The sequence below is a fragment of the Amycolatopsis sp. NPDC104587 genome, assembly GCF_055583645.1.
In genome coordinates this window covers 1-55,199 of sequence record NZ_JBVJNO010000027.1, presented here as the reverse complement: position 1 = coordinate 55,199, position 55,199 = coordinate 1, and the positions used below count along the sequence as shown (strand labels likewise).

Below are 55,199 nucleotides of genomic sequence, written 5' to 3'. Positions count from 1 at the left end.
CCGCCCAGCTGTCCGGATCGGAGCCGACCTCGACGACGGTGTCCCGGGGTGTGCCGGCCGGGCGGCCGAGCCGCGGGCGGATCCCGGCGTCGCGCAGCGCGGTGGTGACGGCGTCGTGCAGGGGCGGGTCGAGCTGTCGCGAGGGGATCCGCAGGGCGCTGCCGGCCAGGTCGGCGAGGCCGACGGGGGCACGGTCCGCGGCGGCGTGCCGGGCGGAGACGACGGCGAGCAGCGGCTCGGTCCACGTCGGCAGCACGCTGAGCCCGGGCGCCGAATGCACCCCTCGGGCCAGTGCCAGGTCGAGGTCACCCTCGCGCAGGGCGTCCAGCCGGGCGGCGACGGGGAGGTCGACGAGCACGACGTCGAGGGTCGCCACGGTCCGCCGCAAGGTGTCGATGCCCCGCTCCAGCCGGGAGGTGAGCCCGGGGGCCGTCCCGATCCGCAACGCGCCCGCCGGCAGACCGGCGGCGACCTTGACCCGCTCGGCGGCCGCGAGAGCGTCCCGAGCCGCGGCGAGCACCCGGCGCCCGGCCGCGGTCAGCCGAACCCGCCGCGGCGAGCGGTCGAGCAGCCGGACGCCCAGCTCCCGTTCCAGCCGGGCGATCTGACGGCTGACCGCGGGCTGCGCGATGTGCAGCCGCTCGGCGGCCCGGCCGAAGTGGAGCTCGTCGGCGACCGTCACGAAGTACCGCAGGGTCCGAAGTTCCACCGTTCCTCCCGCGTGGCTTCGACGATGTCATCAGGTTATCGCTGCGCGTCGGTTCCGGATCTGGTTCACCGGACGGCGCCGTGCTGAAGTCGGGGCATGACCATCGGACTGGGCGTGCTGGGCGCGCACCTGCGGGAACACGAAGTCACGCCGGACGGCGCCGTCGAGCTCGAAAAGGCCGGGTACGGCACGCTGTGACTGGACGCCTCTCCCCCGCCGGACCTCGCGCAGGCGGAGGAGCTGCTCGACGCCACCACCCGGTTGGTGGTCGGCACCAGCGTGGTGAACGCCTGGACCGCCGAGCCGGAGACCGTCGCGGCCTCGTACCACCGCATCGAGGCGCACCACCCGGGGCGGTTCGTGCTCGGGGTGGGGATCGGGCACCGCGAGGTCCACGCCGAATACGTGTCACCGTACGAGAAGCTGGTGTCCTATGTGGACGCATTGACGGCGGCCGGGGTGCCGGCCGGGCGGATCGTGCTCGCCGCGCTCGGCCCGCGGATGCTGCGGCTGGCCCGGGACCGGACGGCCGGGACGGTGCCGTGCCTGGTCACCCCCGAGCACACCCGCCGGGCCCGGGAGATCCTCGGAGCGGGGAAACTGCTGCTGCCCGGCCATTTCGCCTTGCTGGAAGGGAATGTCGAGCGGGCCCGGGCGATCGCGCGGTCGGCCCCATCGGGAACAGCCCTGCAGGTGACGAACTACGCAGCCAACCTCCGGCGGCTGGGGTTCACGGACGAGGACCTCGCGGGCACGGGCAGCGACCGCTTGATCGACGCGCTGGTTTTGCACGGCACCCCGGCAGCGGTCGCGGCGGGCGTGGCAGCGCATCGCGACGCGGGTGCGGACCAGGTGCGGATCTATCCGCTCGGGGAGGACTTGTTCGGCACGTTGCGCGAAGTGGCCGAAGCGGTTCTCGGTGACTGACCGCGCGGCACTCCGCGCGCAGCCGCCGAGCGGTTCCCCGGCGCCGACCGCTCAGCACTCCGCGCGCAGCCAGCGAAACCGGTCGCGGCAGCTAACCCGACCACCATGCCGCAAGCAGCCGCCGAGCCGGTTTCGGCGCTCAGCCAGCCAGCGCACGCCGCGCAGTCAAACCCGATCCCGGCCAACCGCGCACAACCACCGAAGTCCTTCCCTAGCCGGCACCTCCCGCGGCCGGCCGCTGCAGTCCCAAGTGATCGCGCAAGGTCGAACCTTCGTACTCCGTCCGGAACCGGCCCTTGCTCTGCAGGATCGGCACCACGTGGTCGACAAACGCCGTCAACTCGTACGGCAGCGTCGACCCCATGATCGTGAACCCGTCCACAGCCCCCGCGTCCTGCCACTCCAGCACGTGCGTCGCGAGCTGCTCCGGCGTCCCCACAAAATGGAACTGCCCGGCGCCGCTCTTCAACTGCAAAGCCACCTCGCGCAGCGAAGCCGACGGTTGAGCCCGCGAAGCGGCAAACAGCTGCTCCGCGCGGCTCGACACGTTCGCCGAACCGGTCCACAACTCTGCCGGCAGCGGCACGTCCGGGTCGTAGCCGTCCGGGTCGAGGCCTGCCGTGTACAGCACGTTCTGCCAGCGGAACTCCGGGCTCGACAGGTCCTCCAGCCGCTGCGCGCGCTCCCGGGCCTCGGCCTCGGTCCCGCCCAGGGTCAGCATCAGGGCCGGGAGGACGAGGACCTGGCCCGGGTCGCGGCCCGCGGCCGCCGCCTGGGCGTGGAGGTCCGCTCGGAACGCCACCGCCGCCTCCAGCGACGGGGGCCCGGAGAACACCAGCTCCGCAAAACGCGCGGCCAGCGCGACCCCGGCCGGGGACTGGCCGGCCTGGACCAGCACCGGCCGTCCCTGCGGGGAACGCGGGAACGGCAAGATCCCTTCGACGTCGTAGAACTCGCCGTGGAACCGCGGCGCGTGCAGCTTGGCGCGATCCGCCCACACCCCACGCTCGCGGTCGCCGACCACCGCGTCGTCGTCCCAGCTGTCCCACGCGCGGGTCACGACGTCGACGAACTCGTGGGCGCGCGTGTACCGGTCCGCGTGGTCCGGGTGAGCGCGCTCGCCGAAGTTCGCCGCGGCCAGCGGGGTGATCGTGGTGACGATGTTCCAGCCCGCCCGGCCGCCGCTGAGGTGGTCGAGCGTGGCGAACCGGCGGGCCAGCTCCCACGGCTTGTTGTACGTCGTGGAGCCGGTCCCGATCAGTCCGATGTGGCTGGTGACCGCGGCCAGCGCCGAGAGCACCGAGATCGGGTCGAACTGCGTCTGCGGCAGGTGCGTGGCCCGGTACTCGGCGATGGCGATGTTGTCGGCCAGGAAGATCGTGTCCATCAGGCCGCGCTCGGCGATGCGCGCAATGTCCGCGTAGTACGGCAGCCCGAGCACGCCGCGCACGTCGTCGGAGACCACGCGCCAGGCGGACTCGTGGTAGCCGTTCGGCCAGATGAACGCGTTGAAGTGCAGCTGTCCCGCTTCCGCCATCTCAGGCCGGCCCCTGCTGTGACAGCCAATCCTTCGCCACGTCCGCTGCCTGCTCACCGTCGGAGTCCACGCGCTTGTTCAGGTCGCGCATGATGTCGGTGGTCAGCTTCGCGCTCACGGCGTTGACCACGGCCGCGAAGTCCGGGCCCCGCTCGTCGAGCACCTTCTTGTTCACCGCCGGCACCACGTTCTCCGTCGGGACCATGCTGAGGTCGTCCTTGAGCGCGACGTACTTCGCGTCGCCGGCCGGCGGGCTCACCGAGTCCACCGGGATCACCGTCACGGCTCCGGAGTCGAGCTGCTGGATCCGCGGGCCGAACTCCTGGACGGTCTGGAACGACGCGTTGGTCAGCTTGTAGACGTCGGTGAAGCCCTTGAAGCAGGTGAGCCGCTTCTCGCACTCCGGCCCGCCGGCCAGGACGACCTTGTCGAGCTTCTTCAGGTCGCTGATGTTCGCGAGGCCCCTCGACTTCGCGAGGTCGGCCTTCACGATGTAGGTGTTCTTGTCCTCGGCCGCGGCGAAGTCCAGCAGCGAGACGCCGCTCGGCTCGAACAGCTTCGCCAGCTGCTCGTGCTCACCCTTCGCGTCCTTCACCGGCTCCGCGCCGAACCCGGTGGTGATCGCCGATCCCTGGTACTCCGGGATGAACTGCAGCTCACCGGACTTCAGCGACGGGTAGATCAGCTCCCGCGACCCCAGGTTCAGCTTCTTCGTGACCGGGTAGCCCTTCGCCTGCAACGCGGCGGCGTAGATCTCGGCCAGGATCTGGCTGTCGGTGAAGTTGAACGACGCGACGACGATCGGCGCGCCGCCCTTGCCCGGCGCGGCGGGCTGATCGCTGCCCCCGCCGCCGCACGCGGCGAGGCCCAGGGCGGCCACACCCACCAGCACGGCCGCTCGGATCTTCCGGCTCCAGCTCACGACGCACTCTCCTCGTTCCACAGGTCGAACAACCGGAACCCTAACCAGCACCACCGACAGAAACCACATGCTGGGATTCCGCTCAGCGCCAGCCGAGCTCCGGGGCGACGTGCGTCAGGATGCTTTCCAGCACGTGGGCGTTGTAGTCGACGCCGAGCTGGTTCGGGATGGTCAGCAGCAGGGTGTCCGCGGCCTGGACGGCCTCGTCCTCCTCGAGCTCCCGCACCAGTTCGTCCGGCTCCGCGGCGTAGGACCGGCCGAAGATCGCCCGGGTGTTCTCGTCGATCATGCCGACCTGGTCGCGCGAGCCGCGGTCCCGGCCGAAGTAGGCCCGGTCCAGGTCGTTCGTCAGCGCGAAGATGCTGCGGCTGACCGACACCCGTGGCTCCCGCTCGTGACCGGCCTCCTTCCACGCCTCGCGATAGGCCTCGATCTGCTTGCGCTGCTGGACGTGCAGGGGCTCGCCGGTCTCGTCGTCCTTGAGCGTGGAGCTCTGCAGGTTCATGCCCAGCTTCGCGGCCCACACGCTGGTCGCGTTCGAGCCCGAGCCCCACCAGATGCGCTCGCGCAGGCCCTCGGAGTGCGGCTCGAGGCGCAGCAGCCCGGGCGGGTTCGCGAACATCGGCCGCGGGTTCGGCTGTGCGAAACCCTCGCCTTCGAGCAGCTTGAGGAGGACCTCGGTGCGGTCACGGGCCATGTCCGCGTCGGTCTCGCCCTCGGCCGGTGCGTAGCCGAAGTAGCGCCAGCCCTCGATCACCTGTTCGGGGGATCCCCGGCTGATGCCGAGCTGGAGCCGGCCGCCGGAGATGAGGTCGGCCGAGCCCGCGTCCTCGACCATGTAGAGCGGGTTCTCGTAGCGCATGTCGATCACGCCGGTGCCGATCTCGATCTTCGACGTGCGCGCGCCGATGGCCGCGAGCAGCGGGAACGGGCTCGCCGCCTGCCGCGCGAAGTGGTGCACCCGGAAGTACGCGCCGTCGACGCCGAGCTCCTCGGCCGCGACCGCCAGGTCGATCGACTGGTGCAGGAAGTCCGCCGCCGACCGCGTCTCGGAGTACGCGCCCGCCGACCAGTGGCCGAATGACAGAAAACCGATCTTCTTCACGCACCGTGCAAGCGCTCGACGTCCGGGATTGATTCCGCACGGGACGAGACGCGGCCGACATCACGAATGGGAAACGCGGACGCTGGGTACCCAGCCTGCACGAAGCCCGAGGCCATGGGGGGTCCGAGCGGAGACAGGGAGGAGTACATCGTGCATCGACATACTCCGGAACCGAGCACCGGAAACGACACGGACAGCGAGCCCGCCGGCGTCGGCGCGAGCACGCCGATCGACCCGGCGGTGCGGACGAGTTTCGAAGAGCTCGTGCCCGCGGAGTCCGGCGAGATCTCGGTGCTGCGCCGGAAGCTGACCGCCTGGCTCGACGAGCTTCCCCTCGACGAAGACACGAGCTACGACGTCGTCCTGGCCACCTACGAGGCACTGGCCAACACGGCCGCGCACGCCTATCCCGAGGGCGGCGGCTGGGCCCGGCTGTACGCGGACTGGGCGGGTGACACGGTCACCGTCGTCGTCAGCGACACCGGCCGCGGCGGCGCCGTCAAGCGCGTCGGCGAGGCGCCGCTGACCTCGGGCGGCCGCGGGCTGCGCCTGATCGACGAGGTCACCGACCAGGCGACCGTCGACACCGGCGAGCGCGGCACCCGCGTGACGATGATCTGGCGGCCCGCCGCGCTGCGGTCCTGATCCACCCGCGGCCCCGACGAACGAGGGGTTGACCGCCGCCGGGGCGAGGAGTGGCATGGACGCCGTGATGCGCCTGCGCTCCGCCGCCGTGACCGCCGCCCTCGCCGGATGCCTGGTCGTCCCGGCGCCCGCTTCCGCTTCCGCCGGCCCCGCGCTGGGGTTCGACCTCGACGCGGCCACCATTCCCGAGCTCCAGCAGCGGATGGACCACGGCGGTCTCACGGCCGTGCGGCTGACCGCGGCCTACCTCGAGCGCATCGGCACCGTGGACCGGAAGGTCCACGCGGTGGTCGCCGTCGACCCCGGCGCGCTGCGGGCGGCCGCCGCCAGCGACGCCCGCCGCCGGGCCGGGCACACGCTCGGGCAGCTGGACGGGATCCCGGTGCTGCTCAAGGACAACATCGACACGCGGACCCTGCCGGCCACGGCCGGGTCACGCGCGCTGCCGCGCACACGGCCGGCTGCCGACGCGGCGCTCGTGAACCGGCTCCAGCGCGGCGGCGCCGTCATCCTAGGCAAGACCAACCTGTCCGAATGGGCCAACTTCCGCTCGACGCACTCGACGTCCGGCTGGTCCGGGATCGGCGGCCAGACGAACAACCCCTACGTCCTCGACCGCAACCCGTGCGGCTCGTCGTCCGGCTCCGGCGCGGCCGTGGCGGCCACCCTCGCGCAGGTCGCGATCGGCACCGAGACCGACGGCTCGATCGTGTGCCCGGCCGGCGCCAACGACGTCGTCGGCGAGAAGCCGACCCTGGGCCTGGTCAGCCGGACCGGGGTGGTGCCGATCTCGGCCGAGCAGGACACCGCCGGGCCGATGGCCCGCCACGTCGTCGACACCGCCGTCACGCTGTCCGTCCTGCAGGGGCCCGACCCGGCCGACCCCGCCACGGCCGCCATTCCCGCCGGGCAGCCGCGCGACTACGCCGCGTTGCTGCGCCCGGGCGCCCTGCGCGGCGCCCGCATCGGCGTCTGGCGGCTGGCCGGCCTGGACGCCGACGTCGACCGTGTCGTCCAGGACTCCGTGCGCACGCTGACCGCGCGCGGCGCGACCGTCGTCGAGGTCGACCTGCCCTACCAGGACCGGATCGGCGCGGCGGAGTCCCCCGCGCTGCTGACCGAGTTCCGGCGCGACCTGAACGCGTACCTGACGCACCGGCCGGGCCACCCGGCGACGCTGAGCGAGCTGATCGCCTTCAACCGGCGGGACCCGGTCGAGCTGTCGAAGTTCGGCCAGGAGCTGTTCGAGCAGGCGGCGGCCGCCCCGGGCCCGAGCGACCCGGTCTACCGCGAGCAGCGCGCGACGGCCACGGACCTGGCGCGCCGCTCGATCGACGAGACGCTCGCCCGGTACCACCTGGACGCCGTGGTCGCCCCGACCAACAGCCCGGCGTGGAAGACCACGTACGGCACCGGGGACGCGTTCGTGCTCGGTTCGTCGACCCCGGCAGCGGTCGCCGGCTACCCGAACGTTTCGGTGCCGGCCGGGTTCGCGGGCCCGCTGCCGATCGGGGTGTCGTTCTTCGCCGGCCGCTGGGCCGACGCGCGGGTCCTCGCGCTCGCCGCGGCGTTCGAACGCGCGGCCCCGGCCCGCCGGGCGCCGGCCTACCTGCCCACGATCGGGTGAGTCAGCGCCGGTAGCTGTCCGCGGCGATCCGGACGAAGCTGCGCACCAGCGGGCTGCGGCCGGTCTCCGGCCACGCCACGACCAGGTCGCTCGGCGGCCGCCCCGCCAGCGGGACGACCCGCAGCCCCGCCGGCAGGGGCTGGTCGACCGGCGCGAGGGCCGCGGTTCCGTTCCACAGCACCGCCTGCACGCACTCCTGGACGGTCCGCAGCACCGGCGCCGCGGCCCCGGGCGCGCCGCCGGTCCAGTACGCCGTCCACGCCGGGTCGGTGTCGTCCGGGAGCCGGACCCAGCGGCGGCCGACCAGGTCGGCGGACGCCACCGAGTCCCGCCCGGCCAGCGGGTCGTCGTCGCGCATGAGCACGCCGACCGGCACCGAGCGCAGCACGTGCGTGCCGAACCCCGTGGTGTCGAAAGGAGTCCGGGTCAGCGCGACGTCGACGAGCCCGGCGCGCAGCCCCGCCGTCGGGTCGCCGAGGTCGGCTTCGTGGACGCTCACGGTCACGTGCGGGTGGCGGGCCCGGAACAGCGTCACCAGCCGGCCGCCGACGTGCTCGGCCGCGTCGGCCAGGGTCCCGATCGCCAGGGTCGCGGCGCCGGCCGCCGCCGTCACCCGGCCGCGGATCCGGTCGGCCTGCCCCAGCAGCGCCGCGGCTTCGTCGTGGAGCACCGCCCCGGCGGGTGTGAGCGTGACGCCTTTGGGCGTGCGGTCGAAGAGGGTGACGCCGAGCTCGTCCTCCAGCTGCCGGATCGCCCGGCTGAGCGGCGGCTGCGTCATGTGCAGGCGGCTCGCCGCGCGCCCGACATGCCGCTCCTCGGCCACCGCGACGAAGTACCGGAGCGAGCGCAGGTCCACCCCGAACACGATACCGGCACGGTATCGAGTTCACCGAGCCGGACTTGGACACCCCGGGCCGTGGCGGCCGACGATCGAAGGCATGACCCCTTTGACGATCGGCTGTTACGAGTACGACACGACCCGCGCGCTCTTCGACGACCCCGAGCCCGGGTACACCGCGAAATCCGCCCCCACGCTGCCGGACATCTTCGAACGCGCGATCAGCGGGCACGAGTACGACATCGCCGAGCTCGGCCTGACCTTCTACCTGCGCCTGCTCGAGGAAGACCTGCCGTACGTGGCGCTGCCGATCTTCCCCAACCGCGTGTTCCGCCATTCGTGCGTCTTCGTCCACCGGGGGTCCGGGATCACCGGTCCGGGTGATCTCGCCGGCCGGACCATCGGTGAGTTCGGCACCTACGGCCAGGACTCCGGCGTGTGGGCCAAGGGAATCCTCATGGACGAGCACGGCTTCGAACCCCGCCGCAACCGCTGGGTGATCGGCGGCCTCGAGCACCCGGCCCCGCCGTTCGGTTTCATCCCCCACCCGCACCCGGACGACCTCGACGTGTCCGAAGCGCCCGAAGGCCGGACGCTGAACTCGATGCTCGAAACCGGCGAGATCGACGCGCTGTTCACCGCGAACGTCCCGCAGTGCGTGCTCGACGGGTCACCGGACGTCGTCCGGCTGTTCCCCGACTTCGAGCCGCTCGAACGCGACTACCACCGGCGCACCGGGATCTTCCCGATCATGCACACGATCGTCGTCCGGCGCGACCTGCTGGCGGACGTGCCCGGCCTCGCCCGTGACGTCTACCGCGTCTTCTCCACGGCGAAGGACACCGCGGCCGACCGCTACCGCAGCGCCCGGCGGCTCTACGAGGTGCAGACGATGGTGCCGTGGATGAACGCGCTGGTGGAGCGCAACGAAGCGGAGTTCGGCGCGGACTGGTGGCCCTACGGTGTCGCCGCCAATCGCGCCACGCTGGAGACTTACCTGCGCTACCACCACGAACAAGGGCTGTCTTCGCGGCGGTGGACGGTCGAGGAGCTGTTCACCCCGGAGCTGCTCGACACGTGAGTACGGTGGCGCCAGGAGGTGATCGTCGTGGCCGATCTGCTGGCGCCGCGGGTGCCCGGTCCCGCGCGGCTGCGGGAGCTGCTGGCCGGTGACGAGGTCGTCGTGGCGCCGGGCGCGTTCGACGCCCTGAGCGCACGGCTGGTCGAGGCGGCCGGTTTCCCCGCCGTCTACCTGACCGGGTTCGGCACGACCGCGTCGCTGCTCGGCCGGCCCGACGTCGGCCTGCTCACGATGACCGAGATGGTCCAGGCCGCGGGGCGGCTGCGCTCGGCGGTCGAGGTGCCGGTGATCGCCGACGCGGACACCGGGTACGGCAACGCCCTCAACGTCATCCGCACGGTGCGGGAGTACGAAGCCGCCGGGGTCGCGGCGATCCACCTCGAAGACCAGGTCGCGCCGAAGCGCTGCGGGCACCTGGAAGGCAAGCGCGTGGTGCCGGCCGAGACGATGACCGACCGGGTGCGGGCGGCCGTCGCGGCCCGCCACGACCCGGACTTCCTGCTGATCGCGCGGACCGACGCCCGCGCGGTCGAAGGGCTCGACGCGGCGATCGACCGGGCCCGCCGCTACCGGGACGCGGGCGCCGACATGCTCTTCGTCGAGGCGCTGCAGTCCGAGGCCGAGATCGAACGGGTCGCCGACGTCTTCCGCGACGTGCCGCTGCTGTTCAACTGGGCCGAGGGCGGCAAGACCCCGCCGCTGGGCCGGGACCGCCTGCGGGAGCTGGGTTTCCGGCTCGTCATCTGTCCTGTTTCGACACTCCTGGCCGCCACCGAGGCGATGCGGGCCGTGCTCGGGCGGATCGCCCGGGACGGGACGCCGGCCGGTGTGGTGCGGGACCTGCCGGGCCTGACCGGTTTCGCCGATCTCGTCGGCCTGCCGGAGGTCAACGAGATCGGCGAAACCTACGGCAACGGCTGAGCGTCAGCGCAGCGGCTCGAGCGCCTTCGCCAGCGGCTCCAGCACGGCCGGGGTGTGCGGCGGCGGCAGGTAGACGATCGCCAGGTCGAGGCCCACCTCGCCGAGAGCCTCCGCTTCCGCGGCGACCTTGGCGTAGTCGGCGTCCGGGCCGAGGCGGACGTGCGAGGACAGCGTGATCTCCGCCGGGTCGCGGCCGATGTCCGCGCAGTGGCGGTGCAGGACGTCGCGCTTGTGCGCGAACTCCTCGGGGGTGCCGCCGACGAAGTTCCAGTGCTGGGCGTACTTCGCGGTCGTGCGCAGGGTGCGCTTCTCGCCGCTGCCGCCGATGCAGATCGGCGGGTGCGGCGTCTGCACGCCCTTCGGCTCGCAGCGGGCGTCGGTCAGCTGGTAGTGCGCACCCTTGAAGGTCGTCGTCTCCTGGGTCAGCAGGCCCACGAGGACCTCACAGCCCTCCTCGAAGCGGTCGCTGCGTTCCTTGACCGTGCCGAGCTCCATGCCGTAGGCGCCGGACTCCTCTTCGTTCCAGCCGGCGCCGATGCCGATCTCCAGCCGGCCGCCGGAGACGATGTCGAGCGTCGCGGCCATGTTCGCCAGCAGCGCGGGGTGGCGGTAGTGGATGCCGCTGACCAGCGTGCCCAGGCGGAGCCGCTTGGTCGCCTGCGCGAGCGCGGTGAGCGTGACCCACCCTTCCAGGCACGGCCCGGTCGAATCGGAGAAAATGGGATAGAAGTGGTCGAACGTCCAGCCGGATTCGAACAGCTCGATCTCGTCGGCGGCCTGCCAGACGGCGAGCATGTCGGCCCAGACGGTGTTCTGGGGCGAGGTCTTGATGGCGAATCGCATGATCACGATCGTAAACCTGGAGTTCCTCCAGGGCCGTACACCGGAAGTTCGGCCGGAACCCGGGAGAAGTCCACCCCGCCGGGGTAGCTTGCCTCGCGCGAAGACGAAGCTCCCCGCCGCGCTGGCCCTGTCCGCCGCGCTGACCGTCGCACTGGGCACGCCCGCGTCGGCCGGCGACGACACGCTCGCGCCCGGCGTCACCGTCCACACCACGGTGACCGGCGAAGGCACCGGCCACAACACGTGGACGATCACCGTGCTGGTCCCCGGCGGGTCGAGCCCCGACCCGGACGCGCCGCCGTCCGCGCTCGGCAGCCGCGAGCACGCCGAGACGCTGGTGACCTCGTTGCGCGGCAAGGGTTTCGCGGCGCGGGCCGAGCGCGTCGACTGGCCGGGCTTCACCGACACCCCGAGGGGCGCCCTCGGCTGGCGGGTGCGGGTCGGCTCATTCGCCGACCGCGCGCAGGCCGCTGCGACGGCAAGCGCGATGACCGGCTTCACCACCACGGTCGAGTGGACCGGCCAGGACGGGCCGGAGGCCCGGGGGCCGCAGCACGTGCGGGTCGCCGTCGTCGATCCTCGGCGGTTCACCGGAAGCGTCGTCGCGTCCCACGGCGAATCGGTGTCGGGACGTCGGACGACGTCGGCGCTGGCGGCCGCGGCCGGCGCGCTCGTCGGCACGAACGGCGGGTTCTTCGTGATCGACCCGCGCGACGGCATCCCCGGCGAGCCGGCCGGCGTCGGCGTCTACCAGGGCCGGCTGCAGAGCGAAGCGACCACCGGACGACCCGCCCTCTTCCTCGGCGACCACCCGTCGATCGGCGTCCCGCGGACGGTGGTGACCGTCGGCGGCCGTGTGGTCGACGGCGTCAACCGCAAGCCGGGGATCGTGCGCAACTGCGGCGAGCCCGGCGACGTCCCGACCGACCGTCCGCTGCACGACACGACGTGCACCCACCCGGACGAGCTGGTGCTGTTCACGCCCCAGCTGGGCACGCCGACTCCGGCCGGCGACGCTGTCGAGGCGGTGCTCGACGCGCGTGACGTGGTGACGGCGGTGCGTCCGGCCGGCGGCGAGGTGCCCGCGGGCGGCCACACGGTGCAGGGCATCGGCACGGCGGCGACCTGGCTGACCGGGCACGCCCGGCCGGGCGCGAAGCTGCGCGTCGAAACCCGCGTGTTCGAGGGCTCCCGCCCGGCCCACCCGGCCGGCGTGGTCAACGGCGGCCCGTGGCTGGTCCACAATGGACGAATCTCGGTGAACGCGGCGGCGGACGGGGTTGTGCACCCCGGTGACCCGTCGTTCGTGTACGGCTGGGGCGTCAAACGCAACCCGCGCACCATGGTCGGGCTCGACCGCCAGGGCCGCCTGCTGGTCGTGACGGTCGACGGCCGTCAGCCGGGGTACAGCGAGGGGCTGTCGCTGGTCGAGGGCGCGCAGCTGATGGCGCGCCTGGGCGCGGTGACCGCGATCAACCTGGACGGCGGCGGCTCGACCGCGATGGCGATCGGCGGCAAGCTGGTGAGCTCACCTTCGGACGCCACGGGAGAACGGCCGGTCGGCGACGCACTGCTGGTCCTCCCCCACCGCTCCTCGCCGTGAAATCCGCGTGAGGCGGCGCATCTTTCCTAGGGAAAGTGACGGGGTTGCGAGCGTCCGGACGCCTCTTTCTCAGGGAAAGTGACGGCGCCGGGCGCGGATCCAGGCTTGGGCTTCGGCGACCGTCGGGTGCACGCTGAGGCGGCCGTCCAGCCGGGTGAGCTCCAGCACGCGCAGCACCGCGCGCCGGTCGGTCGCGACCGCGAACGGCAGGTCCGCCGCCTCCGTCGCCGCGACCAGCTCGGCCAGGACCTGCAGTCCCGCCGAACCGCAGAACGTGACGCCGCCCAGGTCGACGATGAGCGCGCCCGGGGTGCCGTCGAGGGCTTCGCGGGCCTGGTCGCGCAGCACCGGGGCGGTGCCGAGGTCCAGGTCGCCGTCCGCCGCGACGACGACGGCTTCGGGCACCGTGCGCACCCTGACCGTCAGCGGGAATGGGGCGTCCTCGGGCACAGGAGATCTCCTTCGGGCTGGTCGGTGCCCGACCTTAGGCGGCTTGCATCGATTTGTCATCGATTTGCCGCCCGTGGCGGACCCGGGTCGTGGCGACCGGCGACCCGGACGGGCTAGGTTGGGACTCGCGATGGTTGAGAAGCCAGCCGTCTTCCCCGTAGCGCCACCAGGGAGAACGGCCATGCCCACCGATGACGAATGGCAGCAGGACAAGGCGGCCTTCGCCGCCGCCGAGGCACCCGGCAGCGGCCCGCTGGCCCGGCAGTTCGCCGAGCTGACGGCGAGCCTGCTCACCGCGCCCACCGTCGAGGACGTGCTGCGGCGCGTCCTGGAGGCGACCACCCTCATGGTGCCGGCCGCCGACCTGGCGAGCTTCACCCTGATCGGCCCGGACGGGCGGTTCCACACCCCGGCGGAGACCGGCGAGGTCGCCGTCGAGCTCGACCTGCTGCAGTACCGCTTCCGCGAAGGCCCGTGCGTCGAGGCCGCCGAACCGGCCGGGCCGGCCGTGGCGATCGCGCCGGACCTGACCGACGAGCCGCGCTGGCCCCGCTGGGCCCCCGGCGCGGTCGAGCTCGGGGTCGGTTCCGTCCTCTCCACCGCACTCATCCCCGGCCCGCCGACCGGCCGCTCCGCCGGCGCGCTGAACGTCTACGGCCGCTCTCCGAACGCCCTGGACGAAGCCGATCGCGACGTCCTGCTCCTGCTGGCCACGCACGCCGCCCTCGCCATCGCCCGCACCGACGCGGTGACGCGCGCCGAGCTGGCGGCCACCCACCTGCGCGAGGCGATCCGCAGCCGGGACGTCATCGGCCAGGCCAAGGGCATCATCATGGCGCGCCGCGGGGTGACGGCCGACGAGGCGTTCGACGTGCTCCGGCGGACCTCGCAGGACCTCAACGTCAAGCTGGCCGAGCTGGCCGGCACGCTCGCCGCCCGGCACACCGAGATCGACCTGCCCGCCGGCTGAGCGCCTCGCATCGGTTGGCGCCGGTCCGGTAACACCTGCCGCCGGCGGTCCGATTCCCCGTGGACCCCGGCAGGACGGATCACCATGGCAGCCAGGAAACCGGCTTTGGGCGTGCTGGCGCTCGTGTACGCCGTGCTCGGGCTGGTCAACGTCGTGCTGGCCGTCCGGCTCGGCGCGTTGTGGCACCTCCTGCTGGCACTCGTGCTCCTGGCCGGCGCCGGCGCGCTGGCCGCCGTCGCACGCCGCGTCCCGGCGCGCTAACGACCGTCGAGCTCGTCCTGGACGCGGTCGGCGGCCTGGTGGCGGCCCTGTTCCCGGTAGAGCTCGAGCGCTTCGAGCCACGCGGCCCGGGCCTGCTCCTCGTCGCCCAGGCTGCGGTGGGTCTGGCCGATCCAGTCCAGCGCCAGCGCCACGTTCTGCAAGTCACCCACCTCCCGCAGCAGGGCGAGCGACTCCGCGTAGTGCTCGAGCGCTTCGGAGTACCGGCCGGTGTGCTGGGCGATGTACCCGAGGTTGCCCAGCACGTGCGCCTCGTTCGACGGCGAATGGTGCCGCCGGACCAGGGTGAGCGCGGCCTCGAGGTGCTCGCGCGCCGGTCCGAACTCACGAAGCCGGCAGTAGAGCCAGCCGAGCTGGTTGAGCTCGACGGCCTCGAACAGCGGGTCGCCGAGGGCCCGGAACAGCGCCAGCGCACGCCGGCTGCGGTCGATCGCGCTGCGGTAGTCCTCCTGGTACATCCAGGACTGCGCGAGCGTGTGCTGGGCGTAGGCCTGGCCCGCGAGGTCACCGTGGCGTTCGGCCAGCGTGAGCGACGCGTGCAGGTGGTCGGCCGCCTCGTCGTAGTGCCGGAGGTCGGCGAGCGCGTGGCCGAGGTGCGCGTGGGTCACGATGTGCGCTTCGGGGTCTTCCAGGCGCTGGGCGGCGTCCGCGGCGACCTGCCACACCGCCAGCCGCTTCTCCCGGTCGGCGCGCCGGTAGTGGTAGGTGGTCAGGACCCAGGCCAGCTGCCACGCGTCGCGGTGCCGGCCGAGTGTGACGGCCAGCTGCTGGGCCGCCAGCAGCGGCTCGTACTCGACCTCGAACCAGGCCATCGCGGCGGTGATGTCCGGCGGCGCCTGGGGGGTGGTCCCCGCCGCGGGCGGATCGAGCCGGATCGGGCTGCGGTAGGGCGCGAGGACCCGTTCGGCGTGGAAACCGGTGTGGAGGTAGAAGTCGAACACCCGGCGCAGCGCCGCGTCGCGCTCGTCGCCGGTCAGGTCGCGCTGCGCGATGTCGGTGGCGTAGCGCCGGATCAGGTCGTGCATGCCGTAACGGCCGCGAACGTCCTGGGTGATCAGCGACGCGTCCTCCAGGCCGCGCAGCCGCGCCCGCGCGCCGGCGGGCGAGCACCCGGCGAGGCTCGCCACCGCCGCGAGGGTGAGGTCGGCGCCGGGCGCGATCGCGAGCAGCGCGAACATCGTGGCCTGCTCCGGGGACAGCCGCTGGTACGACCACGACAGCACGGCGGGCAGGCTGGCGGTCGGGTCGTCGTCGTCCAGCGCGCCGAGGCCGAGGTCCTGCAGCTCGTCCGCGAGCACCGGCAGCGGCAGGCGCGGCCGGGTGTGGGCCTGCCCGGCGATGATGCTCAACGCCAGCGGGTACCCGCCGCACAGCCGGATGAGCCGCTCGACGGCGGCCGGGTCGGCGCTCAGCCGGGCCGCGCCCAGGCGGTCGGCCAGCAGCGCGCGGGCTTCCTCGTCGGTCAGCACGTCGAGCAGCAGCTGCCGGGCGCCGTGCCCGGTGATCAGGCCGGAGAGCCGGTTGCGGCTGGTCACCACCACGGTGCAGCCCGGGCTGCCCGGCAGCAGCGGGACGACCTGGGCGGTGGACGCGGCGTTGTCCAGCACCAGCAGCATCCGCCGGCCCGCGACCAGGCTGCGGAACAGCGCGGCCTGGGCGTGCGGCTCGGCCGGGATCCGGCCCGGCGGCACGCCGAGCGCGTCCAGGAACCCGCGCACCGCGACCGCGGGCGCCATCGGCTCGTCCTCCGGGCTGAACCCGCGCAGGTCGACGAAGAGCCGCCCGTCCGGGAACCGGCCGGCGTGCCGGTGTGCCCAGCTCAGCGCCAGCCACGTCTTGCCGATCCCGCCCGCGCCCGCGATGGCCGAGATGACCACCGTGCCGGCCGGGCCGGGACCGGCGAGCAGACCGTCCAAACTGGACAGGTCGGCGCGCCGGCCGACGAACGACGCGGGCGCGGCGGGCAGCTGCCGGGGCGGCGCCGCCGCCTCCCCCGCGTCCGCGACGGGGGCCGGCGGCGGCTCGGCGACCAGCAGCTGCCGGTGCAGCTCCTGCAGGGCGGCGGCGGGGTCCACGCCCAGCTCCTCGGCGAGGCGCTCGCGGACGACCTGGAAGTGCTGCAACGCGTCGGCGGTGCGCCCGGCCTGGTGCAGGGCCATGAGGTACTGGCCGGCCGTCCGCTCGTCGAGCGGGTGTTCCCGGGTGCGCGCCGCCAGCTCGACGACGAGGTCCTCCCCGAGGCCCCGCCGCAGCTGGGCGTCGACGAGGTCCTGCCAGGTCGCCAGCCGCTCCTGGCCCAGCCGTTCGCGCTCGGCCTCGGCCCACTCCCCCGCCAGCCCGGTGAGGGCGTCGCCCCGCCACAACGCCAGCGCGCGGGTGAGCAGCGCCGGCGCCGCCTCCTGGTCGGTCCGGGCGGCCGCGCGCAGCTCGCGGCCGAGGCGGAGGTCCACGGTGAACAGGTCCGGGTCGATCTCCAGCGTGTAGCCCCCGGACCGGCGCACGACGGCGACCCCGTCGACCCCGGCCAGCGCCATCCGCAGGCGCGAGACGTAGCTGTGCAGGGTGGTCCGCGTCCGCGGCGGGGCGTCGGCGCCCCAGACCCGCTCGACCAGCCGGTCGACGGGAACCACCTGGCCCGCCTCGACGGCCAGCACGGCCGCGACACAACGCTGCTTCGGCGGCCCGAGGTCCACCGTGCCTTCGCCGGCCCGCAGGTCGACCTCCCCCAGCAAGCGCATCATCGAGACCACGCCTTGCCCCCTCAAACGCACGCACGAACGGCGAATTTCCAACCTAGCGCACGGGTCGCCGGGCCCGCGAACCGGCGGGACGACGCTGACCAGGGGATTCGCCGGAACCGGCGTCCCGCTCGGCGGAACACGGGGCCCACGCACGACAACGAGGCGCCGCACCGGTATTCCCGGTGCGACGCCCCGTCGGCGGGTGCCTGCTTGCCTACTTGGCTTTGTCCTGGCTGCGGGCGGCCGCGTGGCCGTTCGCGCCTTCGGTGTGCTTGCCGTTCGGCTGGGCGGGCTTCGGTTTCGCGGGCTCGACCGGCTTCTCGGCAACCGGGGCGACCGGAGCCGCCGGGGTCACCGGCGTGGCCGGCTTGGGAGTCGTCCCGCCCGGCGTGGTGGTCGCGTTCGGCGCCGGCGCCGACACGGAGTCCGCTTCCACCAACGGGTTCGACCGCCGGACCTGCACCACGGCCACCACGGCGCCGGCGACCACGCCGAGCGCCAGCAGCCACGGCCAGCGGGACTTGCGGGAGCGTTCACCGCGCGCCGCGCTCTTCGCCTCTTCGAGCGCGACGGCGAGGTCGCGCTTCGCCGTCGCGACGGCCTTCCGCCGCTTGCGGCCGGAGTCACCCGCCGAACCCGCCACAGCCGCGACCGCCAACGCCGCCTTCCGGCCCGGGTCGCGCAGGTTCACCGCGCGGGACAGCACTTCGTCGCGCGCGGCCACGGAGTTCGCGCGCACTTCACGGCGGGAGGACTTCGTGCTCTTGTCGAAGTCCTTGGTCGCCGCTCGGCCGACCTTCGCGAGCTCGTCCGCGCCTTCGGTCAGCTTCCGGTCGGTGATCTCGACCGCCCGCGCGGCCGCGGCCGCCCCCACCCGCGCGGCTTCCGCGGCCAGATCCCGGACCCCGGCCGCCGCCGTCTTCACCGATCGCCCGACCGGGGCGTCGCCCTGGCTCATGTGATCACCTCTCACTCGTCGCAGCAGGCGGCGCCTGCAGCCTCACACCTGTGGTCTACCCACCCGGGGGCCATCCGGAACCTCGACCACCCGACGGCGTCACGCCCGCACGTCGGGCAGGCTCACCCCGCGCTGGCCGCGCCAGGCGCCACCGGCCTCGTCGTGGTCGGTCGAGCTGCTGAGGTGGGCCCACTTCGCGTCGGTGTCGACGCGGTGCTGCCACGCCTCGCGGCCGAACTCGTAGGCGTCGCTCCCGGCGAGCAGGCGCAGCGGCGGCTCGTCGAGCCCGGCGACGGTGAGCACGAGGTCGGCGACCTTCCACGGGTCGCTGTTAACGTGCTCCTCGAAGTCGGCCATCGCGCGGGCCGAGGCGCCGACGGTCGCTTCGTAGGGCTCGCTGATGGCCGGCGTCGCCATCGACGCGCCACCCCAGTCGGTGCGCATCCCGCCCGGCTCGAGGACGGTGAGCTTGATGCCCAGCGGCGCGACCTCGGCGGCGAGCGCCTCGGTGAACCCGCCGACCGCCCACTTGGCCGACTGGTACGCGGTCATCCCGGGGCTGCCGACGCGGCCGCCCACCGAGGAAATCTGGATGATCCGGCCGCCGCCCTGGCGGCGAAGCACGGGAACCGCCGCCTTCGTGACGTGGACGGTGCCGAGGAAGTTGGTCTCGATCTGCCGGCGGAAGACGTCGAGGGTGGTGTCCTCGAGGGACACCCGGTCGCCCTGGCCGGCGTTGTTGACCACGACGTCGAGCCGGCCGAAGGCGGCGACCCCGTTCGCCACCGCGGTTTCGGCGGCCGCGGCGTCGGTGACGTCGAGCCGCTCGACGTGGACGCGGTCGCCGTAGCGGGCCACGACGTCGTCGAGGGCCCTCGGGTCACGAGCGGTCGCGACGACGCGGTGCCCGGCCGCGAGGGCCTGCTCGACGATCCGGCGGCCGAGCCCGCGCGACGATCCGGTCACGAAGAACACTGCACTCATCGGAAGCCCCTTCTTAACGCAATGTCTTTGCGTTAACTCGACCCTAGACCCGGCCCAAAGTTAAGTCAAAGGCATTGCGTTACCCTGGCGCGGTGACCCAGCCCCGCCGCCGCGCCCGCTCCGACCAGGACAAAGAGGTCCGCAAAGCCGCCCTGCTGACCGCCGCACGCGAGCTCGCGATCGACCGCGGTGTGCGCGAGGTCACCCTGACCGAGGTGACGAACCGCGTCGGCCTGCACCCGTCGGCGCTGCGCCGGTACTTCGAATCCCGCGAGGAGCTGCTCCTCGAGCTGGCCGAGCAGGGCTGGGCCGGCTGGCGGGACCGCCTGCTGGCCGACCTCGGCGGCCGCCGCCTGACCGCCGACGAGGTCGCCGACGTGGTCAGCGGGTCCCTCGACGCGCTGCCGCTGTTCTGCGACCTGCAGACCCACGTCGGCCTCAGCCTGGAGGGCGCGGTGCGCCTGGACCGCGCCCGCCAGTACAAAACGGCGGCGACATCGGCGTTCGACGTCATGACGGCCGCCCTGGTCGAGACGGGAGCGGGGTTGGACCCCGACGGCGCCCGAACGGTCCTGACGGCGGCGATGAGCTGCGCGGCCTACCTGTACCAGCTGTCCCGGCCGTCCCCGACCCTGCGCCGGCTGTACGAGGAGGAGCCCCGCTGGGCCCACAACGCGCTGCGCTTCCGGGAGCAGCTCACGACATTGCTGACGGCGGTCACCCTCGGCGCGGCGCGCACCTGAGCGACCACGATCAGACGGGCCGGCCGACCGCCTTCCGCTGCAACCGGACCCGCTCGGCATCCTCGTCCCGGCCCTGCTGCCGGTACAGCTCCTCCGCCTCGGACCACGCCGCCCGCGCGTCGCCGGGGCGGCCGAGCGAGACCAGCGGGTCGCCGAGGTTGGCCAGGGTCGTCGCGGTCTGGTAGCCGTCGCCCAGCTCCCGGTACCGGATCACGGACTGCTCGTAGTTCCGGACGGCTTCCTCGTGCCGGCCGGTGTGGTGGTCGATCCACCCGAGACTGTCCAAAGTGGCCGCCACGCCGTTGACGTCGTCGTGGCGGCGGAACAGGACCAGCGCGTCGCGGCAGTGCTCGCGGGCGTGGTCGTACTCGCCGACGCGGGCCTCGCACCAGCCCACCGCGTTGAGCGCCATCGCCTCCCACAGCGGGTTGCCGAGGGTGCGGTGGATGTCCAGGGCCCGCGTGGCGTGCTCCAGCGCGCGCCGGTCGTCACCCCACTGCTCCCACGCCAGCGCCAGCGTCCGGTGCGTGTGGGCCTGGGTCGCCCGGTCGTCGTGCTTCGCGGCCAGCTCCAGCGCGCGGTGCAGCTGTTCGAGTGCGTCTTCGCGCCGGCCGAGCTCGAGGTGGGCGCGGCCGAGCAGGCGGTGGGCGAGGATCCGCGCGGCGGCGGGCAGGTGCTCGGTGGCGGCCAGCCCGGCCCGGCACGCGGCGAGCTGGTCGTACCGGTGCCCGCGGCGGGTCTGGAACGTGTTGAGCGCCCAGGTCAGCTGCCAGACGAGCTCGTGCCACCCGCGGCCGCGCGCGAGCTGCTGCGCCGTCAGGAGGTTCGGGTGCTCGGCGTCGAACCACGCCAACGCCGTCGCCGCGTCGGGCAGGGCGTGCCGGACCGTCCCGGCCAGCGGCGGGTCGAGGGGCATCGCCTGCGAGTGCGGGTACAGCAGCTTGTCGGCGGCGGACGCGGTGTGCAGGTAGAAGTCCAGCACGCGCCGCAACGCCGTTTCCCGCTCGACCTCGGGCAGGGACCGGCCGGTGGTCACGGCGAAGCGGCGGATCAGGTCGTGCATCCCCCACCGGCCGTGGGCGTCCTGGGCCACGAGCGACGCCTGTTCGAGGCTGCGCAGCATTGCCCTGGTGTCCTTTGTGGACAGTCCGGCGAGGCTCGCCGCGGCTGCGAGGCTCAGGTCCGGACCCGGAGCGAGCCCAAGCAACGCGAACGTCTTCGCCTGCGCCGTGCTCAGCGCGCGGTGGGACCAGGACAACACGGCGGGCAGGCTGGCGGTGGGGTCTTCGCTGTCCAGCGCGCCGAGGCCGAGGTCGTGCAGCTCCGCGGCGAGGGCGGCGAGCGGGAGGTCGGGGCGGGTGTGGGCGTGGCCGGCGACGATGCTCAACGCGAGCGGGAACCCGCCACACAGCCCGATCAGGCGGTCGACGACGGCCGGTTCCGCCGCCACCCGGGCCGCGCCCAGCCGGTCGGTCAGCAGCGCGCGGGCTTCGGTGCCCGACAGCACGTCCACCGGGAGGTGCTGCGCGCCGTGGCCGGTGATCAGCCCGGTGAGGCGGTTGCGGCTGGTCACCAGGACCGAGCACGACGTGCTGCCCGGCAGCAGCGCCGAGACCTGCGCGGTGTCGGCGGCGTTGTCCAGCACCAGCAGCACCCGTTTGCCCGCCAGCAGGCTGCGGAACAGCGCCGACTGCGCGTGCAGGTCGACCGGGATGCGCTCGGGTTCGACGCCGAGCGTGTCGAGGAACCCCCGCACCGCGACGGCCGGGGCCATCGGCGCGTTCTCCGGGCTGAACCCCCGCAGGTCGACGAACAGCTGCCCGTCCGGGAACCGGGCCGCGTGGCGGTGGGCCCAGTGCAGGGCCAGCCACGTCTTGCCGATACCGCCCGCGCCGGAGAGCGCCGAGATCACGACCGTCCCGCCCGGAGCGTCGCCGAGCACGGCGTCGAGGCGGTCCAGCTCCGCGCCGCGGCCGACGAACGCCCGGGGCGGCGCCGGCAGCTGCCGCGGGGCGGCCGGCGCGCGGGGACCGGCCGGCAGCGGCGGCCCGGCGGCGAGGATGCGCTGGTGCAACGCCTGGATCGCGGGGCCGGGATCGGTGCCGAGCTCCTCGACCAGGCGCGTGCGGAACCGCCGGTAGTGCTCCGACGCCTCCCCCACGCGCCCGGCCTGGTGCAGCGCCGACAGGTACTGCCCCGCCACCCGCTCGTCGAAGGGGTGTTCCGCGGTACGGGCGAACAGCTCGGGCACCAGGTCGGCGCCCTGGCCCAGCCGCAACCGGGTGTCGGCCAGGTCGTGCTGCGCCGCCAGCCGCTCGCCGCGCAGCCGGACGCGCTCGGCGTCGGCCCACTCACCGTCCACTCCGGTCAGCGGCTCGCCGTGCCACAGCGCCAGCGCGTCGGTCAGCGCCCGGGCATCACCGTCGTCCGCGCGGGCCTGCCGGCACAGCTCGCGGAAGTGGTGCAGGTCGACAACCGGGTCCGGGCCACTCGTCAGGACGTAACCCCCCGAGCGCCGCACGATGCCCAGGTCGGCCGCGTCCCCGAACGCCCGGCGCAGCCGCGAGAGGTAGCCGTGCAGCGTGGTCCGCGCCCGCGGCGCCGCGTCGGCGCCCCAGACCCGCTCGACCAGCCGGTCCACCGGGACCACGTGCCCCGCGTCGACCGCCAGGGCGGCGAGGACGCAACGCTGCCGGGGACCACCCAGCTCGACGTCCCGCCCGCCGACCCGCGCGGCCACCTCGCCCAGCAGACGCACCAGCGTCGCCACACCGACCTCCCCTGCTCCCCCAGGTTCGGACCTCCACTATCCCACCGGTGCGCGGCTCAGAGCTCCCCGGCGCGTTCGTAGAGCTTCCGCACCGGATCGGTGAAGGCGGCGCTGGTGAGGTCCAGCGTGACGAGGTCCTCGTTCATCGAGCCGCGGCTGGTGACGCCGAAGAGGGTGCCCGTGCCGGTGACGGGGTCGAAGTCCCGCAGCCACGGACCGCCGCTGGCGCCGCCGGCGAGGTCGCAGCCGGTCTTCCACACCGAGCTCACCGAGTTGGCTTCGAAGGTGGCGGGCCGGGCGCAGGAGACCAGCGCCTCGCCGCCGGCCAGCTTCGAGACGGGGTACCCGAGGAGGGTTGTGTCCACAGGGGACGGTGGCTGCGCGAAAGAGACGTCCTGCGTGCCCGCGACGTCGGCGACGTGCCGGCCGCCGACCGGGTCCAGGGCCAGCACCGCGTCGTCGTCGGTCCCGCTGGTGGGGCCCGAGTAGGTGGCGGACCAGGCGAAGGCCCGGACCGGGAACACCCCGTGCGGCGCCTTCCCGTGGTCGTAACCGGGCACGAACACGACGTTGACGATCTTGATCGGGTTGTCGAAGCGGTCCAGGCCGCCGTTGACGCAGTGCCCGGCGGTGAGCGCGACGTCCTTGCTGGAGCTGGGAACCACGGTCGCGGTGCAGGACTCGTCGACGCCGGGTTCGGCGGTGAGGAACAGCCTGCCGACCCCCGCGGGCACCGGCCCGGTCCACACGCGGCCGATCTTTTCGGCCGGGGGCAGGGAGTCGTCACCGGCCCACTGCCGCATCCGTTCCGGCGTCCAATGGGCCAGCGCCGCGGCACGGTCGGCCTCGCTCACGCGGGTCACGACCTGGTCGTCACCGGCCGCGGTCGCCGGCGCGGCCGCCACCGCCGCCGCGGCGCCGGCCACCGCCAGCAGGGTGACGGCTCGGGCAAGGGCGCGGCGCGGCTTCGTCAGGTTCGGGCTCATGTCCGGGGGACGCCCGCTCGTCGCCGGGGTTGCCAGCCGGCCGGGTGATCTTGCCGCTATGGCACTGAGTGCCAGAGGTCAGCTCGTCCGGTCGCCGTGCAGCGCCGCGCTGAGCTGGGCGACGACCTCGCGCAGGGGCGTCGCCGTGGTCATCACCGCGACCACGGTGCCCTCCTCGCCGGTCTTTGGCGCCCGGAACGCTTCCACGACCAGCGCGAACGCCTCGGCCGCGGCGGCCGTGATGTCGTCCCGGCCCCCGGCGCGCAGCCAGCGCCGGAGCACGTGGTTGTTGGCGGCGGCGATCGCGGCCGCGGCGACGGCCGCGCGCAGGCTCGCCGCCTCGTCGCCGGCCGCCTCGAAGCGGGCCTGCAGGTAGCGGGCGAGCACGCGCTGGTAGCGGTCGACGGTCGCGACCTCCTTGTCCCGCAATGAAGGAACCGTCCGGGTCAGCGCGAACCGCTTGAGCGACACGTCGAGCTCGGCGGCGTAGGAGCCGAGCACCAGCCCGACCGCGTCGCAGGCCACCTCCACCGGGTCGCGCGCCGGGTCCGCGGCGGCGAACGCCTCCTCCATCTCCGCCACGATCTCGTCGTGGTTGGCGAAGAGCACGTCGTCCTTGGTGTCGAAGTACCGGAAGAAGGTGCGGCGTCCCACCCCGGCGGCCGCCGCGATCTCGTCGACCGTGGTGGCCTCGTAACCGTGGGCGGCGAAGAGGTCCACGGCCGCGGCGGCGAGCTCCCGGCGCAACCGCCGACGACCCGCCGGCGTCGCCCCGGCCCGGGTGGCCGGCACGCGGCGGGGGGTATCGGTCATCCCCGGACGGTAGCAGCCGGGCTTGCTAGCGGCACTCAGTGCCGTTAAGCTGGTTCTCACCCCAGCGGAAGGCGCCGACGATGTCGCTCGACCAGCAGCTCGACCCGGCCGTGAGCCACCCCGTGGACTACGACCGGGTCAACGCCTACTACAGCCGTCTCTTCGGCTGGTCGGTGAAGTGGCGCGGCCCGCGCCCGTTCCTGGCGCTGGAAAACGGGATCGGCGCGGTGACGATGCCGAAGCTGGGCACCGGAGGGCTCCTCGACCGCCTCGCCGCCAACGGCTGCGAGGGCCCGGTCCTGGCCTGGGCGACCCAGCGCGGCCGGCGGGTGGCGCTGCTTGCGGAGATCGACGGGCTCGTGCCCGCCCGCGAGACGCTGCCCCAGGCCGTCGAGGTGCTGGCGTGGGGCGCGCTGCTCCCCCTGCCGACCGGCTCCCAGCGCACGGACGCGGCCACGGAGTGGCTCAAGGCGCCGGATCCCCACCAGCGCTGGCTCCCGAGCCTGGACGCGGTCCTCGCGGCGGCACGGCCCGCTTAGCCGCTCCGGCGGGTCACTTCTGGTCGACGACGCACGCCTGCGGTGACCACCCGCGGACCGTGTTGTCGGCGGAGATCAGGCGGACCCGGCCGTTGCCATCGGACACACCGCACGCCGTGTAGCGGCACCCGAGATCGACACCTTCCGCACAGCGCACCCGATCGCCCTTTTCGACATAGCCGACGACCCGGTAGCTCTTTCAGCCGCTATAGCCGTTGGCGGGGTAGTTCGCGACCAAAAAAGTGCTGCCCGCACAACGCGCCAAGACTCTTGGCACCGCGCCCACCAGCACGGTCGGGTCAGCCATTCGGGGAAAGGTCGAGCCCGTGGGTCGTGCCTTCGTAGACGTGACCACCGGAAAACACCCGGCCGTTGTTGACGAGGGTCTTTCCGAAGCAGACCGACCACGAGTTCGCGGCCACGCCCGACGGGGCGGCACGCCCAGGAGCCGGGAGGGTGGTAGGACGCGGCGGTGTAGAGCTGCGCGTCCACGTCCGCGCGATAGGCGGTGGTCCGGTTGTTGCGCAGGATCACCGCCGACTGGACGGCCAGCCGCAGCAAGCGCAGGTCGTCCGCCGCTACCTGCCCGGGCACGTGCCGCAGCCACGGCCGCAGCAGCGGCGCAGGCTGCAGGCGACCTCTCCGAGCGGCGAGTACCCCAGCCGCGTGGCCCCCAGTGCGTCGACGCTCAGCCCGAACTCGATCACGGATCCGCCCCCTCAGGCCGCGGCCGCCCCCTGCGACCACGGGGAACAGCATGCAGGCGGAGGAGCCCGGAACCAAAGGATTCAGGAACGCTGAATCTCTTCGGCGCCGGGCTCGCCCTGGAGCATCCGGGTGAATCGCCCGTCGGACCGTCAACCGCCCCGGACACCCGGGCGTGAGCCGACCGCGCAAGCCCCGACCTTCCCCGGCTGACCAGGAGTCCCTTTGTCCACGCGAAGAACGTCTTGTCCTCGTCCGGCCCTGGCGGCCGCGACCGCGGCGCTGCTGTTGTGCGGCAGCCTGCTCGCGGTGACCCCGGCCGAGGCCGGTCCCGCCGCGGTGCTCACCCCGACCATGACCGGGCCCCGTCCGTCGGCGACCCGGATCCCGTTCCCGATCTCCGACACGGTGTCCGCGTCGGTCGACGTCGGCACCGGCAACCTGCTGCTCACCACCTCCGACCTGACCCTGCCGGGGATCCGAGGTGACCTTCAGCTGGGCCTGACCTACAACAGCCTGCGGCTCGGCTCGGGCGCCGCGCTGCCGTCCGGATCAGCGGGCGCCGGCTGGGCGATGCGGGTCGGCCAGGACACCAAAGTGGTCCTCAACTCCGACAACTCCGTGCTCTACCTCGCGCCCGAAGGCCGTGAAGGCCTGTTCCAACCCGCCGGTGGGACTGCGTACACCGCGCCGGCCGGGTTCAAGGTCGCCATGGTGAAGACCGCCTCGGGCTGGATGATCACCGACCACGACGCCAACACCGTGTCGACCTTCGACACGACCGGGCAGCTGCTGACGACCAAGGACCGCAACGCCCAGACCTCCGCGTTCACCTACACCTCCGGGAAGCTGTCCCAGGTCACCTCGACCCGTGGCGGCGCGGGCGCCCGGACGGCGAGCCTCACCTGGTCGGGCGCCCTGGCCACGATCGGCCAGACCGGAGACGACGGCACCGTGCGCGGCGTCACCTACACCTACACCGCGGGCAAGCTGACCAAGATCACCGACCCGACGTCGAAGGCCACGCAGTTCGGCTACGACACCACCACCGGTGACCTGACCACGATCACCAACGGAGCAGGCAAGCAGACCGCGATCCAGTACGACGCCTCCCACCGCGTCAAGAAGGTGACCCAGGAGAACCCGGATGGCGGCGCGGCGACCCGGTTCACCTACTACTCCGCAGGCGAGACACTGGTCGCGAGCCCGAACAACACCGAAGCCGTCCCCTCGGCCGGGCCGCAGACCGACTACTTCCTCAACGCCCAGGAGCTGGTGACGTCCGTGGCCGACCCGCTCGGCCGGGGGCGTGCCAAGACCTACACCCCGTTCACCGACATCGCGACCTCGACCAGCGGCACCGGGGGCATCACCACCTTCGGGCACGACCCGGCGGTGAATGCCGGCGAATCACTGACCAGCGTGACCACACCGACCGGGGCGAAGTCGACCGCGACCTACTCGAACACCGGCGCTGCGAAGTATCTGCCGTCCGGGGGCACCGACCGGCAAGGCAACACGAAGCTGTTCACCTACGACGGCGCCGGGAACCAGCTCACCTCGGCCAACACGGCCGCGACCGCTACTTCGAAGGTCGCCTACAACACCGACGGCACCCTCGACACCGCCACCGACCCACGCACCAACGTCACCGACTACACCGCGAACACCGACCACCAGATCACCGACACCACCCCGCCGGCCGGCTCGGGCCTCGCGCCGATCGCGCTCTCCTACGACGGGTTCGGGCGCTTGCACGCGGTCCGCGACGGCCGCGGGCTGCGCACCATCTACGCCTACGACCGCGCCGACCGCGTCAAGACCATCCAGTACTCCGACGGCACCCCCGACGTGGCGTTCACCTACGACGGCGCCGGCAACGTCCTCACCCGCACCGACACCTCGGGTGCGACGACCTTCACCTACGACGCACAGAACCGGCTCGCCTCACGTACTGCGACCTCCGGCGGCGGCACGTTGTCCTATGGCTACGACAAGACCGGGAACCTGACGTCGAAGACCGACACGCGCGGCGCCACCACCTACGGCTACGACGCGGCGAACCAGGTCACCGAGATGACCACCCCGAACGGGCAGAAGACCGCCTTCGCGTACGACGACGACGGCAAGCGCACCGACACCTGGTTCGCGACCGACACGGCACACACCACCTTCGCCGCCCACACGAAAACCGCGTTCGACAAGAGCGGCCGGATTTCGCGGACCTGGACCTCGCGGGCGTCCAACGACGCGACCAAGGCCTACGACACCGGATTCTGCTACTCGCCCCGCGTCGCGGGACAACCGTGCCCGTCAGCGTCGGCCGGCACCGACACCGGTCTGGTCAGATGGTCGACCGACAACCTCAGCGGCGCGGTGTCGCTCTACAACTACGACACCGCCAACCGGCTCACAGCGGTGTCGAACTACGGCGGTCACGACTACGCCTACACCTACGACAAGGCCGGCAACAGGCTGACGGCGAAGGTGGACGGGACCACCGCGCAGACTTTGACCTACAACGCGGGCAACCAGATCTCGAACGCCGGTTACGGCCATGACGCCGCCGGCAACCGGACCGCCGACCCGGCCCAGGGCACCTTCGCCTACAACGCCGCCGGGCAGACCACCACCCACACCGAAGGCTCGGCCTCGAGCACCTACACCTGGGCAGGCGGCGACCAGAACGAGCTCGTCTCGACCACCACCGGGACGGACACGACCGGCTACGTCTATGGACGCAGCGACGTCAACGGTGTCCCGATGCTCCAGTCGTTCACCAAGAACGGCCAAACCAGCTACATCGACACCGACCCCACCGGCGTACCGCTCATCTTCCAGCGGCCTGATGGCACCACTCACTACTACGCGCTGGACAACCGGAGCAGTCCCGTCACCCTGATCGACAGCAGTGGCGCGATAACGGCCTCCTACACCTACGACCCCGCCGGAAAGCAGCTCACGGCCACCGGCGCGGTCTCCGCGGCCAATCCCTTCCGCTACGCCCAGGGGCTGCTGGACGAGACCACGGGCTGGCTCCGGCACGGCGTCCGGTGGCACGACCCGGCCACCGGCAACTGGACCGCTCTCGACCCCGTCAGCCTGGTCCTGGAGCCCGACATGGCGAGCCGGTATGCCTACGTCGGCGGCGATCCCGTCAACCGTCTCGACCCCACCGGCCTGGCGGCCGACACCTCGCGGGCATGCCTCGCCGGCATCGTGGTCGGCGGTGTCGGAGGCGCCCTTTCCGGCGGCGTTCCCGGCGCGATCGTCGGCGCCACCGGCGGATGCATCGGCAACGTCGTGTCGCATTGGATAACGGACGGCTTCGGCGACTGACCCGCAGCCGGTTCGGTTGCCGCCCGAAGGCGAAGCCCTCACGCAGAGGACAGCGTGGGGCTTCGTCTTCGGACCACTGCCTACTTGCAGCGGGAACCGCCGTCCGAGGAGTACCACGAGGGATACGGGGCCACCGTGGCATAGGTGATCTTGAGGCACGCGTTCTCGCTGACAGCCAGCTTGGCGACGTGGTTCGCCACGGCGTAGCTGACCGCACAAGCGGCGCTTCCCGGGAACGGGATGAAGCCGCACGCGGCGCCGGGCAGGGCGCTCGTCGAAATGGTGCGCGTCTGGCTCCTGGTGAAGACGAAGCTGCACCGGAGGAAACCGCATTCGAACTGACCGGCCACCGAGTCCGGTCCCCGCGTCTCGACCGGGCTCGCCGTGGCGCCGGGAGCCGCGACAGCGGTGCCTCCCAGCATCGCGCCACCGATCATCACGCCGGCGCAGAATCGTCGTAGCTGCATGGTTTCCTCCCGAGGTGTGCGGATGTCGATCACTCAGGAGGTTCACACGCATCGCCGAGCCACGGTTTACCGCGCCCGGCCGAATCACCCGATCGAGGACGGGGCCCAGGGCACCACCTCGCCGTCGCGGACCAGCTCGCCGTAGTGCGCCGGTTCGACCGGCCCGGACACGAGGTCCAGTAAGGTCTCCGCGGCTTGGGCGGGACTCGGCGCGTCGCTCACGTCCCACCACAGCGCGGACGTCGGGGTGTTCATCATGCCCGGGCAGACGGCGGCGAGGAGGATGTCCCGCGCGAGGTCGTCGTCGCGCCGGCCGGCGGCGAGGGCGCGCACGGCCGCGACCTGGCCGATCTTGGACGGGATGTTGACGAACCCGGGCCAGTCGCCGCCGCGGGCGCTGCCGTCGGCGACCGCGTCACGCCAGGCGGTCACCTGCTTGTCGACCTCGTCCAAAGAGGACAGTCCGTCGAACCGGTCGTGCAGCGCCGGCGCGAGGTGGTTCAGCGTGCCGTACGAGCTGGCGACGACGAGGAACCGGCCGCCGTCCCGCAGCAGCGGCGCGAACGCCCGCAACAGCCGGGTGGTGCCGAAGTTGTTGACCTCGGCGTAGGCGCCGACGACCGCGCGCGGATCGTCGTCGGGACCGACCCGCATGACGGCGTTGCCGAACACGACGTCGACACCGCCGTGCCGCGCCCCCAGCTGCGCGGCGAACCGGTCGGTTGCGTGGGGGTCGGCGACGTCGAGGACCTCGCCGCGCACCCGGGCACCGCCCGCAGGAAGAGCTTCGACGGACTGCGCGATCCGTCCGGCGTCACGACCGGTCAGGTAGACGGTGTCCTCGGTGGACAGCCGGGCGGCGAGCCCTTCGACGAGGGCGAGCCCCAGGCCCTGGGTGGCGCCGGTGACAAGAGCGACTTTGCCGGTCATGCGATTCCTTTGGCGAGCGGGGTTTCCGACACGGTCCAGAGACGCTCGGCGCCTTCGGGGTCGAGCGAGCCGTCCCAGGCGGCGGTGAACGCCCGACCGACGCCGGACGCGCCGGACGCGGTGCTACGGAATCCGAAGGGGGTCTTGATCAGGTCCATGACTCCACGTTAGGTCCGGTCCGACCATGCCGACAGCGAAAGATCCGCACACCTGGTATGCAGTTATGTCATGGCTTTCACCGATGCGTCGCTGACCTCGCTGCGGGTGTTCCGCGAGGTCGCCGAGCGCGGCACGCTCACCGCCGCGGCCACCGCGCTGGGCTACACCCAGTCCGCGGTCTCGCGGCAGATCGCGTCCCTGGAACGCGCGGCCGGCGCGCCGTTGCTGGAGCGGCGCCACGACGGCGTGCGGCTCACCTCGGCCGGGCGGATCGTGGTGCGCCGCGCCGCCGACGTGCTCGACCAGCTGGACGCGACCGCCCGTGAGCTCGCCGGGCTGCCCGCGGAGGAGGGCACGGTCCGGCTGGGCTGGTTCCCGACCGCCGGCGCCTCGCTGCTGCCGCGGGCCCTGGCCGCGCTCCGGCGCACCCACCCGGCGATCACGGTGCTCAGCCGCGAAGGCGGCACCCCAGCGCTGGTCCGCGCCCTGCGCGCCGGCACCGTCGACCTGGCCCTGCTGGCTTCGGCGCCGCCGTTCCGCCCGCCGGACACCGAGACCCCGGCGTTGGCCCTGCACACGCTGACCGAGCGCAGCCTGCACGTGGCGGTGCCGGCGAACCACCCGCTGGCCCGCCGCGACTTCATCGACGTCGCCGACCTGCGCGGGCAGCGCTGGATAGCGGGTTCGGGCGACGACCGCGTGCTGGGAGTGTGGCCGGGGCTCGACGAACGCCCCGAGATCGCCCACACGGCCCGCGACTGGCTGGCCAAGCTCCACCTGGTCGCGGCCGGCTGCGGCATCACGACGGTGCCGGGCGCGCTCGACCCGGTGGTGCCGCCCGGCGTGCGAGTGCTGCCGGTCCACGGCGGCCCGGGAGAGCAGCGCCGGATCGTGCTCGCCCACCTTCCGCGACCCCTCTCGGACGCGGCTGCGCGTGTTGCCGCCGCGTTGCGCGTCGCGGCGTCGGAGACGGTCGCCCAGGCGCAGTGACTGTCCGGCTAACGGTGCTTGCGCGACATCCACTGCCAAACATGGGTGCCGCCGACGCTCGGGTCGTTGCGGGCCACGTAGATCCACGACCAGTGCCCCGGGAACTGGTGGCCGTTCCGGACGACGTGGTCGTAAAGCGTCAGCTCGGAGCGCGGGATCAGGTCGTGCGCGTGGACGCTGTTGGCCTGGGGGTCCACCGTGTCGTCGTCGCGGGAGGCCACCAGCCACGTCGGGGTCCGGATCGCGGCCAGCTCGGCGTCGGGCACCAGCGGCGGGTCGCCTTCCTCGCGGCCGGCGACGACTCCGCAGATCGGGACCGACGCGGCGAACGTGCCCGGGTAGACCGTGGTCATCTTCAGGCTCATGTACCCGCCGTTGCTGCAGCCGACGACGTACACCCGCGACGGGTCGACCGGCCGCGTGCGGAGGATGTCCCCGACGATTTCCCGGATGAGCGGGGCAAAGCGCGGGCCGTCGTCCATCCAGGCGGCCGTGCACTGCGGCGCGACGACGTAGGCGCCGTCGAAGATCTTTTGCGCTTCCCGGGTCGCGAAACCCAGCGCTCCGCGGTTGGCGCGCAGGGTCGTCTCGTTGTCGTAGTAGTTGTCGGGCAGCGAAGCGCCTTCGCCGCCGCCGTGCAGCCAGACGATCAAGGGGCGCTTGCCATGCCGCTCCGGCGGCGAGTACAGCCGGTATTTCATGCCGGAACGTGAGGCGTGGTAGGTGAAAGCGTCGACTTCGGGGTTGGCCAGGCGGCCTTGCGTGAACCCGGTGAACGAGATCGGCCGGCCGTGGCGCCGGCGGACGGGCGTGTTCTGCGTGATGGTGTAGACCAGGCCGAGCCGGACGTTGCGGCTCTTGCTGTTGATGTAACCGAGGGTTCCGCCGCCGGTTTCGCCTTCGCCGTGCCGCAGCTCGAGCACGATGTGCCCACGGCGGTCGAGCCGCGCGGCCGTCACGGGCCGGTCGAGGTCGTAGCCGATGTCCTGGCCGCCGGTACCGATCGGGCTGGTGGCCTCGGCGTGCACGCCGAACGTGCCGGTGGTGAGGCTCGCGGGGTCGATCGGCCCGACGCGGGACGTGTCGAGCGTGACCGACGTGACCTGCTCACCGCCGTCGAGCGTTTCCGCGTCGAGGGTGAATTCGACGCGGCCGGTTCCGGTGGCGTGGGCCAGGCCGGGCACCGCGAGGCCGACGGTGGCTCCCGCGCCGGCGACCAGCGCGGCGCGACGGCCGAACACCTTGTCCATGCGAACTCCTTCGTCCGTGGATCTCCCCGTCGAACGGTAGTTCTCCGGCCGCGACGATTCGAGGTTCTGTCGGAGGAACTCGGGCCGATTTCCGTGTCTAGTCCCTTTGGCCGATACGAAACTGCTCCGAAACCATTCGCGCGATCGATGTCCGCCCGAGCCCCGATCACCAAGATGGAAAGCGTTCACCGCCCGCAGCCAGGAGAGGTTCGCATGAGGAAGACGTGGTCGATCGTGCTCGCGATCGGCGTGGTGGGGGCCGGAATACTCGCGGGAGTGCCGGCGGGGGCGTCGCCGGGCGGGGTCCGGTGGGGTCCCTGCCCGGCCGACGCCGCGGCGCCCGGCCTGGAGTGCTCGACGATCAAGGTTCCGCTGGACCACGCAGATCCCGGCGGCCGGCAGATCGACGTCGCGATCTCCCGGCTGGCGAGCAAGCACCCGGAGCAGCGGCGCGGCGTGCTCTTGACCAACCCGGGCGGCCCGTCGGCGGGGCTGAAGTTCCCCGCCGAACTGGCGGCGGCGAAGCTGCCGCAAAGCGTGCTGGACAGCTACGACCTGATCGGGTTCGACCCGCGCGGGTTCGGGCACAGCACCCCGGTCACGTGCGACCTGACCCCGGAGCAGCAAGCAGTCGGCAACGTTCCGCCGTACGCGCGTAACGCCGCCGACGTGGCGAAGCGAGCCGAGCAGTCTCAGGCCATCGCCCGTCAGTGTGCGGCTTCGAAGACCGCGTGGATGCTGCCGCACGTCAGCACCGCCGACGTCGCCCGCGACATGGACCGCATCCGCGCCGCATTGGGCCAGCAGAAGATCTCCTTCGCCGGCTACTCGTGGGGCACCTACCTCGGCGCGGTCTACACCACCCTGTTCCCGCAGCGCGGCGACCGGATCGTGCTCGACAGCAACGTGCACCCGACCGGGTGGGACTTCGCGAACGACCGGCTCTACGCCCAGGGCTTCGACGACCGCTTCCCGGACTTCGCGAAGTTCGCCGCCGCACAGGACAGCACCTACCACCTGGGCAGCACACCCTCGCAGGTCACCGCGAAGTACTTCGAGCTGGCCGCCCGGCTCGACAAGGCGCCCGCCCAGGGCATCGACGGCCCGTCGTTCCGCATGGCCACCTACGGTTTCCTCTTCAGCAACGCCGGAATGCCTCTCGTGGCCCAGATCTGGCAGGCGCTCGACACAGACGGGCCGCTCCCCCCGCTGCCCGGCGACGGCACCACCCCCGACGCGGACAACGTGATCTCCGGCCGCTACTACACCATCTGCGCGGACTCACGGTGGCCGAGGTCGGTGGCGACCTACCAGGCCGCGGTCGCGGTCGACCGTATCCGCCACCCGATGTTCGGCGCGGCAGGGGCCAACGTCCAGCCCTGCGCGTTCTGGCCGGAACCCACCGAAGCGCCGGTCCGCATCGGTGACCGGGGCCCATCAAACGTGTTGATGCTGCAGAACCAGCGCGACCCGGCAACACCCCTGGCAGGCGCGGTCCAGCTGCGGCAGGCATTCGGCGACCGAGTCCGAATGGTCACGGTCGACGCGGGAGGCCACGGGGTCTACCCGTACGTGGCCAACGAATGCGCCAACACGGCGGCGACGGCCTACCTGACGACGGGCCGCTTCCCAGACCACGACCTGGCTTGCGCGGCCGAACCCCGGTGAGCACGCCGGAGGCGGGGTGCCGGATGGTCCGGTGCCCCGCCTCCGGCCAGCGCCTCGACCTTCCAGCTTCCGCCGGGCAGGAAGCCGCTGGTGGCGCAGCGAATCACCGAACTCCCACCACCACGCCCCTCGATGAGCAGCTCATCGGCGACCTTCCACCGCCCAGCGCGGGGTTGCCGCCGGCGGCAGGTGCTGCTGGCCCAGCACCCCACCACCGGCCACCGCCCCGAACCCCACCCACCCAGTCATCGCCAGGCAGGAAACCACCGGTGACACACCACATCACCGGACTCCCACCACCACGACCCTCAACCCCACTCTCCAACCGTCCAGCGCGAGCTCCCCGCCGGTGACAGGGTGCCGGTGGTCCCGCTCCCCACCACCGGTCAGAATGATCACCCGAGCCATCGACCCAGGAAGGACGATCACCGACGTGCTCCCGACCACTGCGCCGAAGCCGGTTCGCGGTCTGGTGATCGCCGAGATCGTCGTCCTGGCCGGCCTGAACATCGACCAGCTCCTGCGCCACCTGATCCTGCGGGGACCGGCCCCCGCAGGCGAACTCTGCTACTTCGCGATCGGGGCAGCGCTGGCCGTGCCCGCGCTGCTGCGGCGTCGCTTCCCCGAACGGACCGCCGTGCTGGCCGCATCGGGGATCGCGCTCTCGCTGGCCGGTAGCGCGGTGGGCTTCCTGGTCAGACCGGCCGCCGCGGTTGACGGGGATCCTGAGATCGTGGCCTTGATGCTGCTGGTCGGGGCGGCGTGCCACCGGCTGCCGAGAACGCTCGCCGCCGTGCTCGCGGTGCTCGGGGGGCTCGCGATGGCGTTCGCCCCTCTGCTGCGCTACGGCGACTCGCCCGCGTCGCTGACCGTGTCGGTGCTGTGGGCCCTCTTGTGGGGCTGCAGCGTCATGGTCGGGTTGATCCTGCGTGACGGCGACGCCCGCCGCGAAGCCGCGCTGGCGGCTGCGCGCAACCGCGAGCGGCTCGAGCTGGCCAGGGAGCTGCACGACCTCGTCGCCCACCACATCACCGGGGTCGTGGTCCGCACCCAAGCCGCCGGCGTGATCCTCGCCGACGGCCCCGAGCGCGACCTGATCAAGGAGATCGAGCACGCGGGCACCGAAGCCCTCGGCGCCGTGCGGCGGCTGGTCATCATGCTGCGCAGCCCCGGACACGCCTCGCCGGTCACCGCGAGCGACCTGATCGGCACGATCGAATCCGCGGTCGGCGACGACGAGGGCGTCACCGTGCGGCTCGCGCCGGGCCTGGCGGACCTCACCGTCACGCCGGAAACCGTCTCGACCGTCCACCGGGTGGTGCTCGAATCGCTGACCAACGTCCGCAAGCACGCCTCGGACGCCCGCCATGTCACCGTGGCGGTCGAGCCCGCCGGCCACGGCCGGCACCTGCGGGTCGAAGTGACCAACGACGGTCTCCGCCCGGGCCGCGTGCGCCGCGCGCCCGGCGGGTACGGCCTGATCGGGATGGGCGAGCGGATCGCCGCGCTGGACGGCACGCTGATGGCCGGGGAACACGGGGAGCGCAGCTGGCGCGTTCTCGCCGAACTCCCCTTGCCGAATGGAGCGGCGGCCTCGCCGCCGGAAGAGGAGGGTGCCCGGTGACGCTGCGAGTCCTGCTCGCCGACGACCAGGCGATGGTGCGCACGGGGTTCCGGCTGATCCTGGAGCGCGTCGCCGACATCGAGGTCATCGGCGAAGCGGAGAACGGCCAGCAGGCGGTGGAGCTGGCCCAGGAGCTGCGCCCGGATGTCACCTTGATGGACATCCGCATGCCGGTGGTCGACGGCCTCGCCGCGACCCGCCGGCTGGCGGGCCCGGACGTCGAGGACCCGTTGCGGGTGCTGGTCGTCACCACGTTCGACCTCGACGAGCTGGTCCACGAAGCGCTGTGCGCCGGAGCATGCGGTTTCCTCCTGAAGGACGCCGGGCCCGGGCTGCTGGTCGAAGCGGTGCACGCGGCCGCCAACGGCGAGGCGCTGGTCTCGCCGTCGATCACCACGCGGCTGCTGTCCCACTTCAGCGGGTCTCCGACCCGAAGACGCGCCCGCCGCGCCGACCCCGCGCTGAGCCAGCGCGAGCTCGACGTCACCCAAGCGATCGCGAGAGGCCGGACGAACGCCGAGATCACCGAGGAGCTGACGATCTCGCTCTCGACCGTCAAGACCCACCTCGCCTCGATCCAGCGCAAGATCAGGGCCCGCAACCGCACGGAAATCGCCGTGTGGGCCTGGGAATCCGGCCTGGTGCGCTAGCTGGCCTGATTCGCACGAGGGCACTACGCGAACACCGGGAGCTCGGCGACCACCTCCCTGGTCGCCAGGGCGAAGTTGAACGTGATGAAGTGCAGCCCGGGCGCGCCTTCGGCCAGCAGCCGCTGGGCCAGCAGCCTCGCCTGCTCGATGCCCAGCGCACGGACAGCAGCGGGATCATCCGCGACCGCCTCGAACCGCGCCGCCAGGTGGGCGGGGAACGGTGCGCCGGACAGCTGCTCGGAGCGGGCGATCGTCCGCATGGTCGTGACCGGCATCAACGCCGGGATGATCGGCGTGGCGCACCCCGCCGCCGCGACGCGGTCCCGCAGCCTCAGGTAGTCGTCCGCGTCGAAGAACATCTGCGTGATCGCGTAGTCCGCGCCTGCGCGGCACTTCGCCACGAAGTGCGCGGTGTCCTCCTCCAGTGACACCGACCGCGGGTGCCGCTGCGGGAACGCGGCCACGCCCACGCAGAAGTCGCCGTGCTCGCGCAGCAGCGTCACGAGCTCACTCGCGTACGTCAGGCCTTCCGGATGGCGGACCCACTCGCCGTCGACGTCGCCGGGTGGGTCCCCGCGCAGCGCCAGGACGTTGACCACCCCGGCGTCGGCCAGTGCGCCGACGAACGACCGCAGCTCCCGCACCGAATGGTCCACCGCCGTCAGGTGAACCACCGGGAGCATCGTGGTCTCCGTGGCGATCCGCCGGGCGACGGCGATCGTGTTGTCCCGGGTGGACCCGCCCGCCCCGTAGGTGACGGACACAAAACCCGGCCGCAGCGACTCCAGCTTGCGGACGTTCTGCCAGATCCGCTCCGCGTCATCGGTCGGGCGGGGCGGCATGAACTCCAGTGAGAGCACCGGTTTTCCGGCGGCCAAGCGGTCGCGGACCCGCGCGGGAACCGCGGCGGGCGGGGTGACCGCCCGCCGCGGTGAAGTGCTCGTCACGCCCGTGTCCTCAGCTGTCCGGTGGCCTCGACCAGGTTGGCCAGGGTGGCCCGCACCTCCGGGTACCCACGGGTCTTGAGCCCGCAGTCCGGGTTAACCCACAACCGGTCGGCCGGGAACGCGCCGGCCGCGACGCGCAGGTGCCCGGCGATCTCCTCGACCGACGGGACCCGCGGCGAGTGGATGTCCCAGACGCCCGGGCCGGCCTCGTTCGGGTAGCCGGCGCGGGCGAGGTCGGCGACGATCGCCATGGCCGAGCGGGCCGCCTCCAGGCTGATCACGTCGGCGTCCATGTCGACGATCGCCTGCAGGACGTCGCCGAACTCGGCGTAACACATGTGCGTGTGGATCTGCGTGTCGTCGCGCACCCCCGCGGTCGACAGCCGGAACGACGCGACCGCCCAGTCCAGGTACGCGGCACGGTCGGCGGTGCGCAGCGGCAGGGTCTCCCGCAGCGCGGGCTCGTCGACCTGGATGACCGAGATCCCCGCCGCCTCCAGGTCTACGACCTCGTCGCGCAGGGCGAGGGCGACCTGGCGGGCGGTGTCGCCCTCGGGCTGGTCGTCACGCACGAACGACCAGGCCAGCATGGTGACCGGCCCGGTCAGCATGCCCTTGACCGGCTTCTCGGTCAGGCTCTGCGCGTAGGTGGCCCACTCGACGGTCATCGGCGCCGAGCGGGCCACGTCGCCGGCGATCAGCGGCGGCCGGACGTACCGGGTGCCGTAGGACTGGACCCAGCCGTGCTGGGTGGCCAGGAACCCGGTGAGCTGCTCACCGAAGTACTGCACCATGTCGTTGCGCTCGGGCTCGCCGTGCACCAGCACGTCCAGGCCGATCCGCTCCTGCTCGGCGATCACCGCGCGGACCTCGGCTCGCACCGCCTCGCGGTAGGCGTCCTGGTCGAGCTTGCCCGAGCGCAAGGCCGCGCGGGCCTGGCGCAGCTCGGCGGTCTGCGGGAACGAGCCGATCGTGGTCGTCGGCAGCTCGGGCAGGTGCAGCCGGTCCTGCTGGGCCTGGCGGCGCTTGCCGTACGGGCTCGTGCGGCGCAGGTCGGCGTCGGTGACCGCGGCGACGCGCTCCCGGACAGCCGGAACCTTCACGATCGGCGACGCCGCGCGGGAGGCCAGGCGGTCGGTGTTCGTCTGCAGGGCGTCCTCGATCGCGGAGCGGTCTTCGGTGAGGCCGCGGCGCAGCGTGACGATCTCGGCGAGCTTCTGCCGTGCGAAGGACAACCAGCCGGCGATCTCCGGGTCGAGGCCGGTTTCAAGGGTGACGTCGTAGGGCACGTGCAGCAGCGAGCAAGACGCCGCGACGTCCACCGAACCGGCCAGCCCGAGCAGCGTGCCCAGGGTGCTCAGTGCGGCAGTGAGGTCGGCGGCCCAGATGTTGCGCCCGTTGATCACCCCCGCCACCAGGCGCTTGTCCAGAATCCCGCCGACCGCGGCGAGGCCATCGAGGTTGGCCGCCGCGTTGCCGGTGAAGTCCAGGGCCAGGCCCTCGACCGGCGACGACGCCAGTACCGGCAACGCTTCCCCGAGCCGGTCGAAGTAGGAGGCGACCAGGATCTTCGGGCGCGCGGCCTCCGCGGCCAGCGTCGCGTAGGTGTCGGCGACCTTGGCCAGCACTTCGGCCGGCTGGTCGGCGACAAGCGCGGGCTCGTCGAGCTGGACCCACTCCGCGCCCGCCTCGTGCAGCTGCCGCAGCAGATCGGCGTAGAGCGGGACGACCTGGCCGAGCAGATCCAGGGGCCGGAACCCGTCGGTCGCGGTCGGATCCTTGGCCAGCACCAGGAAGGTGACCGGGCCGACCAGCACCGGCCTGGTCGTGACGCCCTGCTCGAGTGCCTCGGTGAACTCCTCCAGCGGCTTGCTCGCGTCCAGCGTGAATTCGGTGTCCGGGTCGATTTCGGGCACCAGGTAGTGGTAGTTCGTGTCGAACCACTTGGTCATTTCCAGCGGGGGCGCGTCCGCGGTGCCGCGGGCCATGGCGAAGTAGCGGTCCAGGCTGGTCGCCGCCTCGCGGTGCCGCTCGGGGACGGCGCCGAGGAGCACCGAGGTGTCCAGCACGTGGTCGTAGAGCGAGAAGTAGTTGCTCGGGATCTCGTCGATCCCGGCGTCGCGCAGTTCCGTCAGGTTCCGCAGCCGCAGCTCACGGGCAGTGCCGAGCAGAGCGTCGGCGTCGATCCGGCCCTTCCAGTAGGCCTCGATCGCCTTCTTGAGCTCCCGGTCGGCGCCTTGGCGCGGGTAACCGTGCACGGTCGCGCGGCTGGTCGGGGTGGTCGATGTCACGGGGGCTCTCCTTCGCGAGTCCGCGTGGACCTGCGGGAGCGCACGACAAGCCAGACCGTCTCAGGTCCGGCTCGGCATGACCTGCCCGCGAGGTCGCAGCCAGCACCCCACGGTCGTGAGGTGCACAGCGGGCAGGTCTTCGGACTCGCGGGCGTTCCGGCGCGTGCGCCGGGTTCCTACTGGCCGTCGCTTCCCAAGCCGGTCGGGCTCAGTGCTCGTCTCCGCGGAGACTGACGGCGGTCGTTCCCACTCACCGCTGCGGGGCAGTCCCGGATTCGCACCGGGTTCCCTCTTGCCTCGGTCACCGCCACCTTGCTCGCGGAGACCGAACCAGCTGCCCCGCCACTGTAGCGCCTCCGGGAAGGGACGAACCCGGCTCGGAGCGGATCGTCGCGTTCGTCCGGTAGGCCTCGGCCGGGTCCGCGTCGGCCGTCGCCGGTTAGGCCATGTCCTCCGAGCCGAACCAGGTCGTCTTGCCACGGGTCACCCGGAACGGGCACTGCGCGTGCAGCCGGGTTTCGACGCCACCACGGGAAAAGCCGACCTCGGCGATGTTCACCGTCCTGCCGAAGTCCGTCACCCGGGCCGAAACCAGCCGGTTCAGCCCGGCCTTCAGCTCCGTCATCCCCCGGCCACCGCGTCAAGCGTGGCTTGCACGCTTGACGCGCGCTCGGGCAACCCGAGGGCTCGCCACAGCTCGACCGCCAAGCCCAGGTGGTGACGGGCCGCCGGTGCGTCGCCGAGTTCGCTCTCCAGCTCGCCGAGCTGTTGCCAGCACGCCGCTTCGTTGCTGCGGTCGCCGTTCAGCCGGAAGACGTGCGCCGCGCGTTGCAGGGCCGAGTCGGCTCGGGAACGGTCGCCGAGCTCCGCGTAGATTCCGCCGAGGCGTTGGTCGGCGTACGCGCCGCAGCGCTCGTCGCTGATCTCGGTGAAGATCGTCAACGCCTCGGTGAGGTCGTGCAGCGCCGCGGGCGTGTCGCCGATGCCCAGGTGGTAGCGGCTGACCGTGCGGAGGATCACCGCCTGCCGGTGCCGGTCGCCGAGCTGCCGGGCGGTCCGCAGGCCCTGCTCGATCCACTGGCCCGCGTCCTCGGTGCCCTGCTCGAAGCCGATGATGCCGAGCGCGGTGCGGATCTGTGCCTCCGCCTGCCGGTGCCCGGACGCCACCAGGTGGGCCAGCGCTTCCTTGTCGACGGCCAGTGCCGCGTCGAGCTCGCCGAGGACCCGGTGCACGGTTCCGAGGCTCGCCAGCGCGAGTCCTTCACCGCGCCGATCGCCGATGTCCCGGTACAGCTCCCGGCAGCGGCCCAGGTCGTCGCGGGCTTCGTCCATCTCGTCGAGGTAGATGTGCACCTGGCCGAGGCCCTGCAGCAACGCCGCTTCACCGTGGGCGTCACCGCACGCTCGCGTGGCCGCCAGCGCGATCTGGTGACTGCGGTTCCAGTCCTGGTAGAGGCTGCGGTGGTCGTAGTACGGGACGGCGGCGGCCGCGAGCTCCCACGCCAGGCCGGCCAGGCCCCAGTCCGCCGCGAGCTGGATCATCCGCAGCAGCGTCCCGCGCTCGGCATCGAACCAGGCGATGGCCTCGACGACCTTGTAGTCCGGGGACCAGCGCGGCGACGAGCCCGGCGTCGGCTGGAACAGGCTGGGGTAGAACAGATCCCTGGCCTGCTCCGCGAGGGCGAGCCACGCGGCCAGCACCCGTTCGACCGCCGCTCGCCGGTCCTCGACCGGGTAGTGGTCTTCCGCGCCCTTGGCCGCGTACGTGCGCAGGAGGTCGTGCAGCCGGTACCGGGGCTGCCCGGCGTGGTCGGTGGTCACGAGCCGCACGAGGTAGGCGTCGGCCAGCAGCTCCAGGACGTCGTCCGCGTCCGGCCCGCCGAGCAGCGCCCCCACCACCCACGCGGGCAGGGTCTCGGGCCCCAGCAGGCCCAGCAGCCGGAACGCCCGGACGGCCTCGTCGGGCAGCAGGCGCAGGCTCAGGTCGAAGTTGGCCCGCACGTCGAGATCCCCGACGCTCAGCTCGCGCAGGCGCCGGGACTCGTCCTCGAGCCGGTCACGCAGCACCTGCAGGGTCCACGCGCGCCGCCCGGCCAGCTTGGCCCCGGTGATCCGGATGGCCAGCGGTAGGTGCCCGCACAGCTCGACGATCGCCGCCGCCGACTCCGGTTCCCGCTCGACGCGCTCCTCGCCGACGATCTGGACCAGCAGGGCGTGCGCGTCTTCGGCGGACAGGACGTCCAGCTCGACGTGCTGGGCGCCGGTGAGGCCGGCCAGCCGCTGCCGGCTCGTGACCACCACGGCGCACCCGCCCGACGGCGGCAGCAGCGGCCGCACCTGCTGGGCGCCCGCGGCGTCGTCGAGCAGCACCACCATCCGCCGGTCGGCCAGCCGCGACCGGTAGAGGGCGGCTCGTTCGTGCAGGCCGGGTGGCATGACCGCGTCCGTGACGCCGAGCGCGCGCAGCAGTTCGGCCAGCATCATCGCCGGGTCGCGGGGCACCTCGGAGGTGCCGGCGAGGTCGAGGTAGAGCTGGCCGTCGGGGAACGCGTCCCGCGAAAGGTGGAGCGCGCGCACCGCCAGCGCCGACTTCCCGGTGCCCGGCGGGCCCGCGATGACCGCGAGCCGCCGCTGGGCCAGCAGGCCGCGCAGCTCCCCCAGCGGCCCGGCGCGGCCGGTGAAGTCGGGGATGTCGGCCGGCAGCTGGGCGATCGGCCGCCGGTCCGCGGCCGGGGTGACCAGGTCGAGCTCGGGGTCCGCGCGCAGGATCCGGGCGTGGACGCGCTGCAGCCCGTGCCCGGGACTGGCGCCGAGCTCGTCGGCCAGCAGCCGCCGGATCTCCTCGAACACGGCGAGGGCGTCACCCTGGCGGCCGCTGCGGTAGAGCGCGGTCATCAGCAGCTCCCGCACCCGCTCGCGGTACGGGTGCTCGGCGGCGAGCCGGGACAGCTCGGGGATGGCCAGCGCGTGCTCCCCGCGCAGCAGGTCGAGCTCGGCGAGGTCTTCCAGGGCGCCGAAGCGGTACTCGTCCAGCCGGGCGCGTTCGGTGGTCGCCGCGGGGGTGTCGATGCCGCTGAAGGCGGGTCCGCGCCACAGCGCCATCGCTTCGGCGAGGTACTTCCGGGCCGCGGTCAGGTCGCCTTCGCTCTTCGTCTCGCGGGCGAGCGCGAGCCCGGAGGCGAACTGGGCGCTGTCGAGCTGGTCGGAGCCCACGCGCAGCAGGTACCCGGTGCCGACCGTCTGCAGGGAGCCGTCGTCGAGGTCCAGCGAGCGGCGCACGTCCCCGACGTACTTCTGGACGAGGTTGACCGCGCTCCTCGGCGGCGTTCCGCGCCAGGCGCCCTCGATGATCCGGTCGCGGTCGACGCGCTGGTTCGCGTGCAGGAGCAGCACCCCGAGCACCCGAAGCGACTTCTCGGGGCCCACTTCGACCACGTCACCGCCGCGCCAGACCGTCAGCGGGCCGAGCACACCGAACCGAACATCGGGCATGCAAACGCCCTCCTCCCGAGGTCGAGACTACCTCGACCGGCCCCGTTCCCCGCGACTGCAGTGCGACTGCAGCGGGCACTGCCAGGCTCCCCGGCGACCGGCACCCGAGCCGACCGGGAGGAGATCAACGATGACCGGCATGTGAACCCGTCAGGCGGCGACGAAGAACCCGATCCCGCGCTCGGCCGGGGCGCGCCGGATGGGGCATGCTCGGGACCATGGCCGACCGGGTGACCCTGCGCGAAGAGCAGCAGACGATGCTGATGACGCTGTACCTGCACGCCCAGGACGCCGCGTCGGCGTGGCCGATCCTCGGCGACGAGCACGCCGCGGGGCTGCTGGGCGAGATCGAGCACGATCCCGTCGCGATGAAGAAGCTCTCCGGGAACCTGCCGGTGATCTGCGCCCGCGCGCGGCTGATCGACGACGCCGCCCGCGCGTTCCTCGCCCGGCACGCCGACGCCGTTGTCCTGCACCTCGGCTGCGGGCTCGACAGCCGGGTGCTGCGCCTCGATCCCGGGCCCGGCGTCGCCTGGTACGACGTCGACCAGGAGCCGGTGGTCGAGCTGCGCCGCCGGCTCTACCCCGAACGGGACGGCGTCACCACGATCGCGACGTCGGTCACCGAGCCCGGGTGGTGGTCCGGGATCCCGCGCGGACGGCCGTTGCTCGTCCTCGCCGAGGGCCTGCTGATGTACCTCTCCCCCGACGGCGTCCGGGCCACGGTCGCCACCGCCCTCGGCCATCCCGCGCCGCGGCACGCGGTCGTCGCGGACACGGTCGCGCCCTGGGTGGCCCGCGTCGCCGGGCGGCAGGCGACCATGCGGGCGGCCGGGGCCGGGTTCCGGTCGTCCACTGTGGACTTGACCCGGGCCGTCACGGAACCCGCCACCCACCACGAAATCTCGCTCGTCAGTGAAGCGGCACGACGCACCCGCGGCGCGATGTCGGGGTTCCTCAAGGTGTTCGACGTGGTGCCCGGCGGGCACCGGGCCATGGTCCTGCACACCTACGAAGCCCCGCTCAGCAGCAGTGGTCGCCGCGCCAGGCCTCCCGCCCTTCCCTGACCGCCACCGCCGCGATGACCAGGGCGACGACCGGGTCGGCCCACGACCAGCCGAACAGCGCGTTGAGCAGCAGCCCGGCCAGCAGCACACCGGAGAGGTAGGTGCACAGCAGCGTCTGCTTCGAGTCCGCCACCGCGCTGGCCGAGCCGAGTTCCCGGCCGGCGCGGCGCTGGGCGTGGGAAAGGAACGGCATCACCAGCAGGGAGACGGCGGCCAGCACGATGCCGGCCGTGGAGTGCCCGGCGGAGTCCGTGCCCAGCAGGGAGCGCACGGACTCCACGGTGACGTAGGCGGCGAGGGCGAAGAACGACACCGCGATCACCCTCAACGCGGTCCGCTCGCGCGCTTCCGGATCGGCGCCGGAGAACTGCCAGGCGACCGCGGCGGCGGACGCGACTTCGATGACCGAGTCCAGCCCGAACCCGATCAACGCCGTCGAGGAGGCCACGGTGCCGGCGGCGAGCGCGACGACCGCCTCGAGGACGTTGTAGGTGATCGTCGCGACGACCAGGAGCCGGATCCGCCGGGTCAACACCGCGCGGCGGTCCGCGGCGACGGACGTCACCGGTCCACCGCTTCGTCGTCCAAGCAGGGCTCGGCGGGGTCGACGGCGAGGACGACCTGGACCAGTTCGCGCAGGGCCCGGGCCAGGTGCCGGTCGGCGAGGGCGTAGCGGACCTGGCGGCCCTCGTAGGTGGCGACGACCAGCCCGCAGCCGCGCAGGCAGGCGAGGTGGTTGGAGACGTTGGAGCGGCTCAGCTCGAGCTCGGCGGCGAGCCGGCCGGGATAACTGACGCCGTCGAGCAGGGCGACCAGGATCCGGCAGCGGGTCGGGTCGGCCAGCGCCCGGCCCAGGCGGGCGAGCGCCGATTCGCGGGTCTCACAGGTCAGCACACAGAAAACAGTACAGCGAACGCTGATATGACGAAAACCGGTGAGCCGGCTTCAGTCCGGCAGGCCTCGGGACACCGCGGCGCGCACCGGGCCTTCGAAGAGTCCCGCGATCCGCGCGTAGCCGACGTCGTTGGGGTGGAACCAGTCGTCGGCGAGGCTGCCGCGCAGCGGCCCCAGTGCTCCGCCGCGCAGGTCCGCGACGCGGATGTCACCGCGGGCCGCCGCGGCGTCGAGGAGCGCGTTGACCGCTCGCGCTTCGGTGTTGCCCTGGGGCAGGGTGGCGACCACCGAACGCCCGGCGGGGAGCCGGGCGAGCAGTTCGGCGAAGCCGGCCACGACTCCGCGGCGGCGAGCCCGGGTCAGCATGTCGTTCGCGCCCACCAGCACCGTCACCAGAGCCGGCGGCGAAGGCAGCGCGAGCAGCCGGGGCAGCTGGTCGTCGAGGACGTCGGCGACCCGGGCGCCGGACGCCGACAGGTTGACCACCGCGAACCGCTCGCCGAGCCGGGCGTTCAGCCGCGGGACCCAGCCGCCGCCCACCTCCGCCGAGCCGATGCCCTGGGTCATCGAGTCGCCGAGCGCGACCCACAGCGGAAGTCCCGAGCCGAGCGCGGTGCGGTTGCCCTCCGCCCAGGCCCGCGCGAACGGCTCCTTCTGCGCCCGGACCCGGCCGATCCCGGGGACGACGACGGAAGCCACGTCGAGCAGCCGGCCCGACCAAGTCCGCCTCGGCACCGCACAGTCCTTTCGATCGCCTCCGCGGGAGTTCGGCGCCGGGCGCGCCCCGGATGGGTCAGCCGACGGGGTCGGCCAGGGAGCGGATCCGGGTGAGCAGGTTCGCGGTCGTCGTCCCGCAGAGCTCCGCGAGCCGCTCCAGGGCCGCGGGGTCCAGGTGCACCTCCTGCGGGGCGTCGCCGGCGCCGCACTCGGCGAGCTTGCCCTCGGCCCAGCGGCGGAACGGCGCCAGGTCCTGGTGCTGCGCGCGGACGACGCGGCGCAGGTCGACCCGGACTCCGGTCGACTCCGTGGCGTCGAAGGTGCCGAAGTAGCGCTCGCCGACCCGGGCGAGCACGGCCTCGGGAGACACCTTCAGCGCCAGGCACAGCTCAACCAGGCGGACGACCGAGCACTGCCGGGTGCCGAGCTCGTAGGTGGCGAGGGTCTGCAGCGAGAGGTCGCTGTGCAGCCGGTGGTTGAGGTCCCGGCGGGTCAGGCCGCGTTCCTCGCGCAGCCGGCGGAGCTCCTCGCCGAGCATCTGCTGGTAGGCACCGGCATCCAGCTGCACCATCGCCCCTCTCCGTCGGTGTGCCGGCCGCGGCGGGCACACCGACACATTAGCCTCGCCCCGTCGTGGTTCCCCGCCGAGCGGCGAGTGGCAGGCGCGCGGGGCGAGCCCGTAGATTGTGACGGGGCCGGTGTGAAGAGTCCGGCGGGAGCGGATGCTGGACGAGGAGGTGCTTGCGGGTGCCCGAGAGCTCCGCCTCCCTCGACCGGGTGACCGGGTTGCCCGGTCGCGCGGTGCTGGAAGCCGAGCTGACCCGGCTGCTGGCGGCGGAAACCGGTCCCCAGGTCGTGGTGCTGCTGGTGGGCCTCGACGGGTTCGCCGTGGTGCGCGACGGCCTCGGGTTCGACGCGGCCGAAGAGCTCCTCGCCGGGGTGGCCCGAACGCTCGAGGAGGTCTTCCGCGACCACCGGGCGGTGCTCGCGCTGCTGCCCGGTGACGTGTTCGCCGTCGCGCTGACCGGCGAACACGGCGAAGTGTCGGTGGGAGAGCTCGCGGAGTCGGTGATCACCGCGCTGAGCCGTCCGTCCTATGTGGATGGAGTCGGGGTCGGGGTCAGTGCGAGCGTGGGCGTTTTCCTCGTCGACGTCCGGAAGGCGCTCGCGCCGGAGGCGATCCGGTCGGCGCAGGTCGCGCTGCGCCGCGCGAAGGAGCTCGGCCGCACCCGGTGGGTGCTGTTCGACCCGGTGGCCGGGCACGCGGACGCCGAGCGGTACCGCCTCGCGTGCGGCATCGCGGGCGCGCTGGCCTCGGGCGAGATGGCGGTCGGCTACCGGCCGCACATCGTGCTCCCGGACGGCGCGATCATCACCTCGCTCAACGCCGTGCTGCGCTGGCGCCACCCCGAGCTCGGCGAGCTGCGGCCCGAGGAGTTCTACCCGCTGGCCGAGACGACCGGCATGACGGTCGCGCTCGGCCGGCACCTGCTGGCCGAGAGCCTGCGCGCCGCCGGCGACTGGCGGGCCCGGTTCGGCGACGACGCGCCCATGGTGTGCCTGACCCTGCCGCGGCGGATGGCGATCGACGGCGACCTCGTGCGCCTCGTCGGCCAGGAGCTCGACCGCAACGGCCTCCGGCACCGGCACCTCATGCTGTGCACGGACGGGGCGTCCCTGCTCGACGACCGCGGCGACCTGCTCGGCTCCCTCGCCGAACTGGCCGGGGCCGGGGTGGTGTTCATCGTCAACATCACGGGGCTGGCCGAGCTGGAGCTGCTGCCCGCCCTCGAGGTCCCGGCGCCCGCGGTGATGCTGACCGGGGCGATCATCGACGCGCTGGAGGTCGACGACCCGCCGCGGCAGGCCGTGCGAGCCGTCCGCCAGGTGGTCGAGCGCGCCGAGGAGCTCGGAATCAAGGTCGGCGCCCGCGGTGTGCTCTCCGAGGCGCACGCGGAGCTGCTGTTCGGCATCGGCGTGGTGGTCGCCTCCGGGCCGTACCTGCCCACGTACTCGACGGCCGCGGAAGCCGAGACGTGGGTGGGCCGCGTCTTCCCGATGGGCTGACGGGCCGGCTCAGGCGATCAGCTCCGCGAACCGCTCGGGGCTGACGTTCCCGCCGCTGATGATCACCCCGACCCGGCCGGACGCGGTCACCTGGCCGTCGAGCAGGGCGGCCAGGCCGGTCGCGCCGCTGGGCTCGAGGACGAGCTTGAGGCGTTCGAAGGCGAACCGCATCGCCTCGCGGACGGCGTTGTCGGAGACCAGCGCGATGTCGTCGACCAGGGTGCGGTTGATCGAGAAGGTCAGCTCGCCCGGGATCGAGGCGGCCTGGCCGTCGGCGATGGTCCGCGGGACGGGGATCGAGACGCGTTCGCCCGCTTCGAGGGAGCGTTTGGTGTCGTCCCCCTCCGCGGGTTCGACGCCGATGACCCGGATGCCGGGCTGCAGGGCTTTCGCGGCGGTCGAGCTGCCCGCGATGAGGCCGCCGCCACCGACCGGGACGACCAGGGTGTCCACCGGGCCGGCGTCCTCGAGCAGCTCCAGCGCCGCGGTGCCCTGGCCGGCGATGACGTGCGGGTGTTCGTACGGCGGGATCAGCGCCAGGCCCCGCTCGGCCGCCAGCGCCTCGCCGAGCGCGACCCGGTCGCCGGTGTACCGGTCGTAGGTGACGATCTCGGCGCCGTACCCCCTGGTGGCGTCCACTTTGGACTTCGGGGTGTCCTCGGGGACGAGGATGACCGCGCTGCTGCCGAGTTCGCGGGCGGCGAGCGCGACGGCTTGGGCGTGGTTGCCCGAGGAGTACGCGGCGATCCCCTTGGCCAGCTGCTCCGGTGAGAGCCGGGACGCGGCGTTGTACGCGCCGCGGAACTTGAAGGCCCCGATGCGCTGAAGGTTCTCGCACTTCAGCAGGACTTCGGCGCCGACGAGGTCGTCGAGGGTGCGGGAGCGCACGACCGGGGTCCGGTGGGCGACCCCGGCCAGCCGGGCGGCGGCGTCGCGGATGTCGTCGAGGGTGACGGGCGGGGTCATGGTGCTCCTTCGGCGCGGATTTCGGCGAGGTAGGTGTAGGCGGAGGCGCGGGAGATGCCGATCCGGGCGGCGACCTGCGGCACCGCGCGCCGGACGGCGAAAACGCCGCGCCGGTGCAGGCTGCGGAAGAGCTCGAGGCGTTCGTCGCGGCTCAGCGCGGCCCACGGCTTGCCCAGGCGCAGCTGGTGTTCGTCGACGATCGCGTCCACCACGGCGTCGACGTCGTCGCCGAACGTCGTGGTCGGCGCTTCCGCGGCCGTCCCGACGTCGGCCAGTTCACCGACCAGGGTCCGCAGCTGTCCCAGGGCCGTCACGTCGAGGTTGACGCACAACGCGCCGAACACCGCGCCGCCGCTGTCGCGCACCAGCATCGTCGAGGACTTCACGAGCTTCCCGGACGCGGTGCGGGTGACGTAGTTCAGCTGGTCCTCGGCGGTGTCGCCCTGGGCGAGCAGGCCCATGCCGATTTCGCTCATCGCGCCGCCGACCCCGCGTTCGGTGACCGACCCGGCGATCGCCACCACCGAGGCCTCCGGACGGCGGAAGTCGTGGACGACGACTTCGCAGAACGAGCCCAGGGTCGCGGCGATGCCGTCGACCACCGGAGCGAGCGCGGCGAGGATGGCGTCGCGCTCAGACATCGCGCACCCGGGCGAGCGCTTCGACCTCGACAACGCCGCCGTAGGGCAGCGACGCGGCCCCGACACAGCTGCGAGCCGGTCGCGGCTCGGCGAAGAAGTCTTCGTAGACGCGGTTGAGGCCGTCCCGGTCGGCGATGTCGGTCAGGTAGGCGACGACCTTCACCACGTCCGCGCGGCTCGCCCCCACCGACCTCAGGGCGGCGTCGAGGTTGGCGAACGCCTGGGCGCACTCGGCGGTGAACCCGCCGGGCGCCGGCGCGTCGGTCGCGGTCACGCCGAGCCGGCCGGACACCGCGACGAGGTCACCGCTGCGAAACGCGGCGGGGTAAGGGTGCTCGCTGCTCACCAGACTGACTGTATAGGGCCTGGACGAACAGTCCAGATGATGCGCGTCACCCCTTAACGGCGCGCCCGAGGCGGATCGCCGAGACGAGGAAGAAGATGCCGCCGAGCACGGCGTAACCGGCCACAGTGGACAGTGACGGGTTCGCCCCGGACGCGCCGATGACGAAGTTGGCCCCCGCCAGTACGGAAATACCGCCGCTGAGGATCATCGGCCACTGGCCGCCCATCTTGCGCCGGGTGACCCCCACGACCAGCTGGACCAGCCCGGCGACGATCGCCCAGGCGCCCCACACCCGCAGCACCGCCGGGATGCCGGAAGTGGCGGCGACACCCACGCCGATGGTGGCCAGCAGGCTGATCGCCATGTTCACGTACAGGCCGCGAACCGGGCTCCCGCCGCCGGCCGAGCGAGCGTCCACAACGGCCGAACCGAGGTCGAACAGCGGGTACACGACGACCAGGGCGACACCGAGCGCCCCCAGCCCCGACTTGGTCGTCAGGAACACCAGGACCGCCCACACGATGGCGAACGCGAACCGCACGAAGTACAACCGGCGCAGAGCCGGTGCGAGCCCACCGACGGCGGGCGAGTCGACAGCAGTCATCATGATCCCCTTCAGAGCTGCGGGGAAGCTCCCCGACAAGACAGAACGTTCTACCTCGACTCAGCTTGGCGACCCGTCTGCGCACTGTCAAGACAGAACGTTCTATCCGAAGTCTTACGCGTGCGAACGCCGCTCGGGGACGGCGACTGCTACTTGGCCGCGGAGTCGAGCCGGAACTGCAGGATTCCGTCGACACCCTGCAGGAACGTGTCGCAGACCTCGGCCGGGTCCGACAGGCAGCCCGACGCCATCGCGCCGTCCCGCAGCATCACGAAGTGCCGTCCCGCGAGCTCCGGCGGCGTTTCGCCGACCTGCGCGAGCAGGTCCGTGACCAGACCGCGGAACCACTCGCGGTGGGCCAGCACGGCCTGGTGCACCGGGTGCGCGGGATCCGCGTACTCCGCCACGGCGTTCAGGAAGGCGCAGCCGCGGAAGTGCGCCGACCGGATGCCGTCGGTGATCGTGCGGGCGATCGCCCGCACGGCCTCGACCGCGGGCAGGTCGCCGGCGAGCGCCTTCTCGAACCCGTCGCGCTCCATCGCCGAGACACCCTGGAGGTAGGCGAGGACAAGGTCTTCCTTGCCGGGGAAATGCCGGTACAGCGTCGCGCGCGTGACCTTCGCCTCCGCGACGATCCGGTCGATCCCGACGGAGTGCAGACCCTCCGCGTAGAAGAGCCGGGTGGCCGTCGCGAGCAGCCTTGACCGCGCTTCCGACACCTGACCACGAGTGCTGTCCACCATCCGCTCGAGTTTAACAGAGAGAACGGTCGGTATTTCCGGTTTCGATCACTGCACCGGCACGAGTGGCGGTCATCGGGGCGTGAGCGGACCTCACCGCCGGTTCGCGCAGGTGATGCAGATCCGCGTTGCCGGGAGCGCGGTGAGCCGGCCTTCGGCGATCGGGCCGCCGCAGCGTTCGCAGATCTCGTAGACCCCGGCGCGGACGCGCTCGGCCGCCTGCCCGAGCGCCGCGAGGTCGTCCTGGGCCTGCCGCAGCAGCGCCTGGACCTGCGCCCGTTCGAAGGCGATCGTGGCGCCCTCGGGGTCGTGCTCGTCGTCGGCGCTGGTGAACTCCGACGCCGCCACGATCTCGTCCCGCTGCCGGGTCAGCGCCGCGGCCAGCCGCGCGGTCTCGGCCCGCGCCCGTTCGATCAGCTCGCTCGCGACCCGGTCATCCATGACGGACGTCGTCCGCCGGCGCCAGGAAACCCAGCAGGGACAACGTGGACGGCGCCGGCAGCGGCCCGTTCGCCGGGTGGGCGCGGAACGCCTCGAGCAGGTACGCGACCAGGCGCCGGGACGCCGCGGCGTCTTCGGGCAGTGCGGTCACGAGCCCGCCGTGCGCCAGGAAGACCACCGCGAGATCGGACGGGCGGAAGTCGGCCCGCAGCTCCCCCGCCGCCTGTGCCCGGCGGATGAGGGCCACGAGACCTTGCTCGGCCTGGCTGCGCGACCGCGCGTGCGCCGAGGCGGCGTCCGGGAAGGCGGCGAGGAACGCGGCCGGAAACCCGCGTTCTTCGCGCTGCAGCTCACAAATCGTCTCGACGAGCCGCCGGAACCCGTGCCACGGATCGGGATCGGCGAGCGCCTCGGTGAAGGCGTGGGTGCAGGTCTCCATCTGCCGGGTGAACGCGGCCCGCACCAAGGCGTCCCGGGCCGGGAACCGCCGGTACAGGGTCGCGACCCCGACCCCGGCGCGGCGGGCCACGGTCGCCATCGGCGCGTCGATCCCGCGCTCGGCGAAAACCGCGCGGGCGGCGACGAGGATGCGCTCCTGGTTGCGCCGGGCGTCCACTCGCAACTCGTCGCGGGCCGGTATCCGAGAAGAAGCCCCTGGCATTGTCTCTCACCTCGAAAGAACCGGATGATCTCGTCCGTTTGCCAGCCTACGCTCGCGAGCACCGACCAAGACGAGAGTGAGCTCCCACGATGCAGGCAGTGCTTTTCGACCGTTACGGCGACCCCGGCGTGCTCTACGTCGGCCAGGTGCCGCGGCCTTCCCCGGCGCCGGGCGAAGTCCTGGTGCGGGTGCGCGCGTTCAGCGTCAACGGCGGTGAGCTCGCCGCCCGCGCCGGCCGGGTCCGCCTCCTCACCGGCCGGAAGTTCCCCCAGCGCGTGGGGCTCGACCTGACCGGCGAAGTGACGGCGCTCGGCACCGGGACGACGGGGTTCGCCGTCGGCGATCGGGTGTGGGGCGTCCTGGCTCGCACGTCGGGCTTCGGCAGCGCCGCGGAGTACGTCACGGTGTCCGCCCGGCGGCTCGGCCTCGTTCCCGACGGGCTCGATCTGGTGGAAGCGGCGGCCCTCCCGGTGGCGACCACGGCGGTGACGGCGTTGCGGGACAAGGCCGCGCTGCGCCCGGGCGAACGGCTGCTCGTCCGGGGCGCGGCGGGCGGCGTCGGCAACGCGGCCGTCCAGCTCGGTCACGCTTACGGGGCCGAGGTGACGGGTTTGGCGCGCGCCGCCAACCTCGGCTTCGTCCGGGAGCTCGGCGCCACCCGGGTCTTCGACCACCGGACGGTCGAGCCCGCCGAGCTGGGCCGGTTCGACGTCGTCCTGGACACCGCGGGCACCGGCCTGCCGGCCTTCCGCCGGCTGCTGGCACCGGGCGGCCGCATGGTCACCATCGCCTTCGACCTGACCCGGCCCGTGAGCTCGCTGGGCTCCATCGCGGCGAGCGCGGCCCACGGACGCGGCCGCGTGCGCGCGTTCAGCGGCAACCCCCGCCGGGCGGAGCTGGACGACCTCGCCCGCCACGTGACCGAGGGAAAGCTCCGCCCGGCCGTCGACAAGGTGTTTTCCCTGGCGGAGACGGCGGACGCGCACCGTGCGCTGGAAGCCGGTGGGGTGCGGGGGAAGTACGTGGTCCGGGTCGGGTAGGCCGGATCACCTCGTCTGGACGTTGGGGCTGAGGTAGATCCACCCGGCACCGCAGTTCGCCCGGGAACTACCGGGGTCGCCTTGCCGCACCCACGGGCCGTAGAAGTAGGAATGATCCTCGCTGCCGGTCGGAGTGATGTACTTGCAGAAAGCCACCGCCCGATACTGCGTGCCGGAAGCGGACGAGTAGCAGTAGGCCGTCGCTCCGTTGCCGGACTTGGAGACCGAACAGAAATCGGGAGTCGCGGCGGCGGGCGACGCTACCGCGATCGACAACCCGGCGGCCGTCAGCGTTGCGGCAAGCACGGCTTTTGCGGTGCGAGAGTTCATCGATCTTGCCTTCCGATGTGGCGGATGGTGCACAGTGCCCCACGCCGCCGCCCGGCGGGCGGTTGAGGGGCCGGCCGGAACGTCACCCGGTCGGCCCAGCCACGGTCGTCACGCCCGCCACGCGCGCGCCCGGTGGGCGGCCTCCGCCGCGTCGGGGGGCGCGGTCGGGTAGACGTCGGCTTCGAAGAACCGGGCGAACGGCAGTGTTGCCAACGTTTCCGCCGCGCCGTTCTCGTCCGCGGCGATGACCTCGACGAACGTGGCCCGCCGGGTGGGGGAAACGTAGTGGGCGCCGACCCTCCCCTCCGCGCGCAGCACCGCCAGCTGCTTCTGTTCGTCGTCGCGCAGGGCGGCGAACTCCGCCATGTCCGTGTCGGCACGCAGGACTCCGACCACCATGAACGTCTGCGCCGCGGGCGCGTCCGGGGTTGCTGGCATGGGCTTGCCTCTCCAAAGTGATGTCACTGGGTGACATCACCGTAGCGATGTCACCCAGTGACGTCAACTCAGACGGCGGTCCGCAGCGTGGTGAGAACGTCGTCGACGACCTGGTCCATCCCGACGTCGTCGCCGGCGTCGAGCCAGCGGTCGTACGCGGTGCGGCACACCGCGATGCCGACGTCGGCGGCCAGGCGCGCGGTGGCGTCCTCGAAACCGTGCCGCAGCAGCACTTCGGCGAGCGCGAGCCGGATCGTCTCGTACTTGGTCAGCTGACGCTCCAGCAGCTCCGGGTTGGCGGCGATCACGGCGCCGCGCTCGCGCTGCATCGCGCGCGGCGCCAGTCCGTCCCAGTCGTAACCGGCGACGGCGGAGGCGATCATCCGGAGGGGCATCAGGTCGCCGTCCGCGGCGGCGATCGCCTCGACGATCGCGGTTCCGGGAATCCCGGTCGCCGCACCGGAGAAGAGGACCTCGCGCTTGTCGGCGAAGTGCCGGAAGAACGTCCGCCTCGTGACGCCGGCGCGCGCGGCGATCTCGGTCGCGGTCGTCTTTTCGAATCCTTGCTCGGCGAAGAGCTCAAGAGCAGCCTGCTGCATGCGCTCCTTGCTGCCCGGTTCCCAGCGCGGCATGGCCGGACTATACCCGGCGGGGGGGGGGGGGGGGGGGGGGGGGGGGGGGGGGGGGGGGGGGGGGGGGGGGGGGGGGGGGGGGGGGGGGGGGGGGGGGGGGGGGGGGGGGGGG

Annotated in this window: 53 protein-coding genes and 1 riboswitch (1 of these 54 running past the window's edge); of the genes, 18 read left to right on the top strand and 35 right to left on the bottom strand. The window is 72.8% G+C overall.

The genetic code is table 11. From position 1 onward, the window contains the following. A protein-coding gene (locus tag ACZ61C_RS46970) for a LysR family transcriptional regulator (RefSeq protein WP_465314497.1) crosses the window boundary here: on the bottom strand, positions 1-709 show its 5' portion. The gene continues 188 nt to the left of window position 1, outside the view; the window shows 709 of its 897 coding nt (coding positions 1-709); the start codon lies at positions 707-709; its stop codon lies beyond the left edge, outside the window. 198 nt (positions 710-907) lie between these two features. Here ACZ61C_RS46970 and ACZ61C_RS46965 point away from each other — a divergent pair, with 198 nt between their 5' ends. Beyond that, the gene (locus tag ACZ61C_RS46965; RefSeq protein WP_465314507.1) at positions 908-1,636 is read left to right on the top strand and encodes a TIGR03620 family F420-dependent LLM class oxidoreductase; all 729 of its coding nucleotides are present in this window, start codon (positions 908-910) and stop codon (positions 1,634-1,636) included. Between the two features lie 211 nt (positions 1,637-1,847). Here the strand turns inward: ACZ61C_RS46965 and ACZ61C_RS46960 are convergent, their stop codons facing one another. The 3 genes from ACZ61C_RS46960 to ACZ61C_RS46950 all read right to left on the bottom strand — a co-directional run bounded on the left by ACZ61C_RS46960 (position 1,848) and on the right by ACZ61C_RS46950 (position 5,200). Then, complete coding sequence (locus ACZ61C_RS46960) at positions 1,848-3,173, bottom strand: NtaA/DmoA family FMN-dependent monooxygenase (protein ID WP_465314496.1); 1,326 nt, start codon at positions 3,171-3,173, stop codon at positions 1,848-1,850. A gap of 1 nt (position 3,174) precedes the next feature. Continuing rightward, a complete protein-coding gene (locus ACZ61C_RS46955; RefSeq protein WP_465314495.1) occupies positions 3,175-4,095 on the bottom strand; it encodes an ABC transporter substrate-binding protein in 921 nt (306 codons plus the stop codon). 82 nt (positions 4,096-4,177) lie between these two features. Continuing rightward, positions 4,178-5,200, bottom strand: coding sequence for an LLM class flavin-dependent oxidoreductase (locus ACZ61C_RS46950; protein WP_465314494.1), 1,023 nt, complete (start codon positions 5,198-5,200; stop codon positions 4,178-4,180). 150 nt (positions 5,201-5,350) lie between these two features. Between ACZ61C_RS46950 and ACZ61C_RS46945 the strand changes: the two genes are divergently transcribed. Next, on the top strand, positions 5,351-5,845 hold the full coding sequence (locus ACZ61C_RS46945; RefSeq protein WP_465314493.1) for an ATP-binding protein: 495 nt from the start codon (positions 5,351-5,353) through the stop codon (positions 5,843-5,845). Between the two features lie 55 nt (positions 5,846-5,900). Beyond that, positions 5,901-7,472, top strand: coding sequence for an amidase (locus ACZ61C_RS46940; protein ID WP_465314492.1), 1,572 nt, complete (start codon positions 5,901-5,903; stop codon positions 7,470-7,472). A 1-nt stretch (position 7,473) separates the two neighbouring features. Here ACZ61C_RS46940 and ACZ61C_RS46935 read toward each other — a convergent pair whose 3' ends face one another. After that, complete coding sequence (locus ACZ61C_RS46935) at positions 7,474-8,328, bottom strand: LysR family transcriptional regulator (protein WP_465314491.1); 855 nt, start codon at positions 8,326-8,328, stop codon at positions 7,474-7,476. 82 nt (positions 8,329-8,410) lie between these two features. Between ACZ61C_RS46935 and ACZ61C_RS46930 the strand changes: the two genes are divergently transcribed. Together ACZ61C_RS46930 and ACZ61C_RS46925 are read left to right on the top strand one after the other, a co-directional pair. Further along, positions 8,411-9,391: a substrate-binding domain-containing protein gene (locus ACZ61C_RS46930; protein ID WP_465314490.1), complete on the top strand. Its 981-nt coding sequence runs from the start codon at positions 8,411-8,413 to the stop codon at positions 9,389-9,391. Between the two features lie 27 nt (positions 9,392-9,418). Continuing rightward, positions 9,419-10,312, top strand: coding sequence for an isocitrate lyase/PEP mutase family protein (locus ACZ61C_RS46925; RefSeq protein ID WP_465314489.1), 894 nt, complete (start codon positions 9,419-9,421; stop codon positions 10,310-10,312). A 3-nt stretch (positions 10,313-10,315) separates the two neighbouring features. Here ACZ61C_RS46925 and ACZ61C_RS46920 read toward each other — a convergent pair whose 3' ends face one another. Then, positions 10,316-11,155 carry an LLM class F420-dependent oxidoreductase gene (locus ACZ61C_RS46920; RefSeq protein ID WP_465314488.1) on the bottom strand — a complete coding sequence of 280 codons (840 nt, stop codon included), beginning with the start codon at positions 11,153-11,155 and terminating at the stop codon, positions 10,316-10,318. A gap of 88 nt (positions 11,156-11,243) precedes the next feature. On the opposite strand from ACZ61C_RS46920, the gene ACZ61C_RS46915 reads away from it, so the two are divergent. Further along, positions 11,244-12,758 (top strand): phosphodiester glycosidase family protein, encoded by a 1,515-nt coding sequence (locus tag ACZ61C_RS46915; protein ID WP_465314486.1) that lies wholly within the window; start codon positions 11,244-11,246, stop codon positions 12,756-12,758. Between the two features lie 69 nt (positions 12,759-12,827). On the opposite strand, the gene ACZ61C_RS46910 is transcribed toward ACZ61C_RS46915, so the two are convergent. Next, positions 12,828-13,208 (bottom strand): STAS domain-containing protein, encoded by a 381-nt coding sequence (locus ACZ61C_RS46910; RefSeq protein WP_465314485.1) that lies wholly within the window; start codon positions 13,206-13,208, stop codon positions 12,828-12,830. Between the two features lie 181 nt (positions 13,209-13,389). Between ACZ61C_RS46910 and ACZ61C_RS46905 the strand changes: the two genes are divergently transcribed. Further along, positions 13,390-14,178 (top strand): GAF and ANTAR domain-containing protein, encoded by a 789-nt coding sequence (locus ACZ61C_RS46905; protein WP_465314484.1) that lies wholly within the window; start codon positions 13,390-13,392, stop codon positions 14,176-14,178. Between the two features lie 84 nt (positions 14,179-14,262). After that, positions 14,263-14,439 (top strand): hypothetical protein, encoded by a 177-nt coding sequence (locus ACZ61C_RS46900; protein ID WP_465314483.1) that lies wholly within the window; start codon positions 14,263-14,265, stop codon positions 14,437-14,439. Here the strand turns inward: ACZ61C_RS46900 and ACZ61C_RS46895 are convergent. The 3 genes from ACZ61C_RS46895 to ACZ61C_RS46885 all read right to left on the bottom strand — a co-directional run bounded on the left by ACZ61C_RS46895 (position 14,436) and on the right by ACZ61C_RS46885 (position 19,140). Then, a complete protein-coding gene (locus ACZ61C_RS46895) occupies positions 14,436-17,198 on the bottom strand; it encodes an AfsR/SARP family transcriptional regulator (RefSeq protein ID WP_465314482.1) in 2,763 nt (920 codons plus the stop codon). The two genes, ACZ61C_RS46900 and ACZ61C_RS46895, sit on opposite strands and share 4 nt — an antisense overlap. Positions 17,199-17,412: 214 nt before the next feature. Further along, positions 17,413-18,156: a hypothetical protein gene (locus tag ACZ61C_RS46890; protein ID WP_465314481.1), complete on the bottom strand. Its 744-nt coding sequence runs from the start codon at positions 18,154-18,156 to the stop codon at positions 17,413-17,415. Between the two features lie 99 nt (positions 18,157-18,255). Further along, positions 18,256-19,140, bottom strand: a complete 885-nt coding sequence (locus ACZ61C_RS46885) for an SDR family NAD(P)-dependent oxidoreductase (protein WP_465314480.1) — start codon at positions 19,138-19,140, stop codon at positions 18,256-18,258. Between the two features lie 92 nt (positions 19,141-19,232). On the opposite strand from ACZ61C_RS46885, the gene ACZ61C_RS46880 reads away from it, so the two are divergent. After that, the gene (locus tag ACZ61C_RS46880) at positions 19,233-19,883 is read left to right on the top strand and encodes a TetR/AcrR family transcriptional regulator (RefSeq protein WP_465314479.1); all 651 of its coding nucleotides are present in this window, start codon (positions 19,233-19,235) and stop codon (positions 19,881-19,883) included. A 10-nt stretch (positions 19,884-19,893) separates the two neighbouring features. Here ACZ61C_RS46880 and ACZ61C_RS46875 read toward each other — a convergent pair whose 3' ends face one another. The 3 genes from ACZ61C_RS46875 to ACZ61C_RS46865 form a co-directional block, all read right to left on the bottom strand. Further along, entirely contained in the window at positions 19,894-22,653 is a 2,760-nt protein-coding gene (locus ACZ61C_RS46875) for an AfsR/SARP family transcriptional regulator (protein WP_465314478.1), read from the bottom strand. Positions 22,654-22,709: 56 nt separating this feature from the next. Then, positions 22,710-23,639, bottom strand: coding sequence for a trypsin-like serine peptidase (locus ACZ61C_RS46870; protein ID WP_465314477.1), 930 nt, complete (start codon positions 23,637-23,639; stop codon positions 22,710-22,712). Between the two features lie 78 nt (positions 23,640-23,717). Then, positions 23,718-24,452, bottom strand: a complete 735-nt coding sequence (locus ACZ61C_RS46865; protein ID WP_465314476.1) for a TetR family transcriptional regulator — start codon at positions 24,450-24,452, stop codon at positions 23,718-23,720. An 80-nt stretch (positions 24,453-24,532) separates the two neighbouring features. Here ACZ61C_RS46865 and ACZ61C_RS46860 point away from each other — a divergent pair, with 80 nt between their 5' ends. Continuing rightward, positions 24,533-24,991: a glycogen operon protein GlgX gene (locus tag ACZ61C_RS46860; RefSeq protein WP_465314475.1), complete on the top strand. Its 459-nt coding sequence runs from the start codon at positions 24,533-24,535 to the stop codon at positions 24,989-24,991. 930 nt (positions 24,992-25,921) lie between these two features. Continuing rightward, entirely contained in the window at positions 25,922-29,035 is a 3,114-nt protein-coding gene (locus tag ACZ61C_RS46855; RefSeq protein ID WP_465314474.1) for an RHS repeat-associated core domain-containing protein, read from the top strand. 80 nt (positions 29,036-29,115) lie between these two features. Here ACZ61C_RS46855 and ACZ61C_RS46850 read toward each other — a convergent pair whose 3' ends face one another. The 3 genes from ACZ61C_RS46850 to ACZ61C_RS46840 are packed head-to-tail and all read right to left on the bottom strand — an operon-like array spanning position 29,116 to position 30,590. Further along, positions 29,116-29,535 (bottom strand): hypothetical protein, encoded by a 420-nt coding sequence (locus ACZ61C_RS46850; protein ID WP_465314473.1) that lies wholly within the window; start codon positions 29,533-29,535, stop codon positions 29,116-29,118. Positions 29,536-29,586: 51 nt separating this feature from the next. Beyond that, positions 29,587-30,432 carry an SDR family NAD(P)-dependent oxidoreductase gene (locus ACZ61C_RS46845; RefSeq protein ID WP_465314472.1) on the bottom strand — a complete coding sequence of 282 codons (846 nt, stop codon included), beginning with the start codon at positions 30,430-30,432 and terminating at the stop codon, positions 29,587-29,589. Then, on the bottom strand, positions 30,429-30,590 hold the full coding sequence (locus ACZ61C_RS46840; protein WP_465314471.1) for a hypothetical protein: 162 nt from the start codon (positions 30,588-30,590) through the stop codon (positions 30,429-30,431). Before ACZ61C_RS46840 ends, ACZ61C_RS46845 begins: the two co-directional genes overlap by 4 nt. A 70-nt stretch (positions 30,591-30,660) precedes the next feature. Here ACZ61C_RS46840 and ACZ61C_RS46835 point away from each other — a divergent pair, with 70 nt between their 5' ends. Next, complete coding sequence (locus ACZ61C_RS46835; protein WP_465314470.1) at positions 30,661-31,581, top strand: LysR family transcriptional regulator; 921 nt, start codon at positions 30,661-30,663, stop codon at positions 31,579-31,581. Positions 31,582-31,589: 8 nt separating this feature from the next. Here ACZ61C_RS46835 and ACZ61C_RS46830 read toward each other — a convergent pair whose 3' ends face one another. Beyond that, on the bottom strand, positions 31,590-32,831 hold the full coding sequence (locus tag ACZ61C_RS46830; RefSeq protein WP_465314469.1) for a prolyl oligopeptidase family serine peptidase: 1,242 nt from the start codon (positions 32,829-32,831) through the stop codon (positions 31,590-31,592). A gap of 213 nt (positions 32,832-33,044) precedes the next feature. Here ACZ61C_RS46830 and ACZ61C_RS46825 point away from each other — a divergent pair, with 213 nt between their 5' ends. From ACZ61C_RS46825 to ACZ61C_RS46815, 3 genes are all read left to right on the top strand, one after another. Then, a complete protein-coding gene (locus ACZ61C_RS46825; protein WP_465314468.1) occupies positions 33,045-34,499 on the top strand; it encodes an alpha/beta hydrolase in 1,455 nt (484 codons plus the stop codon). Positions 34,500-34,932: 433 nt separating this feature from the next. Then, a complete protein-coding gene (locus tag ACZ61C_RS46820) occupies positions 34,933-36,123 on the top strand; it encodes a sensor histidine kinase (RefSeq protein ID WP_465314467.1) in 1,191 nt (396 codons plus the stop codon). Further along, positions 36,120-36,773: a response regulator gene (locus ACZ61C_RS46815; protein ID WP_465314466.1), complete on the top strand. Its 654-nt coding sequence runs from the start codon at positions 36,120-36,122 to the stop codon at positions 36,771-36,773. Before ACZ61C_RS46820 ends, ACZ61C_RS46815 begins: the two co-directional genes overlap by 4 nt. A 23-nt stretch (positions 36,774-36,796) precedes the next feature. Here ACZ61C_RS46815 and metF read toward each other — a convergent pair whose 3' ends face one another. From metF to ACZ61C_RS46795, 4 genes are all read right to left on the bottom strand, one after another. Then, positions 36,797-37,720: a methylenetetrahydrofolate reductase [NAD(P)H] gene (gene metF / locus ACZ61C_RS46810; protein ID WP_465314465.1), complete on the bottom strand. Its 924-nt coding sequence runs from the start codon at positions 37,718-37,720 to the stop codon at positions 36,797-36,799. Further along, positions 37,717-40,011 carry a 5-methyltetrahydropteroyltriglutamate--homocysteine S-methyltransferase gene (gene metE, locus ACZ61C_RS46805; protein WP_465314464.1) on the bottom strand — a complete coding sequence of 765 codons (2,295 nt, stop codon included), beginning with the start codon at positions 40,009-40,011 and terminating at the stop codon, positions 37,717-37,719. Before metE ends, metF begins: the two co-directional genes overlap by 4 nt. Before the next feature lie 113 nt (positions 40,012-40,124). Next, a riboswitch (cobalamin riboswitch) is annotated at positions 40,125-40,361 on the bottom strand. Between the two features lie 89 nt (positions 40,362-40,450). Further along, positions 40,451-40,636, bottom strand: coding sequence for a hypothetical protein (locus ACZ61C_RS46800; RefSeq protein WP_465314463.1), 186 nt, complete (start codon positions 40,634-40,636; stop codon positions 40,451-40,453). Then, positions 40,633-43,503 (bottom strand): AfsR/SARP family transcriptional regulator, encoded by a 2,871-nt coding sequence (locus ACZ61C_RS46795; RefSeq protein WP_465314462.1) that lies wholly within the window; start codon positions 43,501-43,503, stop codon positions 40,633-40,635. The genes ACZ61C_RS46800 and ACZ61C_RS46795 overlap by 4 nt, the downstream gene beginning before the upstream one ends. A 218-nt stretch (positions 43,504-43,721) precedes the next feature. On the opposite strand from ACZ61C_RS46795, the gene ACZ61C_RS46790 reads away from it, so the two are divergent. Then, positions 43,722-44,570: a class I SAM-dependent methyltransferase gene (locus tag ACZ61C_RS46790; protein WP_465314461.1), complete on the top strand. Its 849-nt coding sequence runs from the start codon at positions 43,722-43,724 to the stop codon at positions 44,568-44,570. On the opposite strand, the gene ACZ61C_RS46785 is transcribed toward ACZ61C_RS46790, so the two are convergent. Genes ACZ61C_RS46785 through ACZ61C_RS46770 form a run of 4 tightly spaced genes read right to left on the bottom strand, consistent with a single transcriptional unit; the run spans position 44,527 to position 46,752 of the window. Continuing rightward, positions 44,527-45,135, bottom strand: a complete 609-nt coding sequence (locus ACZ61C_RS46785) for a cation efflux transmembrane domain-containing protein (protein WP_465314460.1) — start codon at positions 45,133-45,135, stop codon at positions 44,527-44,529. The two genes, ACZ61C_RS46790 and ACZ61C_RS46785, sit on opposite strands and share 44 nt — an antisense overlap. Beyond that, entirely contained in the window at positions 45,132-45,464 is a 333-nt protein-coding gene (gene cmtR, locus ACZ61C_RS46780) for a Cd(II)/Pb(II)-sensing metalloregulatory transcriptional regulator CmtR (protein ID WP_465314459.1), read from the bottom strand. Before cmtR ends, ACZ61C_RS46785 begins: the two co-directional genes overlap by 4 nt. A gap of 51 nt (positions 45,465-45,515) precedes the next feature. Beyond that, a complete protein-coding gene (locus tag ACZ61C_RS46775; protein WP_465314458.1) occupies positions 45,516-46,199 on the bottom strand; it encodes an SGNH/GDSL hydrolase family protein in 684 nt (227 codons plus the stop codon). A 58-nt stretch (positions 46,200-46,257) separates the two neighbouring features. Further along, positions 46,258-46,752: a helix-turn-helix domain-containing protein gene (locus ACZ61C_RS46770; RefSeq protein ID WP_465314457.1), complete on the bottom strand. Its 495-nt coding sequence runs from the start codon at positions 46,750-46,752 to the stop codon at positions 46,258-46,260. A 176-nt stretch (positions 46,753-46,928) separates the two neighbouring features. Between ACZ61C_RS46770 and ACZ61C_RS46765 the strand changes: the two genes are divergently transcribed. Continuing rightward, entirely contained in the window at positions 46,929-48,248 is a 1,320-nt protein-coding gene (locus tag ACZ61C_RS46765) for an EAL domain-containing protein (protein ID WP_465314456.1), read from the top strand. Between the two features lie 9 nt (positions 48,249-48,257). On the opposite strand, the gene ACZ61C_RS46760 is transcribed toward ACZ61C_RS46765, so the two are convergent. The 7 genes from ACZ61C_RS46760 to ACZ61C_RS46730 form a co-directional block, all read right to left on the bottom strand. After that, positions 48,258-49,214 (bottom strand): pyridoxal-phosphate dependent enzyme, encoded by a 957-nt coding sequence (locus ACZ61C_RS46760; RefSeq protein ID WP_465314455.1) that lies wholly within the window; start codon positions 49,212-49,214, stop codon positions 48,258-48,260. Then, on the bottom strand, positions 49,211-49,855 hold the full coding sequence (locus ACZ61C_RS46755) for a helix-turn-helix transcriptional regulator (protein WP_465314454.1): 645 nt from the start codon (positions 49,853-49,855) through the stop codon (positions 49,211-49,213). Before ACZ61C_RS46755 ends, ACZ61C_RS46760 begins: the two co-directional genes overlap by 4 nt. Continuing rightward, complete coding sequence (locus ACZ61C_RS46750) at positions 49,848-50,201, bottom strand: RidA family protein (RefSeq protein ID WP_465314453.1); 354 nt, start codon at positions 50,199-50,201, stop codon at positions 49,848-49,850. The genes ACZ61C_RS46755 and ACZ61C_RS46750 overlap by 8 nt, the downstream gene beginning before the upstream one ends. 46 nt (positions 50,202-50,247) lie before the next feature. Continuing rightward, on the bottom strand, positions 50,248-50,805 hold the full coding sequence (locus tag ACZ61C_RS46745) for a hypothetical protein (protein ID WP_465314452.1): 558 nt from the start codon (positions 50,803-50,805) through the stop codon (positions 50,248-50,250). Between the two features lie 149 nt (positions 50,806-50,954). Then, the gene (locus ACZ61C_RS46740) at positions 50,955-51,524 is read right to left on the bottom strand and encodes a TetR/AcrR family transcriptional regulator (RefSeq protein ID WP_465314506.1); all 570 of its coding nucleotides are present in this window, start codon (positions 51,522-51,524) and stop codon (positions 50,955-50,957) included. Positions 51,525-51,638: 114 nt separating this feature from the next. Next, complete coding sequence (locus ACZ61C_RS46735) at positions 51,639-51,986, bottom strand: TraR/DksA family transcriptional regulator (RefSeq protein ID WP_465314451.1); 348 nt, start codon at positions 51,984-51,986, stop codon at positions 51,639-51,641. Continuing rightward, positions 51,979-52,602, bottom strand: coding sequence for a TetR/AcrR family transcriptional regulator (locus tag ACZ61C_RS46730; RefSeq protein WP_465314450.1), 624 nt, complete (start codon positions 52,600-52,602; stop codon positions 51,979-51,981). Before ACZ61C_RS46730 ends, ACZ61C_RS46735 begins: the two co-directional genes overlap by 8 nt. A 134-nt stretch (positions 52,603-52,736) precedes the next feature. Here ACZ61C_RS46730 and ACZ61C_RS46725 point away from each other — a divergent pair, with 134 nt between their 5' ends. Continuing rightward, complete coding sequence (locus ACZ61C_RS46725; RefSeq protein ID WP_465314449.1) at positions 52,737-53,687, top strand: NAD(P)-dependent alcohol dehydrogenase; 951 nt, start codon at positions 52,737-52,739, stop codon at positions 53,685-53,687. Positions 53,688-53,693: 6 nt separating this feature from the next. Here the strand turns inward: ACZ61C_RS46725 and ACZ61C_RS46720 are convergent, their stop codons facing one another. From ACZ61C_RS46720 to ACZ61C_RS46710, 3 genes are all read right to left on the bottom strand, one after another. After that, the gene (locus ACZ61C_RS46720) at positions 53,694-54,017 is read right to left on the bottom strand and encodes a hypothetical protein (protein WP_465314448.1); all 324 of its coding nucleotides are present in this window, start codon (positions 54,015-54,017) and stop codon (positions 53,694-53,696) included. Between the two features lie 108 nt (positions 54,018-54,125). Then, on the bottom strand, positions 54,126-54,455 hold the full coding sequence (locus tag ACZ61C_RS46715) for a hypothetical protein (protein WP_465314447.1): 330 nt from the start codon (positions 54,453-54,455) through the stop codon (positions 54,126-54,128). Between the two features lie 68 nt (positions 54,456-54,523). Then, complete coding sequence (locus ACZ61C_RS46710) at positions 54,524-55,087, bottom strand: TetR family transcriptional regulator (RefSeq protein ID WP_465314446.1); 564 nt, start codon at positions 55,085-55,087, stop codon at positions 54,524-54,526. Between the last annotated feature and the right edge of the window lie 112 nt (positions 55,088-55,199).

What these genes read in the sequence shown, in the direction of transcription:
- ACZ61C_RS46960 (WP_465314496.1), bottom strand. Translation starts at nt 3,173, where the DNA reads ATGGCGGAAGCGGGACAGCTGCACTTCAACGCGTTCATCTGGCCGAAC.
- ACZ61C_RS46940 (WP_465314492.1), top strand. Translation starts at nt 5,901, where the DNA reads ATGGACGCCGTGATGCGCCTGCGCTCCGCCGCCGTGACCGCCGCCCTC.
- ACZ61C_RS46930 (WP_465314490.1), top strand. Translation starts at nt 8,411, where the DNA reads ATGACCCCTTTGACGATCGGCTGTTACGAGTACGACACGACCCGCGCG.
- ACZ61C_RS46920 (WP_465314488.1), bottom strand. Translation starts at nt 11,155, where the DNA reads ATGCGATTCGCCATCAAGACCTCGCCCCAGAACACCGTCTGGGCCGAC.
- ACZ61C_RS46905 (WP_465314484.1), top strand. Translation starts at nt 13,390, where the DNA reads ATGCCCACCGATGACGAATGGCAGCAGGACAAGGCGGCCTTCGCCGCC.
- ACZ61C_RS46900 (WP_465314483.1), top strand. Translation starts at nt 14,263, where the DNA reads ATGGCAGCCAGGAAACCGGCTTTGGGCGTGCTGGCGCTCGTGTACGCC.
- ACZ61C_RS46895 (WP_465314482.1), bottom strand. Translation starts at nt 17,198, where the DNA reads ATGATGCGCTTGCTGGGGGAGGTCGACCTGCGGGCCGGCGAAGGCACG.
- ACZ61C_RS46890 (WP_465314481.1), bottom strand. Translation starts at nt 18,156, where the DNA reads ATGAGCCAGGGCGACGCCCCGGTCGGGCGATCGGTGAAGACGGCGGCG.
- ACZ61C_RS46885 (WP_465314480.1), bottom strand. Translation starts at nt 19,140, where the DNA reads ATGAGTGCAGTGTTCTTCGTGACCGGATCGTCGCGCGGGCTCGGCCGC.
- ACZ61C_RS46870 (WP_465314477.1), bottom strand. Translation starts at nt 23,639, where the DNA reads ATGAGCCCGAACCTGACGAAGCCGCGCCGCGCCCTTGCCCGAGCCGTC.
- ACZ61C_RS46865 (WP_465314476.1), bottom strand. Translation starts at nt 24,452, where the DNA reads ATGACCGATACCCCCCGCCGCGTGCCGGCCACCCGGGCCGGGGCGACG.
- ACZ61C_RS46860 (WP_465314475.1), top strand. Translation starts at nt 24,533, where the DNA reads ATGTCGCTCGACCAGCAGCTCGACCCGGCCGTGAGCCACCCCGTGGAC.
- ACZ61C_RS46845 (WP_465314472.1), bottom strand. Translation starts at nt 30,432, where the DNA reads ATGACCGGCAAAGTCGCTCTTGTCACCGGCGCCACCCAGGGCCTGGGG.
- ACZ61C_RS46840 (WP_465314471.1), bottom strand. Translation starts at nt 30,590, where the DNA reads ATGGACCTGATCAAGACCCCCTTCGGATTCCGTAGCACCGCGTCCGGC.
- ACZ61C_RS46835 (WP_465314470.1), top strand. Translation starts at nt 30,661, where the DNA reads ATGGCTTTCACCGATGCGTCGCTGACCTCGCTGCGGGTGTTCCGCGAG.
- ACZ61C_RS46830 (WP_465314469.1), bottom strand. Translation starts at nt 32,831, where the DNA reads ATGGACAAGGTGTTCGGCCGTCGCGCCGCGCTGGTCGCCGGCGCGGGA.
- ACZ61C_RS46825 (WP_465314468.1), top strand. Translation starts at nt 33,045, where the DNA reads ATGAGGAAGACGTGGTCGATCGTGCTCGCGATCGGCGTGGTGGGGGCC.
- ACZ61C_RS46800 (WP_465314463.1), bottom strand. Translation starts at nt 40,636, where the DNA reads ATGACGGAGCTGAAGGCCGGGCTGAACCGGCTGGTTTCGGCCCGGGTG.
- ACZ61C_RS46795 (WP_465314462.1), bottom strand. Translation starts at nt 43,503, where the DNA reads ATGCCCGATGTTCGGTTCGGTGTGCTCGGCCCGCTGACGGTCTGGCGC.
- ACZ61C_RS46790 (WP_465314461.1), top strand. Translation starts at nt 43,722, where the DNA reads ATGGCCGACCGGGTGACCCTGCGCGAAGAGCAGCAGACGATGCTGATG.
- ACZ61C_RS46770 (WP_465314457.1), bottom strand. Translation starts at nt 46,752, where the DNA reads ATGGTGCAGCTGGATGCCGGTGCCTACCAGCAGATGCTCGGCGAGGAG.
- ACZ61C_RS46760 (WP_465314455.1), bottom strand. Translation starts at nt 49,214, where the DNA reads ATGACCCCGCCCGTCACCCTCGACGACATCCGCGACGCCGCCGCCCGG.
- ACZ61C_RS46755 (WP_465314454.1), bottom strand. Translation starts at nt 49,855, where the DNA reads ATGTCTGAGCGCGACGCCATCCTCGCCGCGCTCGCTCCGGTGGTCGAC.
- ACZ61C_RS46745 (WP_465314452.1), bottom strand. Translation starts at nt 50,805, where the DNA reads ATGACTGCTGTCGACTCGCCCGCCGTCGGTGGGCTCGCACCGGCTCTG.
- ACZ61C_RS46735 (WP_465314451.1), bottom strand. Translation starts at nt 51,986, where the DNA reads ATGGATGACCGGGTCGCGAGCGAGCTGATCGAACGGGCGCGGGCCGAG.
- ACZ61C_RS46725 (WP_465314449.1), top strand. Translation starts at nt 52,737, where the DNA reads ATGCAGGCAGTGCTTTTCGACCGTTACGGCGACCCCGGCGTGCTCTAC.
- ACZ61C_RS46720 (WP_465314448.1), bottom strand. Translation starts at nt 54,017, where the DNA reads ATGAACTCTCGCACCGCAAAAGCCGTGCTTGCCGCAACGCTGACGGCC.
- ACZ61C_RS46715 (WP_465314447.1), bottom strand. Translation starts at nt 54,455, where the DNA reads ATGCCAGCAACCCCGGACGCGCCCGCGGCGCAGACGTTCATGGTGGTC.
- ACZ61C_RS46710 (WP_465314446.1), bottom strand. Translation starts at nt 55,087, where the DNA reads ATGCCGCGCTGGGAACCGGGCAGCAAGGAGCGCATGCAGCAGGCTGCT.